45 protein-coding genes and 1 tRNA gene (2 of these 46 running past the window's edge) are annotated in these 57671 nt (G+C 43.0%); 14 read left to right on the forward strand and 32 right to left on the reverse strand.

Annotation, left to right across the window (positions count from 1 at the left end):
- The 10 genes from MKO06_RS02065 to MKO06_RS02110 all read right to left on the reverse strand — a co-directional run.
- Nucleotides 1-491, reverse strand: partial view of a cytochrome P450 gene (locus tag MKO06_RS02065; RefSeq protein ID WP_241550680.1) — the 5' portion only. Its footprint begins 844 nt before the window's first position; 491 of the gene's 1335 nt are visible here — the first part of the coding sequence; it begins with the start codon at nt 489-491; its stop codon lies beyond the left edge, outside the window.
- Between the two features lie 64 nt (nt 492-555).
- Nucleotides 556-1584 carry a Holliday junction branch migration DNA helicase RuvB gene (gene ruvB / locus MKO06_RS02070; protein WP_241551013.1) on the reverse strand — a complete coding sequence of 343 codons (1029 nt, stop codon included), beginning with the start codon at nt 1582-1584 and terminating at the stop codon, nt 556-558.
- Nucleotides 1585-1721: 137 nt separating this feature from the next.
- Nucleotides 1722-3542 (reverse strand): cytochrome c oxidase subunit I, encoded by a 1821-nt coding sequence (locus tag MKO06_RS02075; RefSeq protein ID WP_241550681.1) that lies wholly within the window; start codon nt 3540-3542, stop codon nt 1722-1724.
- 17 nt (nt 3543-3559) lie between these two features.
- Nucleotides 3560-4768 (reverse strand): cytochrome c oxidase subunit II, encoded by a 1209-nt coding sequence (locus MKO06_RS02080; protein ID WP_241550682.1) that lies wholly within the window; start codon nt 4766-4768, stop codon nt 3560-3562.
- Nucleotides 4769-4801: 33 nt separating this feature from the next.
- A complete protein-coding gene (locus tag MKO06_RS02085; protein WP_241550683.1) occupies nt 4802-6196 on the reverse strand; it encodes a quinol:cytochrome C oxidoreductase in 1395 nt (464 codons plus the stop codon).
- Nucleotides 6197-6216: 20 nt separating this feature from the next.
- Nucleotides 6217-6924 (reverse strand): c-type cytochrome, encoded by a 708-nt coding sequence (locus MKO06_RS02090; RefSeq protein ID WP_241550684.1) that lies wholly within the window; start codon nt 6922-6924, stop codon nt 6217-6219.
- 5 nt (nt 6925-6929) lie between these two features.
- Entirely contained in the window at nt 6930-7457 is a 528-nt protein-coding gene (locus MKO06_RS02095) for a DUF3341 domain-containing protein (RefSeq protein ID WP_241550685.1), read from the reverse strand.
- A 5-nt stretch (nt 7458-7462) separates the two neighbouring features.
- Complete coding sequence (gene nrfD / locus MKO06_RS02100; protein ID WP_241550686.1) at nt 7463-9277, reverse strand: NrfD/PsrC family molybdoenzyme membrane anchor subunit; 1815 nt, start codon at nt 9275-9277, stop codon at nt 7463-7465.
- 36 nt (nt 9278-9313) lie between these two features.
- Complete coding sequence (locus MKO06_RS02105; RefSeq protein ID WP_241550687.1) at nt 9314-12370, reverse strand: TAT-variant-translocated molybdopterin oxidoreductase; 3057 nt, start codon at nt 12368-12370, stop codon at nt 9314-9316.
- Nucleotides 12371-12417: 47 nt separating this feature from the next.
- A complete protein-coding gene (locus tag MKO06_RS02110) occupies nt 12418-13776 on the reverse strand; it encodes a c-type cytochrome (RefSeq protein WP_241550688.1) in 1359 nt (452 codons plus the stop codon).
- A gap of 225 nt (nt 13777-14001) precedes the next feature.
- On the opposite strand from MKO06_RS02110, the gene MKO06_RS02115 reads away from it, so the two are divergent.
- A complete protein-coding gene (locus MKO06_RS02115; protein ID WP_241550689.1) occupies nt 14002-14391 on the forward strand; it encodes an SPOR domain-containing protein in 390 nt (129 codons plus the stop codon).
- Between the two features lie 435 nt (nt 14392-14826).
- Here MKO06_RS02115 and infB read toward each other — a convergent pair whose 3' ends face one another.
- From infB to rimP, 3 genes are read right to left on the reverse strand one after another with little or no spacing between them, the layout of a single operon-like run.
- On the reverse strand, nt 14827-17568 hold the full coding sequence (gene infB, locus MKO06_RS02120; RefSeq protein ID WP_241550690.1) for a translation initiation factor IF-2: 2742 nt from the start codon (nt 17566-17568) through the stop codon (nt 14827-14829).
- A gap of 55 nt (nt 17569-17623) precedes the next feature.
- Nucleotides 17624-18856, reverse strand: a complete 1233-nt coding sequence (gene nusA, locus MKO06_RS02125) for a transcription termination factor NusA (protein WP_241550691.1) — start codon at nt 18854-18856, stop codon at nt 17624-17626.
- A gap of 12 nt (nt 18857-18868) precedes the next feature.
- Nucleotides 18869-19330 (reverse strand): ribosome assembly cofactor RimP, encoded by a 462-nt coding sequence (gene rimP, locus MKO06_RS02130; protein ID WP_241550692.1) that lies wholly within the window; start codon nt 19328-19330, stop codon nt 18869-18871.
- Nucleotides 19331-19488: 158 nt separating this feature from the next.
- Here rimP and MKO06_RS02135 point away from each other — a divergent pair, with 158 nt between their 5' ends.
- Entirely contained in the window at nt 19489-20316 is an 828-nt protein-coding gene (locus MKO06_RS02135) for a universal stress protein (protein ID WP_241550693.1), read from the forward strand.
- Here MKO06_RS02135 and MKO06_RS02140 read toward each other — a convergent pair.
- The gene (locus MKO06_RS02140) at nt 20313-21836 is read right to left on the reverse strand and encodes an AsmA family protein (protein WP_241550694.1); all 1524 of its coding nucleotides are present in this window, start codon (nt 21834-21836) and stop codon (nt 20313-20315) included. The genes MKO06_RS02135 and MKO06_RS02140 overlap by 4 nt on opposite strands.
- A 180-nt stretch (nt 21837-22016) precedes the next feature.
- On the opposite strand from MKO06_RS02140, the gene MKO06_RS02145 reads away from it, so the two are divergent.
- The 3 genes from MKO06_RS02145 to MKO06_RS02155 all read left to right on the forward strand — a co-directional run bounded on the left by MKO06_RS02145 (nt 22017) and on the right by MKO06_RS02155 (nt 23397).
- Nucleotides 22017-22232, forward strand: coding sequence for a hypothetical protein (locus MKO06_RS02145; protein ID WP_241550695.1), 216 nt, complete (start codon nt 22017-22019; stop codon nt 22230-22232).
- Between the two features lie 81 nt (nt 22233-22313).
- Nucleotides 22314-22931 carry a metallophosphatase domain-containing protein gene (locus tag MKO06_RS02150; RefSeq protein ID WP_241550696.1) on the forward strand — a complete coding sequence of 206 codons (618 nt, stop codon included), beginning with the start codon at nt 22314-22316 and terminating at the stop codon, nt 22929-22931.
- Between the two features lie 136 nt (nt 22932-23067).
- Nucleotides 23068-23397 (forward strand): hypothetical protein, encoded by a 330-nt coding sequence (locus MKO06_RS02155; RefSeq protein ID WP_256946144.1) that lies wholly within the window; start codon nt 23068-23070, stop codon nt 23395-23397.
- A gap of 61 nt (nt 23398-23458) precedes the next feature.
- On the opposite strand, the gene MKO06_RS02160 is transcribed toward MKO06_RS02155, so the two are convergent.
- The 7 genes from MKO06_RS02160 to MKO06_RS02190 all read right to left on the reverse strand — a co-directional run bounded on the left by MKO06_RS02160 (nt 23459) and on the right by MKO06_RS02190 (nt 31807).
- Nucleotides 23459-23836 (reverse strand): response regulator transcription factor, encoded by a 378-nt coding sequence (locus MKO06_RS02160; protein ID WP_241550698.1) that lies wholly within the window; start codon nt 23834-23836, stop codon nt 23459-23461.
- On the reverse strand, nt 23833-26181 hold the full coding sequence (locus tag MKO06_RS02165) for a PAS domain S-box protein (RefSeq protein ID WP_241550699.1): 2349 nt from the start codon (nt 26179-26181) through the stop codon (nt 23833-23835). Before MKO06_RS02165 ends, MKO06_RS02160 begins: the two co-directional genes overlap by 4 nt.
- A 493-nt stretch (nt 26182-26674) precedes the next feature.
- A complete protein-coding gene (locus tag MKO06_RS02170; RefSeq protein ID WP_241550700.1) occupies nt 26675-27676 on the reverse strand; it encodes a GDP-L-fucose synthase family protein in 1002 nt (333 codons plus the stop codon).
- Nucleotides 27677-27764: 88 nt separating this feature from the next.
- Nucleotides 27765-28148, reverse strand: coding sequence for a GxxExxY protein (locus MKO06_RS02175; protein WP_241550701.1), 384 nt, complete (start codon nt 28146-28148; stop codon nt 27765-27767).
- A gap of 34 nt (nt 28149-28182) precedes the next feature.
- Nucleotides 28183-29298 carry a GDP-mannose 4,6-dehydratase gene (gene gmd / locus MKO06_RS02180; protein WP_241550702.1) on the reverse strand — a complete coding sequence of 372 codons (1116 nt, stop codon included), beginning with the start codon at nt 29296-29298 and terminating at the stop codon, nt 28183-28185.
- A gap of 245 nt (nt 29299-29543) precedes the next feature.
- Entirely contained in the window at nt 29544-30779 is a 1236-nt protein-coding gene (locus MKO06_RS02185; RefSeq protein WP_241550703.1) for a glycosyltransferase family 4 protein, read from the reverse strand.
- Nucleotides 30767-31807, reverse strand: coding sequence for a glycosyltransferase family 4 protein (locus tag MKO06_RS02190; RefSeq protein ID WP_241550704.1), 1041 nt, complete (start codon nt 31805-31807; stop codon nt 30767-30769). Before MKO06_RS02190 ends, MKO06_RS02185 begins: the two co-directional genes overlap by 13 nt.
- Nucleotides 31808-32091: 284 nt before the next feature.
- Here MKO06_RS02190 and MKO06_RS02195 point away from each other — a divergent pair, with 284 nt between their 5' ends.
- From MKO06_RS02195 to MKO06_RS02215, 5 genes are all read left to right on the forward strand, one after another.
- Complete coding sequence (locus MKO06_RS02195; RefSeq protein ID WP_241550705.1) at nt 32092-32670, forward strand: YceI family protein; 579 nt, start codon at nt 32092-32094, stop codon at nt 32668-32670.
- Nucleotides 32671-32696: 26 nt separating this feature from the next.
- Nucleotides 32697-33950 (forward strand): hypothetical protein, encoded by a 1254-nt coding sequence (locus tag MKO06_RS02200; protein WP_241550706.1) that lies wholly within the window; start codon nt 32697-32699, stop codon nt 33948-33950.
- 90 nt (nt 33951-34040) lie between these two features.
- Nucleotides 34041-34610: a YceI family protein gene (locus MKO06_RS02205; protein WP_241550707.1), complete on the forward strand. Its 570-nt coding sequence runs from the start codon at nt 34041-34043 to the stop codon at nt 34608-34610.
- 47 nt (nt 34611-34657) lie between these two features.
- On the forward strand, nt 34658-35935 hold the full coding sequence (locus MKO06_RS02210) for an acetyl-CoA hydrolase/transferase family protein (protein ID WP_241550708.1): 1278 nt from the start codon (nt 34658-34660) through the stop codon (nt 35933-35935).
- 88 nt (nt 35936-36023) lie between these two features.
- Complete coding sequence (locus MKO06_RS02215; RefSeq protein WP_241550709.1) at nt 36024-36305, forward strand: hypothetical protein; 282 nt, start codon at nt 36024-36026, stop codon at nt 36303-36305.
- Nucleotides 36306-37007: 702 nt separating this feature from the next.
- Here the strand turns inward: MKO06_RS02215 and MKO06_RS02220 are convergent.
- Nucleotides 37008-37080, reverse strand: a tRNA-Gln gene (locus tag MKO06_RS02220).
- Nucleotides 37081-37293: 213 nt separating this feature from the next.
- On the opposite strand from MKO06_RS02220, the gene MKO06_RS02225 reads away from it, so the two are divergent.
- Entirely contained in the window at nt 37294-40608 is a 3315-nt protein-coding gene (locus MKO06_RS02225; protein ID WP_241550710.1) for a DUF2723 domain-containing protein, read from the forward strand.
- A 49-nt stretch (nt 40609-40657) separates the two neighbouring features.
- Nucleotides 40658-41356, forward strand: coding sequence for a polysaccharide deacetylase family protein (locus tag MKO06_RS02230; RefSeq protein ID WP_241550711.1), 699 nt, complete (start codon nt 40658-40660; stop codon nt 41354-41356).
- On the opposite strand, the gene MKO06_RS02235 is transcribed toward MKO06_RS02230, so the two are convergent.
- The 10 genes from MKO06_RS02235 to MKO06_RS02280 form a co-directional block, all read right to left on the reverse strand.
- A complete protein-coding gene (locus MKO06_RS02235) occupies nt 41340-41636 on the reverse strand; it encodes a thioredoxin family protein (protein WP_241550712.1) in 297 nt (98 codons plus the stop codon). The genes MKO06_RS02230 and MKO06_RS02235 overlap by 17 nt on opposite strands.
- A 74-nt stretch (nt 41637-41710) precedes the next feature.
- Nucleotides 41711-42937 carry a metallophosphoesterase gene (locus tag MKO06_RS02240; protein WP_241550713.1) on the reverse strand — a complete coding sequence of 409 codons (1227 nt, stop codon included), beginning with the start codon at nt 42935-42937 and terminating at the stop codon, nt 41711-41713.
- Nucleotides 42938-43067: 130 nt separating this feature from the next.
- Nucleotides 43068-43838: a 3-hydroxybutyrate dehydrogenase gene (locus MKO06_RS02245; RefSeq protein ID WP_241550714.1), complete on the reverse strand. Its 771-nt coding sequence runs from the start codon at nt 43836-43838 to the stop codon at nt 43068-43070.
- Nucleotides 43835-44626: an alpha/beta fold hydrolase gene (locus MKO06_RS02250; RefSeq protein ID WP_241550715.1), complete on the reverse strand. Its 792-nt coding sequence runs from the start codon at nt 44624-44626 to the stop codon at nt 43835-43837. The genes MKO06_RS02245 and MKO06_RS02250 overlap by 4 nt, the downstream gene beginning before the upstream one ends.
- 16 nt (nt 44627-44642) lie before the next feature.
- Nucleotides 44643-47123: a TonB-dependent receptor gene (locus MKO06_RS02255; protein ID WP_241550716.1), complete on the reverse strand. Its 2481-nt coding sequence runs from the start codon at nt 47121-47123 to the stop codon at nt 44643-44645.
- 130 nt (nt 47124-47253) lie between these two features.
- A complete protein-coding gene (locus tag MKO06_RS02260; RefSeq protein WP_241550717.1) occupies nt 47254-48690 on the reverse strand; it encodes a hypothetical protein in 1437 nt (478 codons plus the stop codon).
- Nucleotides 48687-49616, reverse strand: coding sequence for an alpha/beta fold hydrolase (locus MKO06_RS02265; RefSeq protein ID WP_241550718.1), 930 nt, complete (start codon nt 49614-49616; stop codon nt 48687-48689). The genes MKO06_RS02260 and MKO06_RS02265 overlap by 4 nt, the downstream gene beginning before the upstream one ends.
- Nucleotides 49594-51114: a class I adenylate-forming enzyme family protein gene (locus tag MKO06_RS02270; protein ID WP_241550719.1), complete on the reverse strand. Its 1521-nt coding sequence runs from the start codon at nt 51112-51114 to the stop codon at nt 49594-49596. The genes MKO06_RS02265 and MKO06_RS02270 overlap by 23 nt, the downstream gene beginning before the upstream one ends.
- On the reverse strand, nt 51111-52589 hold the full coding sequence (locus MKO06_RS02275) for a sodium:solute symporter family transporter (protein WP_241550720.1): 1479 nt from the start codon (nt 52587-52589) through the stop codon (nt 51111-51113). The genes MKO06_RS02270 and MKO06_RS02275 overlap by 4 nt, the downstream gene beginning before the upstream one ends.
- Before the next feature lie 194 nt (nt 52590-52783).
- Nucleotides 52784-53506: a copper homeostasis protein CutC gene (locus MKO06_RS02280; RefSeq protein ID WP_241550721.1), complete on the reverse strand. Its 723-nt coding sequence runs from the start codon at nt 53504-53506 to the stop codon at nt 52784-52786.
- A gap of 86 nt (nt 53507-53592) precedes the next feature.
- Here MKO06_RS02280 and MKO06_RS02285 point away from each other — a divergent pair, with 86 nt between their 5' ends.
- Together MKO06_RS02285 and polA are read left to right on the forward strand one after the other, a co-directional pair.
- Nucleotides 53593-54570, forward strand: a complete 978-nt coding sequence (locus MKO06_RS02285; protein WP_241550722.1) for a glycosylasparaginase — start codon at nt 53593-53595, stop codon at nt 54568-54570.
- Between the two features lie 344 nt (nt 54571-54914).
- Nucleotides 54915-57671: the 5' portion of a DNA polymerase I gene (polA, locus tag MKO06_RS02290; RefSeq protein WP_241550723.1), read on the forward strand. 72 nt of this gene lie beyond the right edge of the window; 2757 of the gene's 2829 nt are visible here — the first part of the coding sequence; its start codon is at nt 54915-54917; its stop codon lies off the right edge, out of view.

Here is a 57671-nt window from a genome sequence, read left to right on the forward strand (position 1 = left end):
TCCTGGCTGGCTGCACTGCTAAACAGAGATTTCACCACTACCTGGAAGGCCAAATCATTAAAAATTGGAAAAACATCGATATCCTTTCCGGGTTCTATCTTTTTGAATTCAGCAAGAATTGCGGATTGGATGCTACCCAGTAAATTAGCGAGTTGTTTTTTATGGAATGCCGGCTGAATCAACTTGCGTTGTATTTTCCAGTGCTCCCCTTCTGAAGTGAGCAAACCATGACCCACGTATTTTGTAAGGTCTTTGGTCTGTATCTCGGTTTTGGTATAGTTGCGCTGGTTCTTCTGAAGCACATATTCCAGCAAACCCGCATCCCTGGAAAAGATGACCGAATTAACAAACCCAATGTTCAATCTAAAGGTGTTTCCCCTGGTCTCAAAATTTTGGTGGTGAAACGGCAGCGGATTTTTGACAATATTAGTGGAGTGCTTCAGGAACCTGAGCAGGGAAACTTCGGGTATGTTATCTTTTGTTTTAGTCAATTATTTTATTCTCAAAATTAGGATCAGACCTCACAGGTTTTGGAAACCTGTGAGGTCTATTATATTACTGGTCAAAAAGTCCGCCCTGTGGGCCGCCCTTGATCCTTCCTAGATGTTTATAGGCCAGTTCAGTCACTTCCCTTCCCCGCGGGGTTCGGTAAATAAATCCCTGCTGTATCAAAAATGGTTCGTAGACCTCCTCAATGGTTTCGGCACTTTCACTTACCGCGGTGGCCAGGGTAGTGATCCCAACAGGACCTCCCTTAAATTTATCGATGATCGTGGCCAGTATTTTATTATCCATTTCATCGAGGCCGTGTGCATCCACATTCAAAGCTTTTAAGCCGAACCTCGCGATCTCGATATCGATCTTTCCATTACCTTTTATCTGCGCGAAATCCCGAACCCTCCTCAACAGCGCATTGGCAATTCTTGGCGTTCCGCGGCTTCTCCCGGCGATCTCGATGGCAGCCTCATGGGAAATTGGAACTTTCAGGATCTCGGCGCTTCGCTCCACGATCCCGGAAAGCAGTTCTGTGGTGTAATATTGAAGTCGGCTGGAAATACCAAAACGAGCTCTCATGGGCGAAGTAAGCAATCCTGAACGGGTTGTTGCGCCTATCAGGGTAAATGGATTCAGGTTGATCTGAACAGTCCTCGCATTCGGCCCGGTTTCGATCATGATATCGATTCGGTAATCTTCCATAGCCGAATACAAATATTCTTCGACAATCGGACTCAACCTGTGTATCTCATCTATAAAAAGTATATCCCTTTCCTCCAGATTAGTGAGCAAACCTGCCAGATCCCCTGGCTTATCCAATACAGGACCGGAAGTTACCTTTAAACCAACATTCAGTTCATTGGCCAGGATATGCGCTAATGTAGTCTTTCCTAATCCCGGAGGACCATGAAATAATGTATGATCCAGGGCATCTCCCCTGAGGTTGGCTGCCTGAACGAACACCTGGAGATTTTCCAGCACCTGTTCCTGCCCGGCAAAATCGTCAAAACTCAACGGCCTTAAGGCTCTTTCTATATCAAATTCTTCTGAAGAGAAATTTTCTCCGGTGGGATCTAGGTTTTCGTTCATCATAGGTCAAGAAATTCCTGCTGAATATACTAAATATTGAAATAAACAGCGGCTTCAGCCAGGCTTTCAAAGATAATTAAAAAAGCCTCTCCGGTGTGGAAAGGCTTTCTTTATATAAATACTAAGAATAATCTTTTCTAGTGATTAAGCTCCTCTTCATCTTCCTGCAAAGGAACCGTTTGCGGAACAAAATCCTGACCCTGGATCACATAATCACCATTCTCCTTGGTCTTGGAATAATCGTAAGCCCATCTGTAAACTGAAGGGATCTTTCCTGGCCAGTTTCCGTGAATATGTTCAACAGGGGTCGTCCACTCAAGTGTATTCGATTTCCATGGGTTCTGAACGGCTTTCTTTCCGTAGAAAATAGAACCGAAGAAATTATAAAGGAATACAAGCTGAGCGAATGCAGTGATGATAGCCGCCACCGTGATGATCACGTTTACATCGGCATAATCATCAAAATAAGGGAACTCTGTGTTCGTGTAATAACGCCTTGGAAGACCTGCGATACCAATGAAGTGCATTGGGAAGAATACCCCGTAAGCTCCAACAGCGGTGATCCAGAAGTGAACATAACCAAGGTTCTTGTTCATCATTCTTCCGAACATCTTTGGGAACCAGTGATAAACCCCGGCAAATAGACCGTACAATGCAGAGATACCCATTACCAGGTGGAAGTGAGCTACCACGAAGTAGGTGTCATGCACGTTGATATCCAGGGTTGAATCTCCAAGGATGATCCCTGTTAAACCTCCGGTAATGAAGGTAGAAACAAGACCAATGGAGAACAGCATCCCCGGGTTCATTTGCAGGTTACCTTTCCATAAGGTTGTAATATAGTTGAATGCCTTAACTGCAGATGGGATCGCGATCAATAGCGTTGTAAAGGTAAATACCGATCCAAGGAACGGGTTCATACCAGATACGAACATATGGTGACCCCATACGATAGTTGAAAGGAATGCAATTGCAAGTATAGAGGCAACCATCGCACGGTAACCGAAGATAGGTTTACGTGAATTGGTTGCAATAATTTCAGAAGTGATACCTAATGCAGGTAATAATACAATATAAACTTCAGGGTGACCCAGGAACCAGAACAGGTGCTCGAACAATACCGGAGAACCTCCCTGGTGACTCAATACTTCTCCCTGGATAAAGATATCACTAAGGAAGAAGGAAGTACCAAAACTACGGTCCATGATAAGGAGCAAAGCAGCTGATAAAAGTACCGGGAACGAAACAACACCGATGATGGCGGTCACGAAGAAAGCCCAGATAGTTAACGGAAGTCTGGTCATAGACATTCCATTGGTTCTTAGGTTTATTACGGTTACGATATAGTTCAAGGATCCCAGCAATGAAGATGCAATGAATATCGCCATTGAAACTAACCAAAGTGTCATCCCAGTACCTGAACCTCCAATCGCCTGTGGCAATGCACTAAGCGGGGGATAGATCGTCCAACCGGCTGATGCAGGACCTGCTTCTACGAATAGAGAAGAGATCATGATCACACTCGAAAGGAAGAACAACCAGTAAGATACCATGTTCAGGAAACCTGAAGCCATATCACGCGCACCAATTTGAAGCGGAATCAACAGGTTACTAAAAGTACCACTCAATCCAGCCGTTAATACGAAGAATACCATGATGGTTCCGTGAATGGTAACAAGGGCCAGGTAGATACTTGGTGTCATTACTCCGTCTGGAGCCCATTTTCCAAGCAGTGCTTCAAAGACCCAGAATGACTGCTCAGGCCATGCTAGCTGAATTCTGAAAAGGATAGACATCGCAATCCCGATGACACCCATTAAAAGCCCGGTAATAAGATATTGCTTGGCAATCATCTTATGATCGGTACTAAATATATACTTTGTTATAAAAGTCTCTTTATGATGATGTCCGTGATCGTCGTGGTGATCGTGTGCCGGTGCGTTTGCAATTGCTGACATATCTCTAATTCTTTAGCTTAATTATTTTTTTCTACTACAGCCACCGCTTCACTTTCCTGTGGCTCCTCGGTATTTTCATCCTCTTCCATATCCTCTCTGGTTTCTGCCGGAGTATCACTATCTCCATCTCCCGCAGTATCTTCAGGACGGTCTACATTCTCGCTCTGGCTGGCCATTAAAGCTCCAAATGTTTGCTGCTCATCTAACCAGGCATTAAAATCTTCTTCGCTCTCTACAACGATCTTCATCTGCATATTATAGTGAGCCTGTCCGCAGATTTTGTTACAAAGTAGGAAATATTCAAATTCATACTCATCCAGGGTAGGCTCTCCTTCAGCTCTAAGCGCTTCATTTCGCTCTCTTCTTTCGGCATTCACACTCTTCACCTTGTCTACCATATATTCACTCTGGCGCATTTCTTCAGATGTAATGGTTGGAGTAAATCCAAACTGGGTGATCATTCCTGGCACTACGTTCATCTGCGCCCTGAAAAACGGGAAGTAAGCTGAATGAAGTACATCCTGAGAACGGAACTTGAACAGTACCGGTCTATCTACGGGTAAGTGTAATTCGGTTACGATCTTATCGTCATCACCATAAGAATCTGATTCATCTACACCCAACTGGTTCACACCTTCGATAAAACGAACGTTGGCTTTACCAAGTGTATTATCATCCCCGGCGTACCTGGCTCTCCAGGCGAACTGGTAAGCGTAGATCTCAACTATCATTGGATCTTCTTCGATGTCTACATTCATAATATCACTCCAGGTGAAAAGTCCATAGATGATCAAACCAGCAAGCGTGATCACTGGAATAATGGTCCAGATAAATTCCAGTTTATCATTATCGGCATAGAAAAGTGCTTTTTTACCTTTCTCTCCTTTATATTTAAACGCAAAATAATGAAGCAGTCCCTGAGTGATAATCTGTACGAACATGATAAGCGCAATGGAAACGAACATCAGCGTATCATATTCTGAACCATGCTCAGAAGCAGCTTCCGGAAGATAGAATCTTCCATATTCCCAGAAGCAGAAAATAGTGATCGCATAAAGGAAAATAACGAAGGCTAGCATCAAAAAACCATGCAACTTATTATCCTTATCATTCGCAACCTGGGAAGTATCTTCATCCGGTCTTCGAGATAACTGAAAGATCTTAGATATCTGCCATCCCGTTACGGCAAGAAGTGCCAATACTATTATTACTAAAAATACGGTCATTTTATATAATCTTCTTTAAATAATCAATCTCAATTAATAGTGGTAATGCTTACTTTCCTTTATAAAAGGATTTCCCTTAACAAGCAACGGAGCTTTGGTAAGCGAGTTGAACACTACAAAAAGGAACAACCCTCCAAACAATAAGACACCACTGATCTCTGGAATCCCTATAAACCAGGATTCTCCAACTGTAGCTGGCATAACCAGTACATAAACGTTCAAATAATGCCCGGTTAGAATTACGATTCCCGTCATCACCACGAACCAGTTAACTCTTTTATAGTCGCTGTTCATCAATAGAAGAACAGGGAATATAAAGTTGGTTACGATCATTCCCCAGAAAAGGATTGGATAATCTTCCATTCTTGTGATAAAGTAAACCACCTCTTCAGGAATATTCGAGTACCAGATCAACATGAACTGAGAGAACCATAGATAAGTCCAGAAAATACTGATTCCGAACATGAACTTAGCCAGGTCATGGATATGACTGTCGTTCACGAATTCAAGATATCCTCTTGATTTCAGGTATATGGTCATAAGTGCGATAGTTGTAATACCAGACACGAACAAGCTGGCAAAAACGAACCATCCAAATAAAGTACTAAACCAGTGTGGATCCAAACTCATGATCCAGTCCCAGGACATCATCGATTCGGTCACGATAAAGAATACCAGGAATCCTGCAGCCAGTTTAAAGTTCTTCTTAAAGATGGAGTTATCGGTAGCGTCGTCCATCTTGATAGAGTTCTTTCTTAATAAATGTCTGAACAACACCCATCCTCCAAGGTAGATAGCCGCTCTTATCAGGAAGAAAGGTACGTTTAGGTAAGCTGTTTTATTCTGAATGATCTCATCGTGAGCCACCACTTCCGGATCCATCCAGATAAACAGGTGGTTCAGGTGCAATCCTGATAATGCAAGGATCACAAAAACGATTAGTCCACCAGGTAACAGGTAAGCTGTAATGGCTTCCATCACTCTGAAAAGTACTGGTGACCAACCTGCCTGAGCAGCGTACTGAATCGCGTAGAACGCCAGTACACCCAGGGAGATCATAAAGAAAAAGAAGGCAGCCACGTAAAGTGCAGCCCATGGTTTATTTTGTAACTGATGCAGCACATGCTCGTAATGTTCATCTTCGTGAGAAGCTTCAGCGCCATGAGCTTCGCCATGTTCCCCTTCAGCCACTTCACTTTCGTAACCTTCAATGTTCTCTACCTCTACTTCATTCCCCGGTAATTGTTCTACATTGATATTGGTTGTGCTTTCATCTGCATGCCCTTCACCATGATGTTCAGAAGCCATCATCTCCTTTACATCTTCTACGGTTTCCGGTGCAGCAATGAATCCATAAATGAGACCTATTGCGCCAACGATCATGAAGATGATCGCTGTTAATTTTATTTTACTGGATAGCGTATACATATTGATAGATCTAATCTTTACTAGTTGATTTCGGTTTGGTTGTCTGTATTCGTATCTTCAGAATCCTCCACATCATCAGCATCATCATACAGGTTCACATCGGCTCTTGAAGGCAATAGTCGCTCCTGGTTGGTTTGAGAACCAGCATCAACAGTTTCCCTTTCCGGATTACCTTCTAACTGATCTTTAAGAGACATTACGTAATGAGTGATCTGCCAGCGCTCCTCGATAGAGGTTTGAGAGGCATAAGATCCCATATTGTTAAGCCCATAATACATCACGTGGTATACACTACCTTCAGTGATCGCTCTACCTGCATCGTCATAAGACGGAACACCAAGTATCTTCTCACGTTCTACAAGGATTCCTTTACCATCCCCTTTATCACCGTGACAAACCGCGCAATAAATAGTGTAAAGTTGCTTTCCTTCAGCCAAATTATCATCGGTATAAAGAAGCGGGTTTTTAAGATTTTCCTTAGCTTCAGCCGCACTCTGAGTGTTATCCTGGTATTCGTATGGCAACCAGCCTCTAGGTACGCTCTCCTCAACAGGAAGTTTCGCCTCCTGACCATTCTCGAACACCTCGTATTCGCCATAGGTTTCGTAACCTACAGACTCATACATATCTGGCATATACTGGTAATTAGGATCGTCCTTATCCTGGCAGGATACCACTACAGATCCCAGAAGGAACAATGCTATAGTTTTATGGAACAAACTTCTCATTATCACTATTTATTATCTATTAATTTAATTTCAGACGCACCAGTTTCATAAAGGAAATTGGTAAGGTCATCTACATTATGACCGGCAACATCTACCTCCATTAGGAAGACATCGTCCGTAGTTCTAACATCAGGATTCTCAGCTTTCTTAAATGGCCACAATTTACTTCTCATATAGAAGGTGATCACCATCAGGTGAGCTGCAAAGAATACCGTTAATTCGAACATGATTGGCACAAAAGCAGGCATGTTTTGCAAAAAGCTGAAACTAGGCTTTCCTCCAATATCCTGCGGCCAGTCTTCTATCATAATAAAATTCATCATCGCGATGGCAACACTTAAGCCCACTAACCCGTAAAGGAACGAGGTGATGGCCAGCCTGGTTGGAGCAAGCCCCATGGCTTTATCCAGCCCGTGAACCGGAAATGGACAATAGATCTCACCAATATGATAGCGTGCTTCACGGATCTGCTTTACGGCTTGCATAAGCAGATCGTCATCTCTGTAAATAGCGTGTAATACTTTAGATGCCATCCTGATTATTTATTTTTTAGTTTGTTTGCCTGGGCAACCCAACCTTCCCTGTTCTCCTCGATAGGGAAGTTCTCGATTACTTCATCAAGCAATTCAAAGTCTTTTTCTGTTAGTTTGCTAACCTGGTCGAACAAATAGATTCCAACCTGGTGTAGACGCTGCTGCAATAGCGGGCCAATATTCTTAAGCCTGGTAAGATCATCTGCCTCCTGGGTAGCCGGATCATAAGTTCCAATTCTTGAAAGCATTTCATCAATGCGATCTTTCATTACTTCAGACACAACCAATCCGTCTATATTCACGGTATCCTCATGAGGATGATCATCTTCCTTTCGCTTGGTATGCTCGGTATCCTCGATTTTCTTATCAATACCAGTAGCAACATTCTGCTTCGGATTTCTTCCTACTGCTTTCGGATCATAATGAAGTGCATCATCACCTTTTTCAGCTCTTAACTTCTTGTATTTCTCTCCCGAAGATTTAAGAATGGTCTTGACCTCTGCCTGTGCGATCACCGGGAACGAGCGGGCATAAAGAAGGAACAATACAAAGAAGAATCCAATGGTACCGATAAAGATCCCGATATCTACAAATGTTGGTGAGAACATGGTCCATGAAGACGGAAGGTAATCACGGTGAAGCGAAGTCACGATAATTACGAAACGCTCGAACCACATCCCGATGTTTACCACAATCGAGATAAAGAAAGAGAACATGATGCTGGTACGTAGTTTCTTGAACCACATGAACTGTGGAGAGAACACGTTACAGGTCATCATCGCCCAGTAAGCCCATGCATAAGGACCGGTAGCCCTGTTAAGGAATGCGTACTGTTCGTACTCCACTCCAGAATACCATGCGATAACCAACTCGGTGATATAAGCAGTACCTACGATAGAACCGGTGATCATGATCACGATGTTCATCAATTCGATATGCTGAATAGTAATATAGTCTTCAAGGTTTGAAACCTTTCTCATGATGATAAGCAGGGTGTTTACCATGGCAAATCCAGAGAAGATCGCACCCGCAACGAAGTAAGGAGGGAAAATGGTGGTATGCCATCCCGGAATTACCGAAGTTGCGAAGTCAAAGGATACGATGGTGTGTACCGAAAGTACCAGTGGCGTTGCCAAACCTGCAAGTACCAAAGACACCTCTTCAAAACGTTGCCAGTCCTTGGCACGCCCACTCCATCCAAATGAAAGTATTCCGTAAACTCTTTTTGTGAAAGGCGTGATCGCCCTGTCACGGATCATCGCGAAATCTGGCAACAATCCAGTCCACCAGAATACCAGTGATACAGAAAGGTATGTAGAGATCGCAAATACGTCCCATAAAAGCGGCGAGTTAAAGTTCACCCAAAGAGATCCAAACTGGTTTGGGATTGGAAGTACCCAGTAAGCCAGCCATGGACGTCCCATGTGAATTAACGGGAAAAGACCTGCCTGCATTACAGAGAAAATTGTCATCGCCTCTGCAGACCTGTTGATCGCCATTCTCCATTTTTGACGGAACAATAAGAGTACCGCCGAAATAAGCGTACCGGCGTGACCAATACCTACCCACCATACAAAGTTGGTGATATCCCAGGCCCAACCTACGGTCTTATTTAATCCCCAGGTTCCAATACCCGTGGAAATAGTATAAACTATACATCCTACACCCCATAAAAAGGCAACTAGGGAGATACCAAAAACTATCCACCAAGCTTTGTTTGCCCTTCCTTCTACCGGAGCAGCCACATCCACGGTCACATCGTGGTAGGTCTTATTCCCGGTAACTAGAGGCTTTCGTATAGGTGCTTCGTAATGAGACATATCCTTATCTGATTGATTCTTAGTTATTCGTTATTATTAAACTTCGGTTGTATTTCTCACTTTAGTCTGGTACATCACGTTTGGTTTTGTACCTACATACTCAAGCAGATGATACATCCTGTCATCATTTTTCTTTTCAAGAATTTTTGCGCCCTCGTTGTTCACATCTCCAAAGACCATCGCTCCCTTATCACAGGCCGCTGAACAGGCAGTGTGGAATTCTCCATCCTTAATGGTTCTTCCTTCACGCTTGGCATCAAGAATAGTCTTTTGAGTCTTCTGAATACACATGGAGCATTTTTCCATAACCCCTCTTGCACGTACAGTCACATCAGGATTCAATACCATTCTTCCAAGGTCATTGTTCATATGGTAATCGAACTCATCGTTCTTCGCATAAGAGAACCAGTTGAAACGACGCACTTTATACGGGCAGTTGTTCGCACAGTATCTTGTACCCACACATCTGTTATAGATCATCTGGTTTTGTCCCTGTCTTCCGTGAGAAGTAGCAGCAACCGGACATACGGTCTCACATGGAGCGTGGTTACAGTGCTGACACATTACTGGCTGGAACACAACCTGTGGATTATCGGCCGGCTCTTCAAGCTCTCCAAATTCGGAAAGTGAGCTTCCAAGACCACCGATATTTTCCTTTTTCTCAAGGTCATCTGTAAAGGTATCTTCAGAAGAATAATAACGGTCGATACGCAACCAGTGCATATCTCTCGATTTTCTCACCTCGTCCTTACCTACAACAGGGACGTTATTTTCAGAATGACAGGCGATCACACAGGCTCCACAACCGGTACAGGCGTTAAGATCTATACTCAGGTTAAAGTGAGGTCCTGTAGACCTGTCAAAACTATCCCAGATATCAACTTCAGGAGAAGTAACCGGGGTTTCTATATGGTTAAGGGACACCTCAGGAACTTTATTCCAAACATGAGCATCTTTCGTATTAAAGATCTCAAGTGTGGTTTCCTTGATGATATCACCTCTACCCATTAAGGTATTATGCAACTGCACACAGGCGAATTCATGCACGCCTGGAGCTTTTTCTATTTTTACTTTCTGAACAGAACTAAAATCCTTGTAAAGCGGGTATGCATTTACACCGGTTTGCATTTCGTCCTGAATTCCTTCTTTTCTTCCATATCCAAGCGCAAGACCAACCGATCCCTTTGCCTGTCCTGGCTGAATGATCACAGGAACATTGTTCACCACCGTGTCACCGATGCTTACATTTACATAACTTCCGTTAAGTGCTCCATTGGCTACGTTCTCATTCATTACACCCAATGCTTTTGCATCGGCTTTAGACATGGTCACGTAGTTATCCCATGACGCACGAGTGATTGGGTCTGGCATTTCCTGAAGCCATGGGTTGTTTGCCTGCTGCCCGTCACCTAAAGCGGTGTTGGTATACAACATCAATTCAAAACCATCTCCGGCCTGATCATCGATATTATAACTCCTGTTAGAAGTAGTAGCTCCAGAAGCTACAGTCACAGGTGAATTAGCCTGGAACACACCATCATGAAGCACTTCTCCCCAGTTCCTGTCACCAAGCCCTGCAGACCAGGTGTCCTTGATATACTCATAGTAAGACATTGAGTTACCAGACCACTTCAATAAAGTATCCTGGAACTGTCGAGTATCGAACAAAGGTCTGATAGTAGGTTGCATAAGGCTGAAAGATTGTTCAGAAAACTGAATATCCCCCCAGCTCTCCAGGTAATGCGGAGTAGCAGCTACGTATTTTGCAAGTTTTGAGGTCTCATCGGTTCTTGTAGTAAAGTCTACTACGGTCTCCACATTGGCAAGACCTTCAACGAATTCTTTTGAATTCGGTAAAGTATGTACCGGGTTCAATCCGGCGATTAGAAGCGCACCAACGCTTCCGTTATTCATATCCTGTACAAGTTTGGCAACTTCAGAAGCGTTACCCTGGCGAATAACCCTTGCGTTGGAAGCATCCATCACGCGACTACCAAGAGCCTCGTTGATCTCCATCGCCCAGGTTTGAGCCTGCTCATCTGGCAGACCACAGGCAACAACCCCCGCACTTCCGGCTTTTCTTAACTGACTTGCAGCCTTTACAACCGCATCATCAACATTAGCTGGAAGATCACTGGTAGATGAAGTTCCGCTAACATACGCCTTGAGAGCTTTAAGTACCGCCTTTTGCTGAGACGGAGTAGAAGGTACACGCTTATCGGCATTCGCACCGGTAAGACTCATATTAGATTCGAACTGGATGTGACGAGACATTTTTCCATTTTCAGGAATTCTTGTCTTCGCATAGCCGGCATCAAATCCACCACCATACCAGTCAGCAAGGAAATCTGCACCTACCCCTACGATCACTTCTGCTTTAGAGAAGTCGAAATTAGGAAGCGCTCGTCTTCCATATTTAGATTGGAACGCGTTCAAAGCAGCATCTTCAGAAACGGTATCATACACCACGTGGCGTACGTTTCCGAATTTCTGAGAAAACTCCTGAATCAACTTTGAGGTCGAAGGACTGGCAAATGTTTGAGTAAGAAGAACAATGTCCCCGTTAGCATTCTGCAAGGCAGAACCCACTTCACGGTCAAATTCTTCCCAGGAAACATTTCTTCCTTCGATCATAGGGCGTTTCACCCTTTTTGTATCGTATAAAGAAAGTACCGAAGCATGAACCCTGGCATTCACACCAGCTTTAAACTTCGATAGATCGTTATTTTCAATTTTAATAGGACGGCCCTCACGAGTCTTTACCAAAACGCTTGCAAAATCAAAACCATCTGCAATGGTAGAAGCGTAGTAATTGGCAACCCCGGGAACGATCCTTTCTGGTTGCACTACATAAGGAATAGACTTGGTCACAGGCCCTTCGCAGGCAGCCAGTGATGCCGCTGCTGTACTGAATCCAACGTACTTAAGGAAATCTCTCCTTGAAGTCTTGGAAGACTCCAGCGAAGATTTATCCCCAAGAAATTCATCTACCGGGATCTCCTCGGCAAATTCTTTTTGTTGGAGCGTCTCAACAACAGAGCTGTTTTCATTTAGCTCTTCAACACTTTTCCAGTATTTCTTGTTTGATGACATATTATATCTAGATATTAGCTTCTTAAATTAAACCTGAATTCCAGGATTTAGTAGTGACACTTACCACATTCAATTCCACCCATCTGGGCAGCAGTAAGCTCTTCTACACCGTATTTTTTAGATAATTCTTCGTGGATCTTTTCGTAGTACTCATTCCCCTCGATCCTGACATTGGTTTCACGGTGACAGTTAATACACCATCCCATGGTTAGAGGAGCATTTTGATAAACGATCTCCATTTCTTCAATCGGTCCGTGACATTCCTGACACTGGATCCCTGCCACACTCACGTGTTGCGAGTGGTTGAAGTATGCAAGATCTGGAAGGTTATGAATACGAACCCACTTCACAGGCTTCTCTTCACCAGAATACGTTCTGGTTGCAGGATCCCAGCCCACAGCATCGTAAAGCTTGGCGATCTCCTTATCGTAAAATTCTTTTGAGTATTCTTCGGTAGCCGTTTCCGGAGCAACTTCCGCGATTGATTTATGACAGTTCATACACACATTCAAAGAAGGGATCCCTGAATGCTTGGAAGTTCTTGCCGAAGAGTGACAGTATTTACACTCGATCTGGTTATCACCGGCGTGAATCCTGTGTGAGTAATGAATTGGCTGAATTGGCTGATAACCTTTATCAACACCAACCTGCATCATCCAACCGTAAGCGAAATAACCAACAGCCAGAAGAACGATCACTGAAGACACAAGCACCAGGAACTGGTTCTCTACAAAAGCCTTGTAGATCGGTTTTGTTTTTGGCTTTTCCGGGATCACGATCCCAGAAGCATCTGCAAAATTCCTTAAGGTTTTGTTCACCAGGAACAATACCAGCATTAGAGCTGCAAGAACAAAAACCAGGATTCCAAGGATGATATTTACCGACACACCTCCGCCGCCTGTTCCTTCAGCACCAGCTTCGGCACCTGCCGTAGCTGCGGGAGCCTCCGGTTTTGGTTGCTCAACATAGGCAAGGATATCACCAATATCTGAATCGCTCAACTGAGGGAAAGCCGGCATAGCCGTTTGATTCCACTCATTATAGATAGCATTAGCCTGCTCATCTCCACTTGCGATCAACGCAGCAGAATTCTTGATCCATGAATTCAGCCAATCCCTGTCTCTTCTATCGGTCACCCCGTGAAGGGCCGGACCAATGGAATTTGAGTAAGGTTTATGACAGGCTGCACATAAAGAATTGAACAGTTCCTTACCTGCTGCAGGATCTCCAAGATCTGAACCAGCCGCTGCCTGTGCAGCATCACCACCAGAAGCAGCCTGTTCGGTAGCTGTAGTGTCCTGAGCGGCATCATTCTGAGCCAGACCAAAGAATGAAAATGTAAAAAGAAATGCTACACTAAATAGTAGTTTTCGCGAAGTTGAATGGCGGAAATTCACCTTTTTCATATTGTAAGTTCGATTAACGTCTAAACTTTGGTACGGTTTTTACACTCAATTATTTAGCGCGAAAAACCTAAAAAGGTACCTTTAAATTCGTGCACAAAAGTAATACATACAGACGATTTTAGGAATGTTACAACTATGTTAAGTCCTAATTTATATCTGTTCTAAATAATAAAATGCAACCTGTTTAAGTTATTTAATTTTACATTTGTCAAAAACCTGAAAAACATGATAAAACTGAAATTTTCACACCTGCTATTTTTCGGCATCATCGGATTTTTTTCGATGGAAAATTCACATGCTCAACAAGCTAGCGTGAATATACAGCAAAGTGAAAAACTGGAAAAATTAATACAGGTAAAAACCGAACTCAACAAGAACAACCAGATCCGGGACCGCTACGTGATCCAATTATTTTATGGAGATAACGGTGAAGCGAACGAAGTGATCCAGAAATACAGGGAATTATACTCTTATCCTTCTCAGATCACTTATGAAGCACCCAATTATAAGGTATGGGTTGGAAATTTCAGGAATAGGCTGGAAGCAGACAGAGCCTTGCTGAAGGTAAAGGAGAACTTTCCAGCTGCCTTTATCCCGAAACCGAAACGTAAATAGTCTATTTCTTATATATTTTTAAACCTCACAGGTTAGAAATTTAAAATCTTAAGTTCATAATTGGAGTTTAAACCTCACAGGTTTTGGAAACCTGTGAGGTTTTTTTTGTTTCATCAGGGAAGCTCAATTGTACATTCATGCCATTTCTCAGGAAGCTGCTGAAACCACAAGTCGAAGCATGGATATGGACAGAATAGTAGTAGAGTCCTATTAACACCCTAAGATCAACTTCATAAGATCTTCTATAGATAGAAATAATTAAACCTCGCAGGTTAGAAACTTAAATTCTTAAGACCTAATTGAGTTTAAACCTCACAGGTTTTGGAAAACCTGTGAGGTTTTGTTCAAAATTAGAAGTCCACCGCAACCACTGAGGTTCTTAAATAAAAAAAGCGGCTGTTTTCACAGCCGCTTTTTAGTTATATCAATTCGATCTTATTTCAGGGTTTTCTTAACCTCCACCTCTCTAAAGGCTTCGATCACATCTCCCTCTCTAATATCGTTGTAGTTCTTGATCTGCATACCGCAGTCGTAACCTTTTTTAACTTCTTTGACATCGTCTTTGAAACGTTTCAGCGAAGCAAGCTCTCCGGTATAAACCACCACTCCGTCACGGATCAATCGTACACCCGCGCTTCTGTAAATAGTTCCGGAAGTTACCATACAACCTGCAATGGTTCCGATCTTCGAGATCTTAAAGGTTTCCCTGATCTCTGCAGTACCGGTGATCTCTTCCTTAAGTTCTGGTGAAAGCATTCCTTCCATCGCGTCCTTAAGATCGTTGATCGCATCGTAGATGATTGAATAGGTTCTGATATCGATCTCTTCCTTATCAGCAACCGTCCTGGCATTACCCTGCGGCCTAACATTAAATCCGATAATGATCGCATCTGAAGCTGAAGCCAGCAACACATCACTTTCGGTGATCGCACCCACTCCTTTATGTATGATATTAACCTGGATCTCTTCAGTAGAAAGTTTCTGGAAACTATCGGTAAGCGCTTCAACCGAACCATCCACATCACCTTTAAGGATAATGTTAAGCTCCTTAAAGTCACCAAGTGCGATACGTCTTCCAATCTCGTCAAGGGTAATATGACGCTGAGTTCTTACATTCTGCTCTCGTTGTAGCTGAGTACGTCTAGCAGCGATCTCCTTGGCTTCACGCTCGTCTTCCATCACCTTGAAGGTATCACCTGCCTGCGGCGCTCCGTTAAGCCCAAGAATGGATACCGGCGTAGATGGACCAGCTTCTTTAACTTCCTTACCTCGCTCATCGTGCATGGCTTTCACCTTACCACTATGGCGACCTGCAAGTACATAGTCACCCACTTTAAGGGTTCCACCCTGAACAAGTATCGTTGCAACATAACCACGTCCTTTATCAAGGAAGGCTTCTACAACAGTACCTTTAGCCAGTTTATTCGGGTTCGCCTGCAGCTCCAGGATCTCAGCCTCCAGAAGTACTTTTTCAAGTAGTTCTTTCACACCCAATCCTGTTTTAGCAGAAATATCATGTGATTGGATCTTACCTCCCCAGTCTTCTACAAGAAGATCCATTTGGGCAAGTTTTTCCTTGATCTTTTCCGGATTCGCGGTTGGAAGATCAGATTTGTTGATCGCGAAAATGATAGGCACTCCCGCCGCCTGGGCGTGAGAGATCGCCTCTTTAGTTTGAGGCATCACATCATCATCTGCAGCGATCACGATGATCGCGATATCGGTTACCTGTGCACCACGAGCACGCATCGCCGTAAAGGCTTCGTGACCCGGTGTATCCAGGAATGCAATTTTTTGTCCATTATCAAGCTTCACTCCGTAAGCACCTATATGCTGGGTAATACCTCCAGACTCACCAGCGATCACGTTTTCCTTACGAATGTAATCCAGAAGCGAGGTCTTACCGTGGTCTACGTGACCCATTACGGTAACAATAGGAGCTCTTGTTTCAAGGTTTTCAGGATCTTCCTCTACTTCCTCAACGGTCTCTTCAACATCTGCAGTAGTGAATTCAACTTCATAACCAAACTCTTCAGCAACAATGCTTAGAGTTTCCGCATCCAGCCTCTGGTTCATGGTCACCATCATTCCAAGAGACATACATGCCGAAATCACCTGGGTTACCGAAACATCCATCATGGTCGCTACCTCACTTACGGTAACGAATTCGGTCACCTTTAAGATCTTTTCATCCGATTCCTGCTGTGCAAGATCCTGCTCCGATCTTTGACGGTGTTGATCCCTTTTCTCTCTACGGTACTTGGCACCCTTACCTTTACTGGATTTACCCTGAAGTTTTTCAAGGGTTTCACGTACCTGCTTTTGTACTTCTTCTTCGGTAGGCTCTTCCTTGGTAATTGGCTTACCTCTTCGCTTGCCTCCTTTATTTCCTCCGCGCTGGTTTCCACCACCACCTTTTACATCCTTACTGATGCGGCGACGGCGTTTCTTGCGCTTATCCTTATCTTTCTTATCATCTTCCTTCTTCTCATCCTTCTTCTTGACAGGCTTCTTGAATTGAGAAAGATCGATCTTTTCTCCGGTAAAATTAGGACCGCTTAACTTAGTGTACTTGGTCTCAATAGTACTGGATTCTTCTTTAGCTTCTTCCTTTTCCTCCTCTTTCTTAGGCTCCTCCTTTTTAGCTTCAGGCTTTTTAGCTTCAGGTGCTTTCACCTCTTCAGCCTTCGGCTTTTCCTCAGCCCTGGCAGCAGGCTTTTCGGTTTCCTTCGGAGCTTCAGCTTTTTTGACAGGTTCTTCAGCAGGAGTTTCCTTGGTTTGTTCTTTAGGGGCTTCTTCTTTTTTAGACTTTTCACCAGAAGTCTTGTCCAGATCTATTTTACCAACAGTCTTTGGACCTTCCAGTTTTGCCCGGCTTGAGATCGACTCCTCTTTTTCTTTCTTCTCCTCGTCAGCTTTACGCTTTTCTTCGATCTCCTTGCGCAGCTCTTCCTTTTCTTTCTTCTTTTCCTCACCAACTTCTTTAGAAGCTACCTTCTTACTCTTGTCGGTCTGGAACTCATCAGAAAGCACCTCATAGATCTCTCCTGAGATTTTGGTAGTAGGACGTGCATCAATCTCGTAACCCTTGGAGTTAAGATACTCCACGGCCCTGTCTAACGAGATATTGAACTCACGTAAAACCTTATTTAATCGCATTGTTTTCGCTTCTGCCATAAATTGCCCTCTAAATTAACCTCTTTAAATGTATTATTCTTCTTAAATAAAAAATTTATTCCTCAAATTCTGAGCGAAGCACGGCCATTACATCTTTAATGGTCTCTTCCTCAAGGTCTGTACGACGAACAAGATCTTCAACATCCTGCTCCAGCACCGCTTTCGCAGTATCCAGACCAATTTTTGAAAATTCGGCGATCACCCAATCTTCAATTTCATCTGCGAATTCTTTCAATTCCACATCTTCTTCCACACCTTCACGATATACATCTATCTCGTAACCGGTAAGCTGACCGGCAAGACGGATGTTATGACCACCACGACCAATGGCTTTAGAAACCTCTTCAGGCTTCAGCATAACCTCAGCAGTTTTGTTCTCTTCATCCATTTTAATGGAAGTAATCTTCGCCGGGCTTAACGCACGGGTTATGAACAATTGCTCGTTATTGGTATAGTTGATCACATCTATATTTTCATTCCCCAATTCACGTACGATACTGTGAATCCTGGAACCTTTCATACCTACACAGGCACCAACAGGGTCAATCCTGTCATCATAAGAATCTACTGCTACCTTGGCTTTCTCACCAGGAACACGAACCACTTTTTTGATAGTGATCAATCCGTCGAAAACTTCAGGAATTTCCTGCTCAAAAAGTTTCTCAAGGAAACCTGGAGCGGTTCTGGACATGATGATGGTAGGTTTATTTCCTTTTAATTCGACGCTTTCTATGATACCCCTTACATTTTCTCCTTTTCGGAAGAAATCTGAAGGGATCTGGCGGTCTTTTGGAAGCACGATCTCGTTGCCTTCATCATCTAGTAGAATAATGGCTCTGTGCCTTATATGATGAACTTCTGCAGTATAGATCTCACCTTCAAGATCTTTGAACTGCTTATAAATATTGGTGTTGTCATGCTCGTGGATCTTCGAGATCAGGTTTTGACGCAAGGCCAGGATAGCCCTCCTTCCAAGATCAACCAGCTTAACTTCTTCAGAAACATCTTCCCCTACTTCAAAATCGGGCTCGATCTTTCTTGCCTGAGTCAAAGAGATCTCCCTGTTAGGATCTTCTACCTCACCATCGGCAACCACAACCCGGTTTCTCCATATTTCAAGATCCCCTTTATCAGGGTTTACAATAATATCAAAATTATCGTCTTCTCCATACTTTTTCTTCAAAGCATTTCTAAAAACATCCTCCAGGATCGCCATAAGGGTAACCCTGTCTATGAGTTTATCATCTTTAAACTCTGAGAATGACTCAATCAACGCGATATTCTCCATATCAATTTGTGATTAAAATGTTATTTTAACTTTCGCTTCCACAATATCAGAATAAGGCAACACCACCTCTTTCTGTACCGTATGCTTACCCTTTCCAACCGGTTTTGGCTCCCTTGCCTTCCAGGATAATTTTATCTCATTATCATCAGCAGAATCCAGATCACCCTCAAACTTATCGTTCTCGGTTTTCACTTTCAATCTGCGACCGATATTCTTTTTGTATTGTCTCGGCATTATCAAAGGCTCAGAGACTCCAGCTGAAGTAACTTCCAGAGAGAAATCTTCTTCCTCCCTGTCCAGGTTGTGTTCTATCGCGCGGCTAACCAGGATACAATCGTTTACCGAAACTCCCTGATCCCCATCCAGAACCACTTTAATATGATTACCTGAGTTCACTTCCAGGCTTATTAAAAATAAGGATTTATTTTCTTCAAAGACCTTGTCTGCTAACTTTTCTACCTTCTCCTTCAGCATGTTTATAAAAAGAGGGGACTCATGTCCCCTCGCTGTACTTTTTTAGTTTCAACGCTGCAAATATAGCAATATTTTCCAAGTTTAAAAACGTGAAAATAAATGAATTATTCTTTGTAATTTTAATAGAGCATTTAGTACTAAGCCATTACCTTCCAATCATGAAAAATATTCTTGTTCCCACAGACTTTAGCGACCAGGCTGAAAAGGCTTTAAAGGTTGCAGCCCAGCTTGCCAGAAAATTTGACGGAGACATTTATCTATTGCATATGCTGGAACTACCCCTGCAACTCATCGATCCTGTTGGAGGCGGCAGTCAGAACCTGCCTGAAGCGCTGTTTTTCATGAAACTGGCCCATCAGCGTTTCGCTCATCTTATGAAGCAACCTTATCTGGAAGGCATTAAAGTCTACGAAACTGTTGAATTTCACCGGGCTTTTGATGGCATTATGGAAATTGGAAAAGAGAAGAACTGCGACCTCATCGTTATGGGTTCACACGGCGTAAGCGGTTTCCAGGAAATGTTCATAGGTTCCAATACCGAAAAAGTGGTAAGACATTCAGATATCCCCGTCCTGGTGATCAAGAACGACATCACCGATTTTGAGATCGAGAACTTCCTTTTTGCTACAGACGGGAACCCGGAACACAAACATACCTTACGAAAGGCGATGAAATTCGCTGAAACAATCCAGGCAAAGCTTCATCTTTTATTTGTAAATACGCCTAATAATTTTCTTACCAGTGCAGAGGCTTACGAAAAAATGAAGGATTTCACCAGCGATTTTGATCCGGCCTCCTTTGAGGTTCATATATATAATGACATTAGTGTTGAAAAAGGGATCCTGAATTTTGCCAACAAGCTCAACTCTGGTCTTATTGGAATAAGCACCCACGGCAGAAAAGGCCTGGCTCATTTCTTTAACGGAAGCATCAGTGAAGACCTGGTGAACCATTCTTCGAGGCCGGTGGTAACCTTTAAGATCTAGATGAACGACTTAAATGCGCCATTTTTGATCATCAGCCAGAAGTAATTCCAGAAAGACTTCGTCTGGTCCCTTTGTGCCTTTATTTCCTTATAACTTTGCTCTCCTTTCACGGCCTTGTTGCGTACGATCAGGTTGGCAAGAGCCGAAATGACCTTATTTTTATTTTCACCGTCTTTTTGCAGCACCTCCACCTTAAAGTCGTTATATTCTAGTTTCATGTCGCCCTTAGCACTGGTGTTATCACCATAAAAATTAAAATACATTTCCAGGATATCGCCAGAGATATGAAGGTTCAACCCCGCTTCGGTGAATTTGTTCATCTGGCTGGCCTGCAACCTTCCCATTTGTCCGCTTAGCTGAAAAGCATCATTGCGATCACTAATATCGAATTGCCAGTCGATGCTCAAGGGCGCGCCTTTCATAAAATCGGTATTCGCCGTGACCCTGGTCTTCGGAAAATCATCCCGGCCAAGGCCCATATTGGTTATATTCTGAACGCTAACGTTCAGGTTGGCAAACTCCACCATTCCCGGAGGCCTATCGGCTTGTATGCGTTCTTCATATTTTATATAAGCATCCGATATCTCAATACTATCGATATTGATCAAAAAAGGCAGCTTCCTGATAGCCCGGCTGTACAATGGTTTGAACGTGGTATCATCAGGTTTCAGTTTATTGCGGTACACCTCAAAATTCACTCCATTAATATGAGTAAGAGAATTTTCAAATTTCAGGGAATCGTTTTGAACTGACCATCCAAAATCTTGCATGCTAATGGAATCGATAACCAGGTCATACCAGTCTTTTTCTACCTCGATGGTTTGCTGATGTCCAGCTTTGGAATATTTCGGCAGGACCTTGAACCCGTTTATCTGCAAATCCAGATCCCGAACAAGGAGTTGCTCCAGGACCAGTTCCTGTTGCTCACTGAGATCGAAATACAGGCTATCCACTTCCAGATGTTTTAACTGGTACTCAAAAGGCACTTTCTCCTTTAAGCTGGCCGAATCGATTCGAACTTCATTCAATTGAAGTTTTTGCAAACTCGCGAAAAGCATCGCGCTGGCCGTATCATTTTCGAACATCTGGAAACTGCCTCCATTCACCCTTACTTTTTTGATTAGAATTTGTTCCTGAAGTCCACCAGAAGATTTGTCTTTACCAGGATCTTTAGATTCAGATTTATTTTGAGTGATCTTTACCACTGGATTGGAGATCTGTAATTCCCCTACCACTATATTCTTAGTGGTTAGGTATTTCCAGATACCAATATCATTCAATACTATGGTATCAACCTTAAAATTCTTATTCCTGAGCTCAACATGAGCATCGATCACTTCGGCGCTGCGATCTAATAACTTGACGTCTACCTTTTCAAAGCTAGTATTGGCGCGGGTTAATTTCTCTTCAAGACTTTTTTTGATCTTTCCTTCTAAAAAATTGTTCAGAATTAGTAAGGCTACAGCCAGTATTCCGATAAATACAAGAAGGGACACGGCAATTTTGGAGGATCTTTTCAAATTATTGAGAATTTAAAATCCAATTTACAATTCAGAGGCTTGGTACACCATGGTTTAAGAATTTTTAACTTAAAAGTTTGTGAGCCAGAAGTTACCCAAGTTAAATTTTCGTCAAACTTGATCGCTAACATTCCCGGTATGGAAATTGGTAACTATATTTGAACAGGTCAAAAATCAACTATGTTTTTTAAAGTAGGAATAAAGGTATTATTTATAGCGGTAGAGATCTTTTTAGGCTTCTACAGTCTTGTGATCAGCGATAGTTTATTGCTGAAGTTTGCATTTTTTACGGTTACCGCTGGTATTATCGCTTTTGCCATGCTTAAAACCATTGGCAAAATTCTTCCTGTGGATAAAGATTATTATTCTACCGAAACTGACGAAGACAATATTTAAGGAATAAATACAATTACGAATAGTCCGTCGGTCTTCCCGGCGGATTTTTTTATTTATCTTGCTGAACGATATCACACCAATATGAGGCTTATCTGTCTGGCCGACACCCATAATCAACACCGCGATCTCGATTTACCCGAAGGAGATATTCTCATTCATGCAGGAGACTGTACCGATGGTGGATCAGCACGGGAAAGTCTCGATTTTTTAGACTGGTTTAGTGAGCAACCTCATAAACATAAGATCCTGGTACCCGGGAATCACGATTTCTTTTTTGAAAAAGAACATCATAAAGATCAAATTCCAGAAAACCTGCATGTACTCATAGGCCAGTCGTTGGAGATCAAGGGTATTAAATTCTGGGGCTCTCCCTATACTCCCGGAATGGCCAACTGGGCATTTCAACGGGAACGGGGTGCCGAACTCAGGTCACACTGGGAACAGATTCCGCAGGACACTCAAATCCTTATAACCCATACACCGCCGTACGGCATTATGGATGATACCGCACGCGGACTAAAACTGGGATGTGAAGAGCTGGCTGGAAAGCTGGAGTCGTTAAAACCTGATTATCACCTGTTCGGCCACATACACCACGCTGCCGGCAGCAAGACCTTTTCAAATACTAAATTTTTTAACCTTTCTGTTCTGGACGAGCGCTTCAGGATAATGAACGAACCTGCCGTTATAGAACTGTAAGTCTTACTTTTAGCCATTACTGCCTTATCAACCGAAGTTAAAAATTTATTAACTATGGAAGTATTAGTTTTTTTTTAACAGCTTTTGCACTGTCTAGTAGTATTTTAGCCCTGACTAACGAGACGCAAAAAAGACTATGAATAGAATGACTACTCCAGAAATAATTGACGAAATCAAGAACTTAATTTCGTTCAGCATTCAGGAAAGAAATGTGGAAAATAACGGCTTCCAGACGCTACATCGTTCCATTGTGAAGAAGTATTTTGAAGCCAAGCAGGTCGTTATAAATTATGATAACCAAACCATCGATATGCAACTACCGGTGGGTCATAGAAAATATACAAGCATCACTTTTGAATGTCAGGATATTGAGCGATTCCTAAAATCATGCCTTAAAAAGGACGAAAAGAGCCTTTTTTATTACCAGAGCTTGCTTTCCAATTATAATGTGACTTCAGCAGCTTAAAAAGCGATCTAGATAAAATATCAACAGAAGAGTTCGGTCCCTACGCCGGACTTTTTTATTTTTAGTCTGCCGCGATCTCCTTCAGCGTTGCAACCTTAAGAGGCTTGGAAAGAAACCCACGGATTCCGGGAAATTCATTTATCTTTTCCTTATCAGAATAAGCGATGGACGATGTCACTATATACACCTTGCTTTGAGTATACAGGTCTGGAAACTCTTCCTGCAGTGACCTCAAAAACTGCCATCCGTCCATTAAGGGCATATTGATATCCAGCAGGATCACCCTAGGCAGCACAGCCTTTGAAACAAAATTATCCAGCGCATCCTGTGGCCGCGTATAAAAATACGCCTCACCAAATGCCTGTGACCGCTCGATGAACTTCTTAATGATCGTTTTGTAAACCTCGTCATCATCAATGACCGCTATATCACTTTTCATTGGAAGCTTACTTTAAATGTGGTACCTACTCCGGGCTGACTTTTTACCTCTATACCGCCGCCCATCGCATTGATCTGGTTCTTAGTGATGAACAATCCCACTCCCCTGGCATCCTTTCTGCCCGAAAAGGTCTTATACAAGCCGAATAATTTGTCCCCGTGTTTTTCTAGATCGATCCCGATCCCGTTATCACTGAATTCGAGTTGCCATTTCCCGTTTTCAGGATAGGCTTTCAGCTGGATCTTCAGTTTTCTCGATTCATCAGAATAGCGCAAGGCATTGGTTAGGAAGTTCAGGATCACACTTTCCATATAGGCCGGGTTAAAATTTACCCGCATCTGCTCCGGAATATCAATATCTATACTGGCACCGGCCTGGCAAATCTGGTGCCTTAACATTTCAAGGGTCTGGTTGACAACCTCCAGAACCCGGATCGATTCTACCTCGATATCTAAATTGGTATTTATGGAAACCACCTCGTTAAGATCGCTCAGTGACTGATCCAGGTTAGCCGAAACCTTTTCCAGTAGTTTTAGATAATTTTCCCGTTCCCGCTCGTCCTGCTCGCCGTCTAGCAACTCCAGGATAGATTGCATATTACTGGAATGAGATCTCAGGTTATGTGATACGATATAGGCAAAATTAAGCAGCCGCTTGTTCTGCTCCATAACCAGCTCGTAGGATTTGACAAGGTTTAGTTCTGCTTCCCTCTTTTCGGTGATGTCCCTAAGGTTGACCACGAAGCCATTCACATGTTCGGTTTCCAGCATATTTGTAAGAGTGGCGTTCACCCAGAACCAGTTATCATTGGAATCTTTCACCCTCAGGATGATATCAGTAATGGGTTCAGCTGGCCTGGCATAGGAAGTTTCTACCTTTTCACGCAGCAAATCCTGATCATCTGGATGTATATAATGTAATACCCCGTTCCCTACAAAATCAATATTTTCATAACCTGAAACTTTGGTGAGCGCAGGAGAATAATAAAGCACCTCATTTTCGGCATTTATGATCAGGATGATCTCATCTGAATTCTCCACCAGTGACCGGAAGCGTTTTTCATTGTATTTTAAACGCTTCTTGGCATGTACCCTTGCCGAAACATCCTCCACCAGGGCAATATGCGTGCTGGCTTCTTCACCTTTTGGCCAAAGCGCCGAAACGTTAAGGTTGATCCAGATGACCTCGCCATCCTTTCGGATAAGCCGCTTCCTGAGACTGTATTCCCTGATCCTGTTCTGTTCCAGGTCATGCATGAGTTCCAGGTTCTCTGCAATATCTTCGGGATGAGAGATCTGGGTATGCACCATCTGGTGTAATTCCTTTTTCGAATAGCCCAGCAATTCCCGGAACTTTTTATTGGTTTCCAGGATCTCCCCGGTCTGGGTGTTCACCCGTGCCATCCCTATCGCAGCCTGGTTGAAAATTGTACGAAAGCGCATCTCGGTCTCGGCGAGTTCGCCAGCCTGCTGCTGCAGTTTTTCAGCCAGCAAGGCAGGCTGCTTTAAGGCATTATAAATGATCCAGCCAAAGGAACCCGAAAGCACCAGAATCAACAGGCCAACAGGGATCAGGATATACAAGGGTCTTGACGGACTCACCGGAATGATATGGATCTTCCAGTCCCCATCGGGCAGGCTGATCCCTTCGGAATAAGAAAAATCTGAAATCTCAGCTTCAGAAAGGAAGAACTTTTCTCCCCCGGTTACGGGATCGGTTTTGGAGAACTGGAACCGGTATTCATCCCCCGCGAGATTATGGATACCGGATTGATCGACGAGGTTATCAAAATCGATAAGAACGGCAACAAATCCCCAGAATTCATTATCTATAAATACGGGCAACCTACCTATCACTGCCATTCCGCCCTGCCTGAGTTCCAGCGGTCCGGCAAAGAACATCCGCCTCTCGTCGATCGCCTTTAAAGCTTCCTGGTTACGGGTAGAATCCTTTAAAATATTGTAATTGATCGCTTCCTTATTAGGCTCATATGGATAGACCCTGGTAATGATCCCTTTTGGAACGATCTGTATGCCATCGATATTCGGGTTGTTGTCCACCAGCTGGGGAGCGACCTTATCAAAATTCCTGATCTCACCATTCTCATCTACCTGCAAAGCCAGTGAAGTGGCTGCGGAATAGCTATACTTAAGAGACTGCTCAATGTTCTGACCTACCACCTCTACAATGCCGGACATTTCTCCCTGCCTGTTCTCGAGAAGGATCTGGTAGCGCTGCCATAACATAAATAATCCGGCGACCAGCAGGAACAATCCGGCCAGCAGCCCAAAGAATAGAGGCTTCCTATTGGCAATACCTGAAGGATTGGAAGATCGTGTAGTCATCAACTCGAGTTAGGGCCGGTTGGAAATTAAGATTTCAAATATAGGTAAATCGCTGTGATTGGGAAGTTTATTTTTTGGTTGTCTGTTTGTAGTCTGTTATGGGTTGTCCGTTGTTGGTTGTTTGGGGTTTAGCTGGGGTTGAAAGTGGATAGTTGAGAGTGAGACAGTGATACGGTGATGCGGTGAGACGGTAAGACGGTGAGGCGGTGAGGCGGTGATGCGGTGATGCGGTGCTAGAGATTCAAGATTTAAGATTTAAGGTTGGGAGTATTGAGTATTGAAAATAAAAAATAGTGGAGAGAGGAAAGTGGAGAGTGTGAAGCAGTGGTAAAGTGTTTCAGTGATTCAGTGATTCAGTGAGGCTGTGATGCGGATCTATCATTCAAAATTTAAGATTCAAGATTTGTGGTGATAAAAATCAAAATTTATACGTAAACAGACCACCCACAACAGATAACCCACAATAGACAACAGACAACCCCCACAGACAACTTTACATCTTCACCTCCTTAAAATTATCTTCATTTTCTAAAAACCAGTTATAAGTCTTGCGGATTCCTTCTTCAAGTGAAGTAGAAGCTACCCAGCCAGCCTTTGTCATTTTTTCAACATGCATCAATTTTCGTGGAGTGCCATCTGGTTTCGAGGAATCCCATTTCACCTTTCCCTTATATCCCACGATCTTTTGAATAAGGTTTGCCAGTTCTTTTATACTCAGGTCCTGCCCTGTTCCAATATTGTATAAATACTCTGGCAATTGATTCTCAAGGGTAAATTGTACTGCTTCGGCCATATCATCTACAAACAGAAATTCCCGCATAGGACTACCGGAACCCCACAGTTCGACAAACTCATTATCGACAAGCTCACTGCGGTTTTCGACAGGCTCACTCTGCCCGGCCTTCTCCATTTTCAGCTTAGCCTCATGAAATTTTCGGATCATCGATGGCAATACATGCGAGGTTTTCAGATCAAAATTATCATTGATCCCGTATAAATTCGTTGGCATCAGGCTTACATAATCCTTTCCAAACTGCATCCTGATAGCTTCACAGGCTTTCACCCCTGCGATCTTCGCAATAGCGTAAGCCTCGTTGGTGGGCTCAAGGCTACCCGTTAACAAATATTCCTCTTTTAAAGGTTGAGGAGCATGCTTTGGATAGATACAGGAACTGCCTAAAAAGATGAATTTTTCTATCCCATTCTTGTGGGCACAGTCGATCAGGTTATTCTGTATCTGCAGATTTTCCATCAAAAACTGATAAGGATGATCCCTATTGGCTAGGATTCCTCCTACCCTGGCTGCAGCATCAATTACCGCTTCAGGTCTCTCCCTTTTGAAAAAATCCTGTACAGCTTTCTGATCCCGCAGGTCCAGTTCTTTCGAGGTCTTTCCAATAAGATTCGTATAACCCTGGGACTCCAGCCTTCTCCAGATTGCTGAACCTACCATTCCTTTATGGCCCGCTATGTATATCTTTGTATTCTTTTTCATCCTTTATATTCTGATTTTTTGAAAGACCCCTACTCTAATCCTGATTTGTATCGATTACATAGATTATAACGGATTCCGCGGATTCCTTTTAGTTAAGAGTGTTTATAAAACGTTTCCACTTCAAACTCTTTTCACCAAAGTTGACGAGTAGACCAACTTCCTTATTTGTTGCCTTTAAGTAATTGATGATCTGGTTTTCCATATTCTTATTAAGAAACGAGACAGATTTCAACTCAATTATAATTGAGTCATAACATAGAAAATCAGTTTTGAAATATTTATTTAGCTTCTGGCCTTCGTAGTATAATTCTAATTTCTTCTGTTCTTGAAAGGGTATTTCTTGTTTCCTAAACTCCTTTGTTAGTACTTCCTGATACACCGATTCCAGAAATCCACTCCCCAAATTCTTATGGACCATCATATACGCACCTATGATTTTATAAGTCTCTTCTTCAAATAACAGTGGTGACATAATCCGTGTAATCCATTTTAATCCGTGTAATTATTTACTCAAAATAATTCATAACCTTAAACCCTCCTCCTTTCAAATATTGCTCTCTTTGCATTAGCTTGATATCACTCTGCATCATGTCTTTCACAAGATCCTGAAGTTCATATTCCGGTTTCCAGCCTAATTTTTTGTGGGCTTTGCTGGCGTCACCTATCAGCATATCTACTTCGGTAGGTCTGAAATAATTTGGATCTATGTTCAATACTTCCCTGCCGGTCTCTAACTGAAACCTGGAATCAGAGCAACTTTCTATGAAAGCTTTTTCATTTGCGCCCTCGCCTTCAAACCTAAGTGTTATTCCCAATTCCCCAAATGCCATTTTTACAAAATCTCGTACCGTGGTGGTTTTTCCCGTAGCGATGACCCAGTCTTCGGGTTCTTCGGCCTGCAGTATCATCCACATCATTCGTACATAATCCTTGGCGTGTCCCCAGTCTCTCTGTGCATCCAGATTTCCAAGGTAAAGTTTATCCTGTAAACCAAGAGCGATCCTGGTGGCAGCCCGGGTGATCTTTCGGGTTACAAAGGTTTCCCCTCTTAGTGGAGACTCGTGATTGAACAGGATGCCGTTACAGGCAAACATTCCATAAGCCTCCCGGTAGTTCACGGTGATCCAGTAGGCGTATAATTTCGCCACCCCATATGGGGAACGCGGATAAAACGGCGTGGTTTCGGTTTGGGGTACTTCCTGCACCTTTCCATATAATTCGGAAGTTGATGCCTGGTAGATACGGGTTTTCTTTTCCAGCCCCAGCAATCGAACCGCATCAAGTATTCGCAGGGTACCCAGGCCGTCGGCATTCCCGGTATACTCCGGGATCTCGAAAGACACTCCCACATGGCTCATCGCTGCCAGGTTATAGATCTCATCGGGTTGAATTTCCTGGATAAGTCTAATCAGGTTCGTCGAATCGGTTAGATCTCCATAATGAAGGATAAAATTCCTGTTCTTTTCATGGGGGTCCTGGTATAAATGGTCAACCCTGTCTGTATTAAAAAGTGAAGACCTTCTTTTTATTCCATGAACCACATAACCTTTCTTTAAAAGGAATTCACTTAGGTAAGCCCCATCCTGCCCGGTAACCCCGGTTATCAATGCTATTTTACTCATCTGCTTTATTTAGAACTAAAATTTGAAGCTGGTAGACCTGAAAACACGAAAATTTTCTCTCTCAGGCCAGGGCGGTTATTAAAACCTTGTAGACTAATATACATAATTATGTTTTTTACAGCGGAAGGAAAAGCAGCGGTTTTACCTGAAATATTAAATAAATCCATTTTAAAAATCACCGAATTAATGCGGATCCCATTTATTAAATGAATGGTGTATAGACTCCGGTTTTATAAACCTTCCAATCACCTGGAATTCAGAATTTCGTCGATCTTCCCTGCCATGATATCACCGTATTCACTAATGGGATATTTTGCGGCAGTACGCATGGCTTCCCTTCCAATTGCTTCAATTTTCTCAGGTTCATTCAAAATTTCCTTCAGTTTACTAACGAGCTGCTTCGTATTTCCGGGTTCTACCAGCCAGCCGTTGCGACCATCTTCTATAAAATCGGCTCCACAGGTTCGTCTAGTCGTGATTACCGGGGTGCCCTGGGACATGGCTTCGGTCACTACAAGACCGTAGCCTTCAAACAAGGATGGGAAAATCAAAATATCGTGATTCCTCATTTGTTCCAGGATCTCTTCATGTGGCAAAGAGTTGATCCAACGGTGCTGTTTCAATCCCTTATTCAAGGGGATGCAATCTTCTACAACTTTGCGACCAATGATCGTAAGCTCTATACTTTCTCCCAGCAAATCCATTGCTTCAAAAATATTAGCAAGGCCTTTTCGTTGTGATAATCCGCCTACAAATAATAATTTCAGCTTTCGATCGGTTGGGGGCACATAGCTTCTGTTTGGTAAAGGTTCCGGAAAGCCATACGGCACTACATGCACGGCAGCCAATTTCCCCGGATACCATCCCAGCGTTTCTTTGGTAAAACTGCTTGCTACGAAAATATGATCGGCCAAAGCGAGCTCCATGTCTTTTCTATACAATTTCTCGCGCGAATCCTTAAATCCGGTTAAGGTGACTGCCCAGTCGGGCCTGTTTTCCTTTTCACCGTTCAATAATTCACGCATGGCCCGCCAGTAACCAATGGGCAGATCGTAAAAACAAATGATATTGCCCTCCTTTGCCTTTTGAAAAGTTTTAAACGCTCCGTCTTCATAAGCATATATGGCTTCAGATTCGCCTAAATTCATGCTTACTTTTCTATCCAGGTGCGTATATATTTTATCTACCGAAAAGATCCCTTTTTCATGGGCCATCAAAAACGCGATCTTGAACCTTATCGAGAAATGTCTGCCAAGTTCCTTTAATGGTTGGGTTCTGGTCTTTCGCATTACTTCAGCAGAATAAGACCTTCTTAAAAGAGCTTTAAATGGTGAGTTCTTCACTACCTGGTATAAAAGTCCACCTTCCCCGATCGCAATGGAAGTATAAAAGCGATGTAAGGAACCCTTCCTTAAAAGCCCCACTAACAGGGCCCTTACATTTGCATTACCAGTTGGATGGGATAAGCTTATTTTAGACATTCAGCCTGATGATTTTTGAACACATTCTTTAAGACCTCAAAATACTTTTCAGCAACTTTTTCTGAAGAATGATCATCCAGATGCGGCCTGGCCTTGCTTTTCAATTCTTCCTGTAATTGACTATCTTCTATAAGCTTCCAGGTTTCTGAATAAAACGATTCCATATTATTTCGCGTAAATATAACACCGGCTTCCCCCACAGCATCAACAAGACCTCCATCACCAGACACGATTGGGATACAACCACAGGCCATCCCTTCAAGGGCTATATTTCCAAATGGCTCACGCCACCTGGAAGGCACCAGTATATATTGATGCCTATTCAATTCATCAACCAGATCTTCGCCTTTAAGGACTCCTTTAAATTTAACCTGATTATTCAATTCGAGTTTTTTAACCAGGTCTTCCAACGTTTTTTTTTCTGGCCCCTCTCCTATAACGGTAAGGCTGAAATATTTATCATTCCTGTTCTTAATTAGGTAAAGGAGTTGAACTGCCATATCCACGCCTTTATCAGAAACCAGCCTTCCCAGGAAAACAAAATCATTATTCCTGGCTATTTCAGCCTTAATCCTGAATAACTCATCCCGATAAGGGTTCCCGATAATAACAGCATCTGAATTTAGACTATCAGCAATTGGCTTACTTACTGCAATGAGTCTGTTGGCCTTGCCAAGTTTTAAGGTTTTAAGATGATCCTGCCAGCCTTTCTTACCATTCTGCCGTGCGACCCAGGTCCTGATAGCGATAACATTAAGTTTATTATAAACTACAGACGGCCAGGATAACTTTAAACATGGATTGTTCTCATAGACTATTTCTGCCCATTTATGTTCTTTTATTATTTGTTGCAATGAAGGATCCCTGATCACCAAAAAAGGGAAAGTCTTTTCTCCTGTTTCCCTGGTCCAGGTAAGCAGATGAACCTCTGCCCCGAATTTTGAAAAATAGGTAGCCAGAATTTCAGAATTGACCTCTATTCCGCCTACTTCAGGATAAAACCTATGAGAAATAAAAAGGATCTTCATTTTCGGCTCTATTTTTAATCCGTCTAATATATTCTTATTGAACTGATAACCAGTTAAATATATAACTTTTATGAAGTTCCATTAGTTTATTTTATCCTTTACTTATCTAAAAAATAGCATATTCCTGGATCGACGATCTACTTCACGTCTTGTTTTGACCTTCAAAACCTGACGAAAATCAGGTTTTAGCCTATAAAGCCTCAAAAATTCCAAAACCTGACCCCTGTCATATTTTAAAGCCCACTGCTAACGCAAATTTGTACTGTTAATTAAAATCAATCACAATGAAAAGTTTCAACCTCATAATCGTAGCAATCCTGATTAGTTTCGGTTTTAACACGCTCAATGCACAAACCTACCGTCTTAATAACAAGGCTTCAGAAGTCCTGGTTGACGGGACCTCCAACATCCATGACTGGACCATAGAAGCTGAAAGTGCTTCAGGAACGATTAGTCTTAATCAAAATGGAAAGGATTTAAACGGCATCTCAAAACTGGAGTTCACGGTGGAAGCCGAAAGTTTGAAAAGTGGAAAAGGCGGAATGGACAAAAACACTTATAAAGCTCTTAATACAGACGATCATAAACTAATAACCTACCAGCTAAAAGAAGTGAATAATATCGAGAAGTTAAGCGATAACAGCTACAAGGTATCCACCACCGGAATTATGGAGATCGCAGGTACAAAAAAGAACATCAGGCTGGATTTCAATTTAAAAACCAATTCCAACACCATCAGCCTTAGCGGTGAACATAATCTAAAAATGACCGATTATGGTGTAGAACCTCCAACAGCAATGTTCGGTACCATTACAACCGGCGATACAGTTAAGATCAAATTCAAAACACAATTTTCAATTTAAGAACCTCAACCTAAAAATCAAATACAATGAAAACTACAATCAAATATTTCGCTCTAGCTATTATTGCTATGCTCACGCTGCCAACTGTAGCACAAAATCAGCGTGACCTTGACAACTTCCGTTATCGCGATCAAAGAGGAATTAACCAGTTTGAAGCTCCTAAAGATACCGTTTCTACCTTTGACGGACTTCATGTACGAATAGGTGGTGCTTCCACCATCCAGTTCCAGGATCTGGATCAGGAAAATTCAGGTGCGGTGGAATTAAATGACCTTGAAGGAAACTTTAACCTGGCAACTGCCAACCTTGACCTTGATGTGGCACTATACGACGGGGTAAGGATGCACCTTAGAACTTACCTGTCTTCTCAGCACCATAATGAGGCTTATGTTAAGGGTGGTTATATTCAAATAGACAAACTTGACTTTATTAGGAAAGGTTTTGCTGAAGGGCTTATGGACCACATGAGAGTTAAAATTGGTCACATGGAAAATAACTATGGTGATGCTCACTTCAGAAGAACCGATAACGCCATGGCCCTTTATAATCCTTTTATTGGTAACTACCTGATGGATAGCTTTACCACTGAAGTTGGTGCAGAGGTGTATTATTTTGGTGGCCCCTGGTTAGCCATGGTAGGTTTTACAAATGGTAAATTAAACCAGTCTACCATCGAAGTTGATACCGAACTATCCTGGTTAGCCAAGTTTGGTTATGACAACCAGATCACTGATAATTTCAGGTTGAGGCTTACCGGATCTGTTTTCGCCTCTCCACAAAGACAATATGGTTCCCGTGGAAGTACTCAGTACCTTTATGCCGGTGACCGTGCAGGAACCAGATATTACAACGTAATGGAAGGCTCTTTTAGAGCGGGAAGAATTAACCCTGATTTTGGTGAAGAACTTACTTCTTTCATGTTCAACCCGTTCATAAAATATGGTGGTCTGGAGTTCTTTGGAATAATTGAAGTAGCGACAGGTGGAAGCGTGGATGCAATTCCAGAAAAAGAAGATATCACCTGGAACCACTATGCTGCAGAGCTTATTTACCGCTTCGGAACAGATGACGACATCTTTGTGGGAGCACGTTATAATACTGCCAACGATGATGATGTTTCTGTAAACCGTTTCAACCTTGGCGCTGGATGGTTCTTAACAAAGAACATTCTTTTAAAAGGTGAATACGTGAACCAGGAATATAATGATTATCCAACTGGCAACCTTTTTGAAGATGCGCAGTTCAATGGAGTAATGCTTGAGGCCGTAATAAGCTTCTAAGATTCAAAAAAAGTTTCGGGTAGCTTTCTTAAATTGAGGTTTAAGGATCGCTGCCCGAAATTATTTCAGGAAATCTCAAAATTCTGAATCATGAAAAAGTTATTTCTATTTCTCGGAATAATACTGCCTAGTCTAATGCTTCAGGCACAGAAGGATTTCGATACTGAGAACATCATGATACTGCCTGATAGCGAATTGATCATTGCGGGAAGTACCAATGTCAACAAGTTTAATTGCGTATTCGATATATCGCTGATTAGTGGCTGGAAAAAGATCAGGATCAGCCGGGAAGAAAGATTCCTTAGGTTTCATGAACTATACCTTCCCTTAAGGACCGACGGTTTTGATTGTGGAAATAAAAGAATGAACTCTGATTTCCAGGATCTTTTAATGTGTGATAAATATCCAGAGATCAGGATCAAAATAAATAAAATCGAATTATTCCCGGGAGAATACAATAAGGCGTATGTAAGTGTTGAACTCGCCGGAAAGTCGAAAGATTATGAACTCCCGGTACTTGTGAGCAAGGAACACTTCATTGGAAAATTTAAGATCAACATTCGTCATTTCGGGCTGGAGCCTCCTAAAAAGGCATTGGGTCTGGTAGAAGTTGATGAGATGATAGAAGTTCAATTCAATCTAAACCTGGACCACCAATAAGATCCTTTTCTTTTTAATTATTTCAGAAGCTAAACCATAAAACAATCATGAAAAAGCTACCTATAGTTTCAGCTCAGGAAGCCGTTGCAAAAATAAAATCCAACCAGCGTATTTTCTTCCAGGGAGCCGCAATGACCCCAACCGTTCTGATAGATGCTCTTTGTGACAGGTTTGCCGAACTAAGAAATGTTGAGATCATCCAAATACATACAGAAGGACATGCGAAGTATACCGAAGCCCCCTACAACGAATCTTTTAGGACCAATACCTGTTTTGTGGGTGGTAACGTTAGAAAAGCCGTGAATTCGAATTTTGGAGCGTATATTCCTATTTTTCTAAGCGAGATCCACGTCCTTTTCAGAAAGAATATTCTTCCTTTAGACTGTGCCTTTATCCAGGTTTCTCCACCAGACAAACACGGATTTTGTTCTTTGGGCGTTTCTGTAGACATCACCCTGCCTGCCATTCAGCATGCAAAAACTGTCATCGCGCAGATCAATCCCAATGTCCCTAGGACCCACGGTGATGGCATCATACATATAGACAGGCTGGACGCCGCAGTGGAGGTAGATCAGCCCATCTTTGCTCATATGTTTACCCAACCCACTGAAATAGAAAAAATGATAGGTGCCCATGTAGCCGGCTTAATAGAGGATGGAGCTACCCTACAAATGGGAATTGGCGGGATACCCAACGTGGTTTTAAACAATCTCACCAATCACAAAAGGCTTGGTATTCATACCGAAATGTTTTCAGACGGAGTCCTTCCTCTTATCGAAAAGGGAGTAATTACCGGGGAAGAAAAGGAGATCAAAACCGGGAAACTGGTTACCTGCTTTGCGGTTGGATCTCAGAAACTATATGACTTCATAGACGACAACCCAATCGTTCACTTTAAGGAAGCAGCCTACACCAATGACACGGCCATCATCAGGCAGAATCCTAAGGTCACGGCCATCAACTCGGCGATCGAGATCGACCTTACCGGACAGGTATGTGCCGATACCATTGGGAAAATTCAGTATTCCGGCGTTGGAGGACAGATGGATTTTATAAGAGGTGCCGCCCTTTCTGAAGGAGGCAAGGCGATCATTGCCATGCCCTCTACCACCAGCAAGGGGATTTCGAAAATTGTTCCCTACCTCAGGGAAGGTGCCGGGGTAACGACCACCCGGGCGCACGTACATTATATCGCAACCGAATACGGGGTGGTAGATCTTTTTGGGAGGAACCTGAAACAGCGTGCTGAAGCCCTTATCTCGATTGCCCATCCAGATCACCGGGAAGAATTGTCGACACAGGCTTTTGAAAGACTGAACACCTGATCTTTACAAAGCATCGAAAAGCTGAGGATCGTCATTTTTTAGGAAGACTCTGCAAGGTATTTTTACATGGTAATTAAAAAACGAAGCCATGAAGTTATATACAAAATTATATGAAGATTTCAACGAAATGTACCTTGGATACGCCGGACTGGCCATTATCGCATCAAGCTGCCTTGGATCGATCGCTGCGATGTTGATATTGATGAATGGTCACGGTGTGGCAAATATGCTGCAGTTAATGGCGGTGGTAATAGTTTGTATGACCTTTAATGCTGCCGTACTGGCTCAATTAAAGACAAAATTCGTATTCAATAGCTTAATATTCAGCCTTCTTGTAAGTACGATCTTCATAGTAGTGAACCTCATTTAAAAAAAAATTTGAATAAGCCTTTTTCAGGTCGCCTTTTCTGAATTTCATTGGAGTGATTCGGAAAGGGCGATCGTTTTTTTAGTATGGAGTAGTTAGTATTGAGATGTGAGATTTTAGATGTGAGATTTTAGAAGTACGAATTATGAAAATTTTTAATGGCTCCTATGGCCACGGATGCACGGATAAGTTGATATTCCCTAGTTGATTGACTGTCAACTAAAAAAACGGCCTATCGAAAGTTTTACAGATAAATTTTCATCAGTTAGGCTTCGACTCCGCTCAGTTAAGGCTCCGTTCGAGAGATTTAAAGCCACGAATGCACTAATATTTTCTCCTCAAGCTGTCACTTCGAGCACTTCGGCTACGCTCAGTACAGGCTCCTTCGAGAAGAAAGCGAGAGGTGTCAAAACCATGAAATCGAAGAATGGAAAGAAAGGATGTATGACTAATTTAAAGGCTTCGACTCCGCTCAGCCTGACACTCACTTTACTCAATTCTGATTATTGAACACTGAATACTGACTACTGAATACTGAAAACTAAAAAAGCCCAAACTTTTCAGTTTGGGCTTTTTGTTGGCCTACCAGGGCTCCCTTAGACGAAGTTTATATTGAGGGAAGACGAAATGCCCAGGATTAACTTCCCGCCCTTCAGAATTCGACATAAAAAAACCCGACCTTTTCAGATCGGGTTTTGCACTTTGTTGGCCTACTAGGGCTCGAACCTAGACTCTTCTGGACCAAAACCAGACGTGTTGCCAGTTACACCATAGGCCAATGCTTAAATGCGGATGCAAATTTAAAACAAACTTTAATTTACACAAACTTTTTCTGAAGATTTTCCTGAAAAAATTCAAAAAATTCAGCCTAAAAATACTGCCCTATTCATTTTCAGAGCTTTCCTAAAATAATCGCTTTTATACATCGTTTTGAAAGCATTCGGCATTTTATTATTAAATTCGCCACTTTAGTAGAACTACACGAGTATTTATGACAGATTTTAACTTTAGCAAGTGGAACAAAATCCTGGGATGGCTGGTTTTTGTGATCGCTTTGACTACCTATACGCTTACTCTTGAGCCAACGGCAAGTTTCTGGGATGCCGGTGAATATATAGCAACTTCTGCGAATCTTGAAGTAGGCCACCCACCGGGCGCTCCTTTTTACCAGATGATGGGTGCATTCTTCGCAACTTTTGCCCCCGATAATGGTTCGGTAGCGCTGATGATCAATTTCATGTCTGGCTTTGCCAGTGCTGTGGCCATCATGTTCATGTTCTGGTCTATCACTATCCTGATATTGAAAATTGCAGGGCCTGTTGAAAAGTTAAGTTCTACACGAAAAATAGCCATTTTGGGCAGCTCCATGGTGGGCTCTCTTGCCTTCACCTTCAGCGACAGCTTCTGGTTCAATGCCGTGGAAGCCGAGGTATACGCCATGGCCGCCTGCTTTATGTCCGTCATGTTCTACCTGGGACTTTTATGGGAACGCGATATGTTTAAACCACGAGGCAATCGATGGATCATCCTGATCTCCCTGGTTATTGGCCTGTCATTTGGAGTTCACTTTATGGGCCTTCTTACTTTGCCGGCCATCGGATTTCTGTATTTCTTTAAGAACTATAAAAAAGTTACCGTTAAGAATTTTATCATTGCCAATATAGTAGTGGTAGCCGTTTTGATGTTCATTTTCAAACTGCTTCTACCTTATACCCTCACGTTCTTCTCGGCTTCTGAACTGTTCTTTACCAACAGCCTGGGGATGCCATTTAACACGGGAACCATTATTGCGCTATTGGTGATCGTTGCTGCCTTTTATTTCCTGATCAATTACACCCGCAAAAAGGAACTATATAAATACAACACGCTTTTATTATGTATACTTTTCGTACTGATAGGTTTTTCAAGCTGGGTGATGCTACCTATTCGAAGTAACGCGCCTACAGTGATCAACGAGAACAGCCCAGATAACGCACGAGAGCTGCTCGCCTATTACAACCGTGAGCAGTACGGGGAGACCCACCTTTTCTACGGTCCGCAATGGACTGAAATGTATGCCGGCCTGGACCCGGACAATCCATACGACGATGCCAAACCAAAATATGAAAAGGACGAAGAACTTGGAAAATATGTGATCGTTAATGATTATAAGAACGCCAAGCAAAACCTGGACGACGACCATAAAGCAATTCTTCCCAGGATGTGGAGTACAGAGCATGCAGTGAATTATATGGAATTTACCGGTCCGCTGGACTTCACCGTAAAACCTGAATATCAAAGCGAAGACCGACTGATCTCGGCTGTGAATGAATTCAAAAACCAGTATTCGCGAGGGGAACGCAGCCTGGAAGATTATCATGAATTCCTGAGGCAATTCAGTGATTACCTGGATGTTCAAAAACCGAGTTTTGCCAAGAACATGGGCTATCTTTTTGAATACCAGATAGGCTATATGTACTGGAGATATTTCATGTGGAACTTCGTGGGAAGACAGGATGATGTACAGGGAAAATACAGCGACCTGCATGGAAACTGGCTTAGCGGCATCAATTTTATTGATGAGATGCACCTTGGTTCGCAGGAAGACCTGCCCAGTGACGCAAAGAATAACAAGGCGCGTAATACCTATTATTTCCTTCCCCTAATTCTTGGACTTATAGGTCTCATTTTTCATCTGAAAAGAGATAAAAAGAATTTCTGGGTGCTGATGGTGTTTTTCCTGTTTACGGGAATCGCCCTGAAGATCTACCTGAACGAAAGGCCATTTGAACCTCGAGAAAGGGATTATGCCCTGGTTGGATCGTTCTATGTCTTTGCCATGTGGATCGGGTTCGGGGTATATGCTCTTTACGACAAGCTGAAGGCCTCAATTAGTCCGAAAATAGTCGCACCCGTAGTAATAGCAGGTAGTTTGCTTTGTGTTCCGGTATTGATGGCTTCAGAAAACTGGGACGACCATGACCGCTCGGGAAGGGATACTGCCTTTATCATGGCGAAAATGTACCTCGATTCTGTAGACGAGAACGGGATCCTGTTCACCATAGGTGATAACGACACCTTTGCCCTGTGGTATGTTCAGCAAATCGAGAAATACCGAACCGATGTGCGAATCGTTAACACCAGCCTGCTGGCTACCGACTGGTATATAGACCAGATGAAGCGGAAGGCCTTTGAAAGCGACCCGGTACCATCACAACTGGACAACGACTTTTACAATGGTAAGAACGATGCCATTTTCTTACGAGAGGTAACCCAGGATACCATCCTGATAAGCACCTGGATGAACTATATTGAAAATAGCGATCCCCGAACCCAGGCCGAACTTCAGAGCGGAACCATGATCAATACATTCCCAACTCGTTACGTTCGCATCCCGGTTGATAAGCAAACGGTTCTTGAAAACAATATTGTTGATGAATCGGAAGCCGATGAGATCGTGGATCATATTGATATCGAGATCGGCACACAGGTACTTTACAAGAACAGACTGCTTATGCTTGACATCCTGGCCAATAATGATTGGAAAAGGCCCATCTATTTCACTGGCGGAAGCTTTGGAGACGAAGATTATCTTTGGATGAAAGATTACCTCCAACTGGAAGGTGTTACTTATAAACTGGTACCAATAAGAACACCGGTAGATCCTAGAAACCCGTTCGATATGGGAAGGGTGAATACCGAAAAGATGTACAATATCGTAAAGAACTGGGATTGGGGAAATATGGGATCACCTGATATTTACCATGATCCCGAAACCCGTAAGAATTCCATCACCTACCGAAGCAACCTTGCCAGGCTGGTAGAAAACCTACTTACCGAAGGTGATACCATCCATGCCGAAGAGATCCTTGATCTTGGAATGGAGAACATGCCGGTTGAATATTATGATTATTACACCCTGCTTGAACCCTTTATCAGCGGTTATTACGAGGTGAACGAACCTCAAAAGGGACGTGAGATATGGGAAAAGGTGGTGACCAAACACCAGGAAAATCTTCGATTCTTCAGCAACTGGGATGTAGACAGGCAGTATTTATATGCCGATGAGATCATAACCGAAATGGAACGCTATCGCGGGCTCATCAACCTTCTTTCAGTTTATGAAGATGCCGCCACGGTAAGGGAAAAGGCCGAAGAATTTAACAGTTATCTTAAGCTGTTCAGGCATTTCTACCGGGATGAAGAACAAATAGAGACCTCTTCTTTCGAAGACCAGCTCAACGAAGAAATGTTACAACAGGGACTTGACGGTAGCACCCCTCCTTCAGAATTAGATTCCCTGGCGATCGACTCTCTAGAAGAATAAGACTTTAAAGAGCCTGAAATGATTCAGGCTCTTTTTTTACCTTCCATGTATGAAATTATTTCTGGCAAAGTATCCGGGATTGCTGAAAAGACTCTACCCTGGCAGGATTACTCGATTGCCGGAAAAAGAGGCTATTTATCTAACTTTTGACGATGGCCCGGTTCCCGAAGTCTCGCCCTGGGTTATGGAAGAACTAAAGAAATATGATGCCAAAGCCACTTTCTTCTGTATTGGCGATAATGTGAAAAAACATCCGGAAATCTTTAAGCTTCTGCTGAAGGAAGGTCATGCTGTGGGAAACCATACGTTTAATCATTTAAACGGCTGGAAAACCTCTTTGGATGCATTTATTAAAAATACGCTGAAGGCTGAAGAAGCCATGAGCGACATTGAAAGTTTCAGGCAAGAATCAAAAAACAATTCCGGTAAAAATTCCATCGAACATACAACTCCCAACTACCCACTCTTTCGCCCTCCATATGGCCGCATCAAAAATTCACAGGCTGGCAAATTGAACCTGCTAGGATACAAAATCCTGATGTGGGATGTGCTCAGCGGTGATTATGACCAGGAGATTTCAGCTGAAAACTGTTATAGGAATGTGATTAAAAACGCAACTGCAGGAAGTACCATTGTTTTTCATGACAGCCTGAAAGCTGAAAAAAACCTTCGTGAAGTTCTTCCGAAAGTGCTTGTATATTATGCTAAGAAGGGATTCAAATTCCGAAGTCTTAAAGATATTCTTTAAGCAAACCAATTAAAGTATTGGCATCCTGTTCACCGCTATGCCGCCATTTCATCTCCCCAGACTTATATATCATCAAAGTGGGCAAACCTTTAACCCTAAGTGCTTCGGCCAGTTGTGAATTCTTATCTACATCTATCTTGATCACCTTGGCCTTGTCTCCCATAGCAGCCGCAACGTCTCGTAAAACCGGATGCATGGCCACTGAAGATTCATTCCACTCTGTATAAAAATCGAGCAATACCGGGATCTTAAGATCTACTAATTCACCAAATTTTGACATAATTCAGTATTTAAACCGGGGCCTTTTGAGAACAGCCCCTGCCAGTTACTATCAAATATAGCAAATTCTTCGAATTAAGCGGGTTTAGGACCCTTTTTCAATTCTATCACGCTAATCTCCGGCCAGATTCCCACACGGCCAGGATAAGCAAGGAAACCGAAGCCGCGGTTCACATTGATATACCTGCCTGATTCTTCGTAAATTCCAGCCCAGTGCTTGTATCGGTACTGAACCGGGCTCCACCTGAACCAACCCGGGATCTCGATGCCGAACTGCATTCCATGAGTATGTCCGCTAAGGGTAAGGTGGTAATGCTTATCGTGCTTTTTAACCTCTTCTTCCCAGTGTGAAGGGTCGTGACTCAATAGCACTTTAAAATCATCATTTGAAACTCCTTCACCGGCTTTCTCCAGGTCACCGGCTTTTTTGAAACCACCAATTCCCCAGTTCTCTACGCCTACCAGGGCGATGCGTTCCCCGTTCTTTTCAATGAAACGGTTTTCGTTAAGCATAAGATCCCAACCCATTTCGGCATGTGTCTTCTTCAGGCGATCCAGGTTTTCCCTTTTCGCGTCTCCCGACTCCCAGTTATGATAATCTCCGTAGTCATGATTTCCCAATATAGAGTAAACTCCATCTTTTGCATTTACTTTCGAAAACAGGTCTTTCCAGTCATCCATTTCAGAAGCCAGGTTGTTGACCAGGTCCCCGGTGAATACCACCAGATCTGAATCCTGTTCCTTCAGCAGGTCGATACCATACTGTATCTTCTCCTTGTTATCAAAACTCCCGCTATGGATATCACTGATCTGGCTTATGCGATACCCGTCAAAAGATTCAGGAAGGTCATCAAAATACAGGGTATATCGTAACACCCTGAAGTCATACCGTCCTTTATACATTCCGTATAACAAAGAAGCAAACGGAATTGCTGCAAGACCAAGAGCCACGGTGCTTAGAAATTTCCTCCTGGACGGAATGGAAAAACTTTCACTGGACCCAAATAATTTCTGATAAGTGGCAAGCGGAATTCGGACGATATCCTCCCCAAGCATAAATACGCTTAAGACAATCTTAGATGCAAAGAAGGCCAGAAAAAGGCCTATCGCATAGCCTCTTGCGCCGGCAAAGGTTCCTCCTCCAGAAGACTGGTTGAACTGGTAAAAAAGATTCGCGATCACCAGGAGAGAAAGCACAAAATAGGCAATGGCGATCCAGGTATTTTTGGAAAGGCTTCTTACAGCCTGGTAAGCATAAATGTCAACTATCAAATAAATGACCAACAGGATGATCCAGCGCATGGCAAATTTTTATGCGAATATACCGTGATTCCTGATTGTGACAGAGAATTTCTGTTCATTTTAACTGATAACAAAATAGGCAGGACAAATAATTTACGCCCTGCCTATTTCAACCTAAACAAACTATAAATCATTGAGCACTCCAGCCCCCGTCCAGCACATATGCCGAGCCGGTTATGGCCGAGGCATCTTCTGCCGCCAGAAATAAGGCCAGCTCTGCAATCTTTTTCTCCGGAATGAATTCCTTCACGGCCTGTTTTTTCAACATGACCTTTTTTACGACTTCTTCTTCTGAAAGTCCATGAGCCTTTGCCTGGTCTTTTATCTGTCCTTCAACCAGAGGTGTTTTTACATAACCCGGGCATATGGCGTTACAGGTAATATTGTCACCAGCACCTTCAAGTCCAAGGACCTTGGTGAGGCCAATCACGCCATGTTTTGCTGAAACATAGGCGCTTTTATATTCTGAAGCGCGTATCCCATGTACAGAAGACACGTTGATGATGCGGCCAAAACCATTCTTTTTCATCCCAGGCCATGCAGCCCTGGAGGCTACAAATACCGAATTCAGGTTCACAGCGATGATATTGTTCCATTTCTCAAGCGGAAATTCTTCTACTTTTGAAACATATTGGATTCCCGCATTATTGATCAACACATCAATTTTGCCGAAGGTCTTTTCAGCAAAATCAATGAGATCACCAATTGCCTGCTGGTCCATAAGATTGGCATTCGAAAAGCCAGTTTTTACCTTATATTTTTCACCAATCTCATCGGCGATTTGCTGCCCGTTAGCTTCAAGACCATGGAACATGATGTCGTAACCAGCCTGAGCAAAAGCGATAGCGATGGATTTTCCAATTCCGCTCGTACTCCCCGTTATAAGCGCTACTCTATTCATCCTTTTAAAAATTTTAAGATCGCTGAATTGAACTGCTCCGGCTGGTCCATGGTCACTCCATGCCTGGAGTCTTTTATGACTTCCAGCCTGGCGTTCGGCATTTTATCTACATAGGCTTGTTTCAATTCAACCGGTGTATAATCCATGTCTGAAGCTATAACAAGTGCAGGTTTATCAATTTCCGAGATCCTGTCACCAATCCCCCATTGCATCAGGGTCACGAATGAATTATAATAGGCATCAACGGGATTCTTACTGGCCCTTTCAAAAAAGGCCTCTTTTAAATGTTTCTGTGATTCTTCGGGGAACATATTGCCAGCCACCTGTTCTGCCAGTGGTTTCATACCGTAAGTCTTTAACGAACTCGTTCTCTCGGCGATCATCTGCTCACCGAATTCACCGAGATTATTAAAATTTGGTGCGGTGTTGACGATGACCAGTTTATCGACCAAACCGGGATGCTTTACCGCTAATTCAAAAGCCAGGGCACCTCCCATTGAGAATCCTATTAGATGGCATTTCTCGATCTTAAGCTCGTCCATTAGCAATTTCATGTCATGCGCCGACTGTTCCACACCGTATTCTTCTGAATGTTCAGGGATACTGGAGTTTCCATGCCCACGCATATCGGGAGCGATCAGGCGAAAGTGCTTCGAAAGCGCATCCAGTTGCATATCCCAATCGGCCTTAGTGGATCCTAACCCGTGGAGAAGGAGAACTACCTCCCCTTCTCCCTGATCAAGGTATTCCAGGCTAATCCCATTCTTCAATTCTGTTCTACAGATCATGCTGTAACAGATTTTTTTATTTATTACCTCCTACCGGAAGGTGAAACTTAAGCTCTACCATGTACAATCTTCCTATCGCCGGCGAAGCAACGAACTGTCTTACTTCAGAATCGAAAAGGTTGGTTATCGATGCTCCAAGTGTCCATTTTTCACTGAACCTGTAACCAGCTGTGAGGTCTACGTTAAAGAATCCTCCTAGCGGTCCATAGTTCCAGGTTCTTCCTACTCTGGCATTTTCAACTATCTCGTTGACACCATCCCCGTCAAGATCCTGGGTTTCCGCAGCGATATTGATCCCTGAGAAGAAATCGTATTCCTGTACATATCTACCGTAAAGTGACCCGAAGAATTTGGAACCATTGTAATAGTAACCTAGTCCAAATTTGTTCTGAGGTGTGTTGATCGGCAGATCGGTCTCCAATACCTGCCCATCACGGTTCGCATCGTTGGCAGGATCATTTTCGTCCAGGCTATAATCGAAATAAGAATAGTTAAAAGATAACCTGTTCTTATCGTTGATGAAGTAATTGATCCCAAGGTCTGCTCCATAGGTATCCACTTCCCCAAAATTGAGGTAGGTGAGTACGAATGATCCATCTGAACCAGGAATGAGTTCTCCAATTGGAGTTCCTCCCCTGGTGGCAACCGGTGAAGTTGCAGAGATATTAATTAACGGACTCAGGAAGTTCTCAGACCTGTTGTAGTAGGCGTTTGCTTCCATATATATTTTATCGCCTAAAAGTTTTCCTTTATATCCAACTTCCCAGGATTTGATGGTCTCCACCTGCAATTCGGGAATTTCGGTTCCATCTTCCAGGGTAAATCCTTCCCCGTTACCAAGTACAAGTCCTCCAAAAAGATTTCCGCTAAGGTTCAGAATTGATGGAGCAGCGATACCCTGGCCATAAGTAAGCCTGAAGCTTCCAAAATCGAAGTTTTTAACGAGTGCTGCTTTCGGAATGAAATTGCCACCATATAATTCATGGTTGTCGTAGCGCGCTACGAAAAGCAGGTCAAGATCGGCCTTTTCGAAAGTATATTCCAGTTGTCCGTAAACCCCAACCTGGTCGATGGTAATTCCTCCATCCTGATCCAGAAGATAAGTCCCATTAGAATCGGCATTATCCTGCTGGTACTGCGCTCCTACCACGTAAGTAAGATTTCCAATGTTATTATTATACTGTCCTTCGGCATTCAACCTTGTTGAAGCATCTTCAAATACAGAACCTCTTGGAAGTGAAACCCCGCCATTAGGGAAACCGTCTATTGGGAACCACTGTTCGGTAAAGGAACGCTCCCTCGCCTCTTCTTCAGAGAAACCGTTATTGATGAAAGACACATAGTTCTGGGTACGCTGGTTGATCGCATAAGTATCTTCGGTCTTACTCCAGGTATGATACAGGTTTCCGTAGAAATGAGGAGATACATATTTTAACTGCAGGTAATCGATAGACCAGTCCTTGATCTGGTTTCTACCCGCGTTGGTCACCCCAAGGTTCGAGTTGTTACTGTGGCCATAAGAAGCGATAAGGTCGCTGGTCTCATTAAAGGTAAAATAGGTTGCGGCTCCAAATTTGGTAGTTGAGAAATCCCTGTCCAGGTCCAGCTCATCATAGGCCTGCGTTCCCACATATACTGAATCTACATATTCGAATTCTTCTCCCTGGGTTCTTTCACCCCAAACCTTGAACGCGAAATTATCGTTTACTTTTTGAGCATATCTTCCTCTTGCCGTTAACTGGCTCTGATTACCGGCCCCTACCACAAGGTCCAGACCTTCTGATGTTCTTGGATCTTTGGTTAGCGTGTTCACCAATCCGTTGTGGGCGTTTGGTCCGTAAAGTGCAGCATTAGGCCCAAGAATGATCTCCACTCTTTCAATATCTTCTTTGGTAATGGTCGTGAAAGACCCCAGCGGAAGGCCGGTAGCGATCAAACTTGAAATACGGCCATCCTCAACCTGCAGGTTCTTGGAATTAAAAGCAGAGTTGAATCCGCGAATATTGATCCCGGTTCCCTGAACCCCCGAACGAACAAAATCCACACCTTTCTGGCGGGCAGCAAGCTCTCCCGGGTTTGGTCCGGCAAATGCCTCGATCTGTTCTGAAGAGATCACGTTCACCGTAGCAGGAGCCCTGGTGATCTTCTGTGGTCTACGGTTAGCAGAAACAACCACCTCATCCATTACAGATGCCGAAGGCTGCAGACTGGCGTCCAGCGTCATATCCTGTCCCGCCTCCATGGTAATATTTCTTGTTAGGGTTTCGTAACCTATAAAATAAATATCAATGGTATAATCACCTGCTTCCAGGTCCAGTTCGTAATATCCGTTCTCATTTGTAGTAGCTCCGGTATTGGTTCCCCGAACTATGATATTGGTGCCAAGAAGCGGCTCACCAGTAGCAGCATCGATTACGGTACCGCTCAAAGTCCCAGTCTGAGCAAACGCAAATACGCTTAAAAGCATACTCAGCATGGTGAAAATTTTGACCTTCATAAAAGTTAGTTTTTAATTGTTTTAAGACGAATTTAACAACGCAATAGACCAAAGAGGGCCTATACCAGATTTTATGAAGTGTGACCCGCAAATTCAGCCTGGTTTCTGAATGTCAAAAACACCTCTAAGATCAGGAAATAAGCAGGTTTGATGAAAAGTGCGACTTTAATCCAGAAAAGAATGAAGGTTGCGCAAATGAAAGCCTGTCAATAAATTCGTTCAGGGCTTCCAGCCCCTCATTATCAAAATGTGAAGTAGCTGTAATCTCTGATATTCTTCTAAAAAGACTGTCTTCAGAAATATTCCCGTTTAAATAGGTCGCCAGGTAATAATACCAGTGGATCTTCGGAATGAAATTATAGTTGCCGGATGTTTCAATTTCCCGCTCCAGGAGATTATATTTTTTGGAGATCTTGATCACTTCGGCCGGTTTTTCGGCTGTAGTAAGCAGCATCAGGTAATTGGAAAAGAACCGGCTCCACCGGTGATCAAAAAGATGTTTCTTATTCTCAAAGATGAAATTTTTGGCGAAGGTTTCTGCGATCGCAATCCGTTTATTGCGCACCAGGGTCCTTATGTAGTGGGTTGCAAAGCCCAGCTTTTGATGATGATTGAATGAATTCTTGAATAAGGCGTAATTAGCGGTGAGTACCTCTAAAGCCTCTTTGTTCTTATCTTTTTTTAGCAAAATTGCCACCAGGTTGTTCAGATAGAACAATTTATCGCTGTTGTCCTGTTTTACCGAAAGCTGCGCGTAATATTCGGCTTTTTCCAGGTCTTTTAGATTGGAGTGCAGGATCACCCGGTTCGCATAGTAGTTGAACAGCACCCGCCTTGAATACATCAAACCTTTTTTAAAGAGACCATCTACATAATCAAAAATCTCCCGTGCCTTTTCATATTCCTTATAATTGAAATAAAGGAAAACCAGCCTTACAAAAGCATGGTATTTATTTCTTCCGTCCAGCTCGGCATCATGAAGATGAGCCTGTAAAACAGATTCCCAGTGCTTGGTATTGGTGCTTCGGGTGGTATACTGGTAGGTTAGATCGCGCGTGGCGTGAAAGATCTCTTCCTTGACCTTCAATGCTTTCTCGTAAAATCCCCGGTTCCTTTCCAGGAAATCCCCGGTTAGTTCACAGTCTTTGTACCTAAATCTAACCAGCAGGAAATCCTGGTATTCCCTTACCAGTTCATAGAATTTCTGAAAATAAAAAGAGGTCTGGTCATATTTGCTAATCTCTTCCTGCAGCAATTTCTCTTCTTCTGAAGTGATAGTATCTGTAAGCACCTGCTTTTCGATATAGGTTAGATATTCCAGGTTCGAATCCACATCTACGCGCTCCAGCTTACGGGCTATCCATTTCTTGATATAGGCATATTTGCGTTTGTCAATATCCTCATCGAATTCTTCGGTGGCCTCGAACTGCTCGGCATTTCTACAAACCTTTCTTAAGATCTCCTCCTTTTCATCATCCCTGATGCGGTTCTCTCTTAACAGAAAAGCCGCCTCATGAGGCAGTACACTTTCTGAAAATTCCAGGAATATCTTAAGTTTCGATTTCATTCTCCTGCAAAATCTCTTATTAGTTGGTTCACTTCTGTCGCTTTTTCAAAATTGACAAAATGCCCGGCCTCATCGATCACTTCCACCTCCAGATCCTTAAATTTTTCTTCTGAAGTCTCCACCAGGCTTTCAATACTTTCATCGGGATGAAAATAGCGGTTTGGAATAAGCATATCATTCTTTCCGAAGATCATAAGCACCGGAATGGAAATTTCAGAAATCCTTTCTATGACCGGCTCGTCCAGCATTGCATGAATATTGTTCACCACGGTTTCAGCGTATTGAGGAAAATCTCCAGCCTCCTTCATCGCGATGCGCTGCTCCACCATCTTACTTGCCGACTCCGGAAATTCATAAAAATTGAGCTTGTAATTAGCGAGGATCTGTTCGTCGCTGGAAGCCATTAGCATGGCCGGGGTATAGGAAGATTTCATAAGTGTTGCTTCCTGCGGGGTAAAGGTTTCGATCCCGGCCGGTGCAACCAGTACCAGTTTTTCAAAAACCTCAGGATATTCCAGCACTGTATGCATGGCGATCTGCCCGCCCATCGAATGCCCGGCAAGGATCACATTTTCAAGTTCCTTTTTCTGAATAAATTCCCTTATCATATCAGCATACTCGCTTAGGCTGTAATCGGTGCGGTTTCGGGAAGATTTACCATAACCCGGAAGGTCGATCGCAATACATCGAAAATCATCACCCAGGCCCTCCAGGTTGTTTTCCCAGGACTGCAGGGTGCTGGAAAGACCATGCACAAAAAGAATACTGGTTGCCCCCTTCCCGGTTTCCAGGTATACGATCTCTTCAGAATCTAATTTTATTTTTTGCACGGTGGAAGGATAACTTAAAATTTCACTTATGTTCTTTTGGGCTTTTAAACCTGTGAGCATTAAACATAAAATACTAACTAATATTCTTTTTTTCATGGGTTATAGACTTGTATTTCTTTTTTAAGCTTTGCCGGTCTATCTTTCCGATTCCTATCTTCGGAAGGGATTCGAGAAAAACGATGGCCTTGGGGATCTTATAAGACGCCAGATGCTGTTTCATAAGATGGAAAAGCTGTTCTTCAGAAACATCTCTGTTCACAGGCACCACAAAAGCAACTCCGGTTTCCCCCCAATTTTCATCTGGAACTCCCAAAACCGCGACCTCCCTGACAAATTCAGATTTAATAAGCACATTTTCGATCTCTGATGGGTAAATATTCTCGCCTCCAGAAATGAACATCTGGTTCTTTCTTCCGTGGATATACATAAAACCGGCATCGTCCATACTCACAATATCGCCGGTATAAAACCAGCCATCCTTAATCTTTTCAAGCGTGTAGGCAGAATTATTCCAGTAACCCGGCGTTACGATATTTCCGCTAAGACACAGTTCACCCGGTGTTCCTGTGGCCACTTCCCTGCCCTCTTCATCGAGGATCCTGTGGTCTACATAAAAATTAAGCTTCCCTATAGAGCCTTTTTTCCAAAGCGCGTCATGGTGATGCAACGAGGTGATACAGGGACCGGCTTCGGTTAAACCGTAACCCTGTCGTAACAGGACTCCTTTTTGTGCCCAGGTATCGATTAGCGAAACGCTTAGACTTTCACCACCCACAACCATATATTTTAAATGTGGTGCCTTAAAATCGCTGAAACAGGATTTTCCGGCCATCATTTTCAGCATGGTTGGAATGGCCAGAAACAGGCTTATCTTTTCCTTTTGTAAATAGTCTAAAACCCGTTTTGCCTTGAAGGCCCGCATAAAATCTACTCTTGCTCCACGATGCAGCATTGGCAGTACCAGTACATTCCATCCAGAAGTATGATAGGGAGGCAGCACGTTCAAAGTTGAATCTTTAGAAGTGATCTCCAATTGCACCGAGGTATTCAGGCTGTTCCAGAACAACATTTTGTTGGTATACACCACTCCTTTTGGTTTCCCGGTAGTACCCGAGGTATAGAAAATAAAAACAGGTTGCTCTGGAAGGATCTCCTTTTTTGTCTCCACAGCTTCAAAACCAGAGGCAGCCTGAAACATTTCCTGGAAAGACAGGCCCTTCACACTTATTTGCTCCTGAATTTTGTCATTTAAGTCACCGAAAGTACCCAGATCGAAAACCAATAGTGCAGGCTCTGTATCCTTCAGGCAATAAACGAATTCAGGAACCGAAGATCTATAATTCAAAGGCACTAAAATAGCTCCCATGCGTTGAGCAGCGATGAACAGGATCAAATATTCAATGGAATGCTGACCGAGCACCGCGATGCGATCACCCTGGGTTATATTTAATTCATTTTGAAGATAAGCTTCCAGCCTTAAGGCCTCCTGGTGCAACTCCTTGTAGGTATAGCAACCATCGCTATCAGCGCAACGCACTGCAACTTTATCGGGCGTATAAACCGACCATTTTCCTATCCAGTCGAAATAATTCATGCTCTTTTTCTGCTGACTAAATATAGAGAATTACCTATTATAAAAGAGGCGACCACGGCGATTGCTGCAGAAACCCCGGGATTGTTCACCGGTTCCTGCATATAGGGCGTTATCCTTCCATAATAGACGATAAAATGAATGGCCACCGCGGAAAAACTGGCGATAAAGACCGCATTCTTGCTTACTTTCTTAAAATAGATTCCGAATAATACAGGTACAAAGGCTGCCGCAAAATAGGCATAGACCCCATTCTGGGCGAAGATACCCACACTCACATTTGGATCGACGATCTGGTCGTAGCTCAGGAAAAAGCTTATGATGGCAAGCACAATGATCACCACTTTATTTAGCGCGACCATATTAAAATTCTTTTCAGGCATTAAACCGGAAATAAGATCGGTAGTAATGGTTGTAGATAAAGACTGGATCAGTGCCTCCAGGGTAGAAAGCCCTGCTGAAATAAGCCCGGCCACGATGATCACACCCACTCCGGCAGTAAAGGTTTTCACCACATAAGCTGAAACCAGTTCATCCATTTTCAAAGGAGTTCCTTCATAACTCAGGTCAGGAAAAGTGATACGGGCATATAAACCAACGATCACAACCAGAAAGAAGAAAATCATGCAAACGATGGCAACGGTGAGGTATTGGTTCACCGATTTCTCACTTTTCAGAAAAAGAGTTTTCGTAATGATATGCGGCTGACATACGATCGCGATCCCGATTATGATCTGGCACACGATGATCTCGAAATAATCCCTGAACAGGAAACTGGCCTCGTTGGTTGCCTTGGTAAGATTCGGATCGATCTCGTTAAGCAAGGAAACAAAACCGTCAATTCCGTTGGAGAAATATTCTGAACCAGAAGCGAGCAAGATGATCGCTACTATGAACATAATGATTGCCTGCACCGTATTGGTATAAACCATGGAATTAGCTCCTCCAAACATGGTATAGCCAAAAACTAAAGTGATCAGCCCCATCAGCACGTAAAATGGCTCGAGGTTCAATGATTTGGAGATGATCTGGGTTAAACCAACACATATCAATACGATAAAGGTGATCAGCAACAGGGAAAGAATGGCAAAAAACAGCGTCAGTCCTTTTGAATCATAGCGCTTCCCTATCCATTGAGCCATGGTCAAGGCTTTCACCGTAGAACCATAGCGCTGGAATGCCTTGGTAAAGAATATAAGGGAGGCAAAAATCGCTATTGGCATCACTATTCCGAAGGAGATGATGCCTGAGAATCCGTACAGAGCGATAAAGCCCGGATTAATAATAAATGTAGCAGCGCTGGTCATGGAAGCCGCCAGGCTTAACCCAACCGCCCAGGCCGGGAACCCGCTTCCAATCGCGTAATCATTAATGTCTTTGGTTTTCAGGTTCCCCCTAATCACGAAAAAGAGGATCACCAGTGCATAAACTACTAAGAGAATCGTAACGTAAAGAGACCAGGTTTCTGAGGCGAACATATAAAACTAATTGCTGGCTTAATTTAAGAATCCGCCGATACGAATATAGATCGATTCCTTTAATTAGAATTGCGACTTAATGACCTATTTTAAAAAATTCGGCATAAGCCCCTTTTACCAGGCACATCGATAAAGTGCGACCTTAAAATAATTATATCTAATTGCGAGGATGTTTTAGACGAAAACCTTCAATTCTACCTGATCTTTTTGATCATTTCCTTGATGAGCTTGTCATCGCTGATTGTCTTTATATGTTCCTGAAGAAATTTTTCTGAATTCATTGGAACCGGGATCTCATAAGCTACCTCATCTATAATTTTTGAGGCTGAAAAATGCACGGCCTGAAAACCGGAATTTTTGAATTGGGCAATATTTTCCAGGTTTACGCCACTTCCCGGCATGATAGTACATCTCTTGGCCGCCTCCTTCAATTTGATAAGATTTTCAAAACCTTCATCAACATTGCTTTTGCCTCCTGAAGTTAAAATGCTTTGAACACCTAAATCTTCTAATTGTCCCAAAGACCGTACAGGATCTTTTAACCAATCGAAAGCCCGGTGAAAAGTGAAGTGAATACCTTCTGAAGCCTGGACTAATTTTGAAGTTTTCTCCAGGTCGATCTCGCGCTTATCATTCAAAGCGCCGGAAACGATCCCGGAAACACCCATTTCTTTACAAATTTCAATATCGGACAGCATCACCTCAAATTCCATTTCAGAATAGGTGAAATTGCCGCTCCTGGGCCTGATCAAAACATGAACCGGGATTGAAATTCTTTCTAAAACAGATCGTATCAATCCGAAGGAAGGAGTAATTCCTCCCACACCCAGTTCAGAACACAACTCTATACGATCGGCCCCTCCTTTCTCGGCATTCAAGGCAGACTCCAAAGAATTGGCACAAACTTCTATGAGCATTTTAGTATATTTAATTTTTTTAAAATTCAGCGGAAAGATCACAAAGTAAGAAATTCCTCCTGTTTTCTTATCCAATTTAATTACTTATGCAAAGACGTAAATTCATAGAAAGATCTGCCATTTCTTTAGCAGGTATTTCTTTAGGATCGGGCCTCATCTCAACAAACCTGTTTGCCATGACAAAAAACACCTCTACAAAACCTGTAGCCGTTGCTACCTGGAACTTTCAGAATGCCACGAAATTAGCCGGAGCCATGCTAGAAGACGGAGCCTCGGCTTTAGATGCCGTGGAAAAAGGCGTGATGGTAGAGGAATCCAATTTGAAAAACACCACGGTTGGTGATGGCGGCGCACCAGACCGTGACGGAAATGTGACCCTGGACGCCTGCATCATGTCGCCCGATGGTAATGCCGGCTCGGTGGTTTACCTGAAGGAGATCGCTCACCCGGTTTCGGTAGCCAGGAAAGTCATGGAAGAAACTCCGCATGTAATGCTGGCTGGTGAAGGAGCTCTTCAGTTCGCTATCCAGCAGGGATTTAAAAGGAAGAACCTGCTTACCGAGGAATCTGAAAAAGCCTGGAAAGAATGGCTGGAACACAAACAATATAAACCCATTATCAATATCGAAAATCACGATACCATCGGGATGCTTTGCATGGACGAAAACGGAGATATTGCGGGTGCCTGCACCACAAGCGGACTTTCGTATAAGATGAACGGCCGAGTAGGTGATTCACCCATCATTGGTGCCGGATTGTTCCTGGACAACGAAATTGGTGGAGCCGTGGGTACAGGAATGGGCGAAGCGATCATGAAAAGCGTAGGTAGTTTTCTAATAGTTGAATTGATGCGGCAGGGAAAAAATCCGCAGGAAGCCTGTAAGGAAGCGGTACTGAGAACCATAAAACAAAATGCAAATTTCAGGGATTTCCAGGTTGCCTATGTTGCCATGAACAAAAAAGGAGAAATTGGATCCTATTGTATTCATAAAGGCTTCAGCTACGCGAAATTTCATAATGGTGAGAGCACGAATAATCCAAGCGATTCGTATTTGAAGGATTGATCCTTACCAATTACAAATGAATTGACAACAGATTTTTCAGTCGTTCCGAAGCATCGGAACTCCTTCGAAATGACTTTATAAACTAAATTTTAACCTGGATATGCTGGTTCTCCATCCCACGCTGTCAGGCTGAGCAGAGTCGAAGCCGTGGATCTATCTATAATGAACCCAAACTGTCAGGCTGAGCGGAGTCGAAGCCTAAAGCTAAAACAACCAGAACAAGCTAACCTTTAAACTGTGCATAAGGTGACGATAAAATCTCTAAATTGAAATCAATCTTAGGTAAGACTAATTTTATCTTCGTAGTTTTGAAATATTCTCAGAATTCAATTTAAACAATACCAATGGCCGAACAAAAACGCCTCTTTTTACTCGATGCATACGCTTTAATTTTCCGCGGATATTACGCTTTTATCAAGAATCCCAGGATCAATTCCAAGGGTTTCAATACTTCTGCCATTATGGGATTCACCAACTCCCTGTTTGATGTGATTAGAAGGGAAAAGCCAGATCACCTGGCGGTTTGTTTTGATAAAGACGGCAGCAAGGAGCGAACCGAGATGTTCTCGGAATATAAGGCAAACCGGGACGAAACTCCAGAACCCATCCGCGAGGCCATCCCGATAATACAGGATATTCTAAAGGCCATGCACATTCCGGTAGTTGAATGCGCCGGAATGGAAGCTGATGACATTATTGGAACCCTGGCAAAACAGGCCGAAAAAGAGAATTACAAGGTCTATATGGTAACTCCCGATAAGGATTTTGCCCAGCTCGTCACTGAAAATATCTTTATGTACCGCCCGGCCCGGATGGGTAACGGGATCGAGATCTGGGGAATTCCGGAAGTCCAGAAGAAATTTGAAGTAGAAAGACCTGAACAGGTGATCGATTTCCTGGGGATGATGGGAGACTCGGTTGATAATATTCCCGGACTTCCTGGTGTGGGTGAAAAGACCGCTAAGAAGTTCTTAAAAAAATACGGCAGCATGGAAGGCCTGCTGGCGAACACCGATGACCTTAAAGGAAAGATGAAGGAAAAGGTGATCGAAAATGCCGAACTGGGAATCCTTTCCAAAAAACTGGCGACCATCTTTACCAATTGTGATGTGAAATTCCATGCGAAAGATTATGAACTTTCAATGCCCGATGGACAAAAAGTACAGGAAATATTTGATGAACTCGAATTCCGAAGACTAAAAGACCAGTTCATCAAATTATTTTCAGGGGAAGAAGATACTGCTCAAACCCAGGTGACCAATTCTCCTTCAGCTAAGAAAAACGCTGAAGCCACTGCGGGCGCCGGTCAATTCTCATTATTTGGAGGAGACGGCGAGGAGATCGAGCGCACCTCTTCAAGGACCAACCTGGGCGATACGCCTCATTTCTACCAGGCAATAAATACTGAAATGGCCAGAAAGCTTTTTATGGAAAGGCTTTTGAAACAAAAGAGCGTTTGTTTTGATACTGAAACCACCAGTTTGAATCCGTTGGAAGCACAGCTGGTTGGAATCGCATTTTCCTGGGAGACCGGGAAAGGCTTTTATATTCCCTTTCCGGAAGACCAGCAGGAGGCTCAGAAGATCATCGAGGAGCTACGAGAATTCTTTGAAGATGAAAAAATTGAAAAAGTAGGCCAGAATCTTAAGTATGATATCGAGGTTCTGGACAAATATAACCTGGAGGTAAAAGGCCCGCTTTTCGACACCATGATCGCACATTACCTCATCAATCCGGATATGCGCCATAATATGGATGTACTGGCCGAAACTTACCTCAACTATTCTCCACAGCCAATTACCGAACTTATCGGGAAAAAGGGTAAGAATCAGGGAAGCATGCGTGATGTTCCGCTTGATAAACAAACCGAATATGCCGCCGAAGATGCCGATATCACTTTTCAGCTGAAAAACTTTTTTGAAAAAGAGCTGGATGAAGCCGAAACCAGGAAGCTTTTCAACGAGATCGAAATTCCACTGGTGAAGGTACTGGCCGATATGGAACTGGAAGGGATCAAACTGGATGAAGTTTATTTAAGATCGCTTTCTGAAGCACTTGCTGCCGATATCAAGGAACTTGAAGTTAAAATCTACGAAGCTGCAGGAGAGGAATTTCTCATCAGTTCACCAAAACAATTAGGGATCATTTTATTCGAAAAAATGGCCCTCGTCAAAAAACCGAAAAAGACCAAAACCGGGCAGTATTCCACCAGTGAAGATGTACTTTCTGGCCTTGCAGAAGAACATGCCATCATCAAACACGTTCTGGATTACAGGGGATTGGTAAAACTTCAGAACACCTATGTGGATGCGCTACCAAACCAGGTTGAAAAAACCACAGGCAGGGTTCATACAGATTATGTGCAGACCACTGCAGCCACTGGAAGATTAAGCTCCAATAATCCCAACCTTCAGAATATCCCGATCAGGACCGAAAGAGGACGACAGGTAAGAAAGGCTTTTGTACCACGAGATGAAAATTACGTGCTACTTGCTGCCGATTATTCCCAGATTGAACTAAGGATCATTGCAGCACTCAGCAAGGAAGAGAACATGATCAAAGCCTTCCAGGATGGGGAAGATATTCACGCATCAACCGCAGCGAAAGTTTTTGGAGTCCCCATCGAGGAAGTGACCAGGGAGCAACGAAGCAATGCGAAAACAGTGAATTTTGGGATCATTTATGGAGTTTCAGCCTTCGGACTCAGCAATCAAACCTCGCTTTCGAGGAGCGAAGCCAAGGAACTGATCGATACCTATTATAAGACCTATCCAAAATTGAGCGGCTATATCGCAGACCAGGTGGAATATGCCAGGGAACATGGCTATGTTTCTACGGTTCTGGGTAGAAGAAGATATTTAAAAGACATCAATTCAAGAAACCAGGTAGTACGAGGTGCCGCCGAGCGAAACGCGGTTAACGCACCTATACAGGGAAGTGCCGCAGATATCATCAAACTGGCGATGATCAACATTCACCGTAAACTTGAAGAAGGAAATTACAAGACCAGGATGTTGCTGCAGGTTCATGATGAACTGGTGTTCGATGCTCACAAAAGCGAACTGGAAGAGGTCAAGAAAATGATCAAATCTGAAATGGAG

Origin of the sequence: Christiangramia oceanisediminis, from assembly GCF_022570735.2 — a bacterium.
Lineage (GTDB): Bacteria > Bacteroidota > Bacteroidia > Flavobacteriales > Flavobacteriaceae > Christiangramia > Christiangramia oceanisediminis.

What these genes read in the sequence shown, in the direction of transcription:
- ruvB (WP_241551013.1), bottom strand. Translation starts at nt 1,584, where the DNA reads ATGAACGAAAACCTAGATCCCACCGGAGAAAATTTCTCTTCAGAAGAA.
- MKO06_RS02075 (WP_241550681.1), bottom strand. Translation starts at nt 3,542, where the DNA reads ATGTCAGCAATTGCAAACGCACCGGCACACGATCACCACGACGATCAC.
- MKO06_RS02080 (WP_241550682.1), bottom strand. Translation starts at nt 4,768, where the DNA reads ATGACCGTATTTTTAGTAATAATAGTATTGGCACTTCTTGCCGTAACG.
- MKO06_RS02085 (WP_241550683.1), bottom strand. Translation starts at nt 6,196, where the DNA reads ATGTATACGCTATCCAGTAAAATAAAATTAACAGCGATCATCTTCATG.
- MKO06_RS02090 (WP_241550684.1), bottom strand. Translation starts at nt 6,924, where the DNA reads ATGAGAAGTTTGTTCCATAAAACTATAGCATTGTTCCTTCTGGGATCT.
- MKO06_RS02095 (WP_241550685.1), bottom strand. Translation starts at nt 7,457, where the DNA reads ATGGCATCTAAAGTATTACACGCTATTTACAGAGATGACGATCTGCTT.
- nrfD (WP_241550686.1), bottom strand. Translation starts at nt 9,277, where the DNA reads ATGTCTCATTACGAAGCACCTATACGAAAGCCTCTAGTTACCGGGAAT.
- MKO06_RS02105 (WP_241550687.1), bottom strand. Translation starts at nt 12,370, where the DNA reads ATGTCATCAAACAAGAAATACTGGAAAAGTGTTGAAGAGCTAAATGAA.
- MKO06_RS02110 (WP_241550688.1), bottom strand. Translation starts at nt 13,776, where the DNA reads ATGAAAAAGGTGAATTTCCGCCATTCAACTTCGCGAAAACTACTATTT.
- MKO06_RS02115 (WP_241550689.1), top strand. Translation starts at nt 14,002, where the DNA reads ATGATAAAACTGAAATTTTCACACCTGCTATTTTTCGGCATCATCGGA.
- infB (WP_241550690.1), bottom strand. Translation starts at nt 17,568, where the DNA reads ATGGCAGAAGCGAAAACAATGCGATTAAATAAGGTTTTACGTGAGTTC.
- nusA (WP_241550691.1), bottom strand. Translation starts at nt 18,856, where the DNA reads ATGGAGAATATCGCGTTGATTGAGTCATTCTCAGAGTTTAAAGATGAT.
- rimP (WP_241550692.1), bottom strand. Translation starts at nt 19,330, where the DNA reads ATGCTGAAGGAGAAGGTAGAAAAGTTAGCAGACAAGGTCTTTGAAGAA.
- MKO06_RS02135 (WP_241550693.1), top strand. Translation starts at nt 19,489, where the DNA reads ATGAAAAATATTCTTGTTCCCACAGACTTTAGCGACCAGGCTGAAAAG.
- MKO06_RS02145 (WP_241550695.1), top strand. Translation starts at nt 22,017, where the DNA reads ATGTTTTTTAAAGTAGGAATAAAGGTATTATTTATAGCGGTAGAGATC.
- MKO06_RS02150 (WP_241550696.1), top strand. Translation starts at nt 22,314, where the DNA reads ATGAGGCTTATCTGTCTGGCCGACACCCATAATCAACACCGCGATCTC.
- MKO06_RS02155 (WP_256946144.1), top strand. Translation starts at nt 23,068, where the DNA reads ATGAATAGAATGACTACTCCAGAAATAATTGACGAAATCAAGAACTTA.
- MKO06_RS02160 (WP_241550698.1), bottom strand. Translation starts at nt 23,836, where the DNA reads ATGAAAAGTGATATAGCGGTCATTGATGATGACGAGGTTTACAAAACG.
- MKO06_RS02165 (WP_241550699.1), bottom strand. Translation starts at nt 26,181, where the DNA reads ATGACTACACGATCTTCCAATCCTTCAGGTATTGCCAATAGGAAGCCT.
- MKO06_RS02170 (WP_241550700.1), bottom strand. Translation starts at nt 27,676, where the DNA reads ATGAAAAAGAATACAAAGATATACATAGCGGGCCATAAAGGAATGGTA.
- MKO06_RS02175 (WP_241550701.1), bottom strand. Translation starts at nt 28,148, where the DNA reads ATGTCACCACTGTTATTTGAAGAAGAGACTTATAAAATCATAGGTGCG.
- gmd (WP_241550702.1), bottom strand. Translation starts at nt 29,298, where the DNA reads ATGAGTAAAATAGCATTGATAACCGGGGTTACCGGGCAGGATGGGGCT.
- MKO06_RS02185 (WP_241550703.1), bottom strand. Translation starts at nt 30,779, where the DNA reads ATGTCTAAAATAAGCTTATCCCATCCAACTGGTAATGCAAATGTAAGG.
- MKO06_RS02190 (WP_241550704.1), bottom strand. Translation starts at nt 31,807, where the DNA reads ATGAAGATCCTTTTTATTTCTCATAGGTTTTATCCTGAAGTAGGCGGA.
- MKO06_RS02195 (WP_241550705.1), top strand. Translation starts at nt 32,092, where the DNA reads ATGAAAAGTTTCAACCTCATAATCGTAGCAATCCTGATTAGTTTCGGT.
- MKO06_RS02200 (WP_241550706.1), top strand. Translation starts at nt 32,697, where the DNA reads ATGAAAACTACAATCAAATATTTCGCTCTAGCTATTATTGCTATGCTC.
- MKO06_RS02205 (WP_241550707.1), top strand. Translation starts at nt 34,041, where the DNA reads ATGAAAAAGTTATTTCTATTTCTCGGAATAATACTGCCTAGTCTAATG.
- MKO06_RS02210 (WP_241550708.1), top strand. Translation starts at nt 34,658, where the DNA reads ATGAAAAAGCTACCTATAGTTTCAGCTCAGGAAGCCGTTGCAAAAATA.
- MKO06_RS02215 (WP_241550709.1), top strand. Translation starts at nt 36,024, where the DNA reads ATGAAGTTATATACAAAATTATATGAAGATTTCAACGAAATGTACCTT.
- MKO06_RS02225 (WP_241550710.1), top strand. Translation starts at nt 37,294, where the DNA reads ATGACAGATTTTAACTTTAGCAAGTGGAACAAAATCCTGGGATGGCTG.
- MKO06_RS02230 (WP_241550711.1), top strand. Translation starts at nt 40,658, where the DNA reads ATGAAATTATTTCTGGCAAAGTATCCGGGATTGCTGAAAAGACTCTAC.
- MKO06_RS02235 (WP_241550712.1), bottom strand. Translation starts at nt 41,636, where the DNA reads ATGTCAAAATTTGGTGAATTAGTAGATCTTAAGATCCCGGTATTGCTC.
- MKO06_RS02240 (WP_241550713.1), bottom strand. Translation starts at nt 42,937, where the DNA reads ATGCGCTGGATCATCCTGTTGGTCATTTATTTGATAGTTGACATTTAT.
- MKO06_RS02245 (WP_241550714.1), bottom strand. Translation starts at nt 43,838, where the DNA reads ATGAATAGAGTAGCGCTTATAACGGGGAGTACGAGCGGAATTGGAAAA.
- MKO06_RS02250 (WP_241550715.1), bottom strand. Translation starts at nt 44,626, where the DNA reads ATGATCTGTAGAACAGAATTGAAGAATGGGATTAGCCTGGAATACCTT.
- MKO06_RS02255 (WP_241550716.1), bottom strand. Translation starts at nt 47,123, where the DNA reads ATGAAGGTCAAAATTTTCACCATGCTGAGTATGCTTTTAAGCGTATTT.
- MKO06_RS02260 (WP_241550717.1), bottom strand. Translation starts at nt 48,690, where the DNA reads ATGAAATCGAAACTTAAGATATTCCTGGAATTTTCAGAAAGTGTACTG.
- MKO06_RS02265 (WP_241550718.1), bottom strand. Translation starts at nt 49,616, where the DNA reads ATGAAAAAAAGAATATTAGTTAGTATTTTATGTTTAATGCTCACAGGT.
- MKO06_RS02270 (WP_241550719.1), bottom strand. Translation starts at nt 51,114, where the DNA reads ATGAATTATTTCGACTGGATAGGAAAATGGTCGGTTTATACGCCCGAT.
- MKO06_RS02275 (WP_241550720.1), bottom strand. Translation starts at nt 52,589, where the DNA reads ATGTTCGCCTCAGAAACCTGGTCTCTTTACGTTACGATTCTCTTAGTA.
- MKO06_RS02280 (WP_241550721.1), bottom strand. Translation starts at nt 53,506, where the DNA reads ATGCTCATAGAAGTTTGTGCCAATTCTTTGGAGTCTGCCTTGAATGCC.
- MKO06_RS02285 (WP_241550722.1), top strand. Translation starts at nt 53,593, where the DNA reads ATGCAAAGACGTAAATTCATAGAAAGATCTGCCATTTCTTTAGCAGGT.